Here is a 57,421-nt window from a genome sequence, read left to right on the forward strand (position 1 = left end):
AGATGAGGATAAAGAAAAAGCTGTAAAAAGACAATAAAGTTATTTAATTTTTAAAACCTAACATATGATACCGTCGTTCTAATTTAGGACGACGGTATCATATGTTAGGTTTAATTTTCGATATAAGATACTTCACTGTGCTCAAAAATATAACAATACAGTCTTGTAAAAATCTAAAATTTATTCATCACTAACGTCCCACAATGGAAAGTTATTTCTTAAAATTCTATATAAAAAGGATGTTGGTTTTCATCCAAACTGTATTCAATTCTTTGTCTGAAATTCATAAAATTCACCATTTCTAATGCCTGCTCAATAGGATAGAACCCTACTTCCAAACTTTCTGGTGTAGTCGTTAATTTACCGCCAACTGGTCTAGCTAAAAACAACGTATTGCATATTGAATGATTCACATTTTGGAATACTCCACAAAACTTTAAAACCTCAATATCAATACCTGTTTCCTCTTTAGTTTCCCTTATTGCAGCATCTTTCAAAGACTCTCCTTCTTCAACTTGTCCACCTGGCATTTCCCACCCTCTTCTAGGTCCCTTGATTAATAGGATTTCTTTTTGTTCATTCATTACAATTGTCGCTGCTGAAACTATATGTTTTGGCGGTGAATAAATATTTTGTGTACTTTGTTCCAAATGAAATTCCCCATTTCTATAAACCTAGTATATTCATCTTTATACAGCAATCTTGTTCTTTTTTTGTGATAACTTACTATTTCGAAATGAACCATCCAATCCCCTTCCTTATTCCATAATATGGACCGATTATTAAACAACATAACTAGCGTCTTATCTCTGTACAAGTACACGCTCCTTTATAATTTTAATCCAATTCCTCTCTCTTTATTAGCCAGAAAAATTAGAATAATACAAATAAAAAACTTTAGAATTTTCTTATTTTAAAACAGTAGACAAAATTCCAAAAATTGTGTTAGAATTTGTTTCAATATCATATTGCTTGTTAACTTCCTTTCAAAAGGAAAATAGGTACACGAACATTTCGTTTCGTGTTTAAAAGGGAAGATTGGTGAAACTCCAACACGGTCCCGCCACTGTAAATGCTGAGATTTCTTTTTTAGTGCCACTGTGAAAACGGGAAGGTGAAAGAAATTATGTGAAGCATAAGTCAGGAGACCTGCCTGTTTTAACAACACTGATAGATTCACGGATGATGATGAGGTGTTAAAACAAAAAGGAAGGCTTATTTTCTATGCCTTTGTGCTTTTTGTTATAGGTATTTCCTAGTAAACGGAAATGCTTACTTTCAATTAGGGAGGAATTTGAAATGGCAATTCAAACAAGTAACTTAGGTTATCCACGTATCGGACTACAACGAGAGTGGAAAAAAACACTGGAAGCTTTTTGGTCCAATAAAATTGATGAAGAACAATTTTTAACAACGATGAAAGAAATTCGCCTTCAACACGTAAAAGTACAGCAAGAAAAAGGGATTGAACTCATTCCAATTGGCGACTTTACATATTATGATCACGTTTTGGATACTGCTTATATGCTAGGATTTATCCCATCACGTTTTTCTGAGTTTACATCTTATCTTGATGTATATTTCGCAATGGCACGTGGCTCTAAAGATCACGTAGCTTCCGAAATGACAAAATGGTTTAATACAAACTATCATTATATCGTTCCTGAATATGAAGAGGGATTACAAATCTCTTTAAAAGATAATCGTCCACTTCGCTTATATGAAGAGGTAAAACAAGAATTAGGAGTAGATGGAAAACCTGTTATTTTAGGACCATACACCTTCTTGAAATTAGCTAAAGGCTATACACAAGAGCAATTTGCTACTATTTTAAAACAGTTAGTTGCACCTTACGTACAACTACTTTCAGAACTACATGCAGCTGGTGCACAAGTCATTCAAGTTGATGAACCAATTTTCGCTTCTTTAACGAAAGAAGAAATTCAACAAGCAAAAGAAATTTATGAAGCTATTCGTAAAGAAGTTCCAAATGCGACTCTTCTTTTACAAACATATTTTGATAGTGTAGAAGAAAACTATGAAGAAATTATTACATTCCCTGTATCAGGTATTGGATTAGATTTCATTCATGGTAAAGAAGGAAATCTAAATGCTATTTCAAAATATGGATTCCCAGCTGATAAAACTTTAGCTGTTGGTTGTATAGATGGCCGTAACATTTGGAGAGCCGATCTTGATGAAGTTCTTACGTTATTTACAACGTTACAAAAACAAGTCCAAACGAAAGATTTCATTGTTCAGCCTTCTTGTAGCTTATTGCATACACCAATCGATAAAACAGAAGAAACTCACTTATCGACTGAGCTATTTGATGCGTTAGCATTTGCAAATCAAAAATTAGAAGAGTTAGTTCTTATTCATTCCGCTCTGACTCAAGGTACAGAAAGCATTAATAAAGAGCTAGAAGCGTATCGCAATGTACATCATACAATTCGTTCATCTGCTGCACGTAACCGAGAAGATGTTAAAGCAGCACGGACAGCACTAAAAGAAGAAGATTTTTCACGTCCTCTTCCATTTGAAAAACGATATGAATTACAACAAGTTGCCCTAGAGTTACCGCTGTTACCAACGACAACTATCGGTAGCTTCCCGCAAACAACTGAAGTTCGTCAAACACGAAAAGAATGGCGTAACGGCGTTATTTCAAACGAACAATATGAAAAATTTATTGAAAAAGAGACAGAAAAATGGATTCGTTACCAAGAAGAAATTGGTCTTGATGTTCTTGTTCATGGCGAGTTTGAAAGAACTGACATGGTTGAATATTTTGGTGAGCGCCTTGCTGGTTTCTCATTTACTAAAAACGGTTGGGTACAATCATACGGTTCCCGTTGCGTAAAACCACCTGTTATTTATGGTGATGTGGCCTTTATTAACGGCATGACTATTAAGGAAACAGTTTATGCACAAAGCTTAACAGAGAAAGTTGTAAAAGGAATGTTAACTGGTCCTGTTACGATTTTAAATTGGTCCTTCGTTCGAAATGACATTCCAAGAAAAGAAGTTTCGTATCAAATTGCATTAGCTCTTCGTCACGAAATTGAACTACTTGAATCTTCCGGAATTCGAGTAATTCAAGTCGATGAGCCAGCACTTCGTGAAGGTATGCCACTAAAAGAAAAAGATTGGGACGCTTATATTACATGGGCAGTACAATCCTTCCTTTTAGCAACTTCTTCTGTAGCAAACGAAACACAAATTCATACTCATATGTGTTACAGTAACTTCGAAGATATCGTTGACGCGATTCGCGCATTAGATGCAGATGTCATTTCTATCGAAACATCAAGAAGTCACGGAGAATTTATTGATACATTAAAACATACAACATATGAAAAAGGCATCGGTCTAGGTGTATATGATATTCATAGCCCACGTGTACCGAGCAAAGATGAAATGTATAAAATCGTAGAACAATCTTTAAAAGTATGCGACCCTAAATATTTCTGGATTAATCCTGATTGTGGTTTAAAAACGAGAAGAACAGAAGAAGTTATTCCAGCTTTAGAGCACATGGTGCAAGCAGCGAAAGATGCTCGTTCCCTACTAAAAACAAACGCATAACAAAAATGGGTTATCCTCAAAAAGGATAACCCATTTTTATTCTTTACTTTCAAAAAAGAATTCGTATTGTATTTTATATAATTCATCATCCGTCGGTTCTTCAAGAGGAGTTGCTTGTAAGACAACTGTATACTCACCATTTGGAATAGGGATTTGAAATTTATTTGAAAGTATACTCGTTACAACGATACATTCATTTTCAACTGTAAAAGGAACTGTAACCGTTCTAACCACTTCTTCTTTCTCAATATGTTTCCCGCAAGTTACTTTTATTTCACAAGTATAATCAGAAAGTGCTTCAAAAATAACAGTTCCATCCGCCTTCGCATAACCTCTTTCAAAATCTTCATCCGTCCAGTCAACGTAAGGCTGTTCACCGTCATAGTTCATCAACATTAATTGCGAATACGAAATTGTTAACTCCATCGTTCCCCTTCTCCTTCATTATGAAATATACAACTACTACTTTACGTCAAATTTCACACGCGTACCATCTGGGTATTTATCTAGCTTATTCCCTACCCAAGACCCCGCTCCGCGGTTATCTGCTGGACTTATATATTCGATATGTGCTCCTTTTCCGCCTTCTTTACACATCGCCATTGGCCATTCATCACGATCATACCCTTTTTTTGATGGGTATGGAGCTAACGATAATTTTCTTCTATCCGCAGCACCACCACGGTCAATTGTACAAACTTCTGAATGTCCTTCTTTTATCGCATCCGTAATATGTTTCCCGGTTTCTGGATATCTCTCTTTCGGAAATTCTAGAACTTGATCATACGCATTTGTTTTTTGGGTACTTGTTTCCTCTGGAACAAGTACTTCATAAACCGCTACTAAAATAGAAAGAATTGCAATAATTGAAATGATAATACCTTTTAATTGCTTCATGTATACCTCCATGATTCTACCAGTTTCTTTTCCTCAGTTATTATAACAAACTTCTCCTGTATATGTTTTCAGACATTATTTTAGCTCTTCTCCGCCATTCCGCCAAAAACTCTCATTTTTCTTCACCTTTTCACTAATGCTGTAGAAAACTAATAACCTTCCGACATTCTTTTTCAAAGGAAGTCCTCATAAAAGATTGAAATGATATATACGATACTTTTTGGGGAGGAAATATCATGGAAGCTATCTATAAAACGAAAGATGTCACGAATAAAACAGGCATCCCAAAACATATAGTTCGTAAATATAGTCAACTGTTAGAGGAACATGGTTATATGATTTCCAAAACAGCTGATGCCCGTATTTATAAACTGGATGATTTAAAACTATTGAAATCTATACATGAAAGAGCTGCTACATTGCAAGAAGATATTTCAGAAACGATACCAATTATTTTAAAAGAAAAAGAGACCCCACCTGTACCAATTATACAAGATAAGCAAGAAATACAACCAAAAGAAAAAGAAGATGGGCGTAACTTTGAGGAGTTCATGTTAAAACTTGAAATGCTCGCTCAATTAAATGAAGCAATTATTCATCAAAATTCTACCCTTATTACCCAAAATCGTTTAAAAGATGAAAAGCTAGATGAATTAATGCAACAAGTTTATGTAAAAGAAGGCTCTCAAGAAAAAATGCTACAAGAATTAGTGGATCATGCTGCTCAAACAGATGCCCTGCAGAAAGAAAAGATGGACTTATTAATGAATCATATGTATAAACGAGAATCTAAGCAAGAAGAAAAAATGAATAAACTCGTAAATCAAATTTATAACAAAGATAGTAATCGTGATGCACAACTTATGCAAGTTATTCGGGAAATTCAAGAAACAAAAAGAATGGTTGCTGCCTCAAAAGAGCAAGGATTCTTGCAATCATTTAGAAGCTTATTTAGCCGAACAAAACAAGAAAAAACAAATGAATAAACAATATAAAATAAAAAGTTACCTTTCAACGGTAACTTTTATTCCTTATTTCTTACAGCTGGCAATATAATAATCGCTTCAGTACCTTTCCCACTTTCGCTTTTATATTCCAGCGTACCATTATGCGCTTGTAAAATACTAAATGTTACCATAAGTCCTAATCCTGTTCCTTTTTCTTTTAAAGAATAATACGGTTGTCCCAGCCTTACTAACTGTTCTTTCGTCATTCCAACACCACTATCTTTAACTCTTATTACAATCGTTTCATCTTTTTGAATAGCCGTTACTTTTAAATATCCTTTATTTCCTTGAATTGCTTCAATACCATTTTTAACAACATTCATAATTGCTTGCTTTAATTTCGTCTTATCACCAATCGTATAAAGGCTTTCAGAAATCTCAACTTGCAAATATACACCTTGCATCGCTGCAAATGATGACATAAGTGTAGTCATTTCTATTAATTGTGCTGATAGACAAATGTGTTCCTTTTTCTCAATTTGTGGCCTTGCTAAATTCAAATAATCTGAAATAATTTGTTCTGCCCGGTCCAATTCGGCTAATACGAGACGCATATAATCCTTATTCTTCACATCTTCCGTACTTTCTAGCAATTGAATAAAACCACGAACAACAGTGAGCGGGTTTCGAACCTCATGTGCAACACTTGCTGCTAACTCACTTACAATATTAAGCTTTTCTGACTTTTGCATCTCTGTACGTAGTATTGCATTTTCATTTAAATATTCTGTTAAGTACACCTGAAATACCATTGTCATAACCATAATAAGCGAAGCAAATATATATCCGCTATATAGGTGTGAAATATGCGGTGTAAAGCCCGTTTCTAACAGAACGGTAATCATGCCAATTACTAAAGAAACAAGTACGTACAATGATGAAATCATAAATGCAAAAATTAGTTTCTTCTCCCTTGAAAACAGAGACCATTTCTTTGATAAAAATAATGGAACTATCAATAGAAATATTACTTCTATGATTGGAAGAAGGCTCATTCCCTTTAGCGCCCATTCATATGCAACAAAAATAACGGCCGGGACTAAACCAACAATCCCACCATATAGAAAACCACTAACAATCGGGATTGGGTGAAAGTTATACCCACAAGCGTCACCAAAACAAATAGAGTATGTCATGGAGAGAACGAGTGTAATACTGGATAAAAACATAATAAAGTAGCGGTTAGGCTTTGGAGGCATTTCTTGATAACGATTTAAACGAATCGCTTCATATAAAAATAGCGGCAAAATAATGATGGCAATTTGGATCATTAGATCACGGATCAGCTCCATAGCCTTTCATCCCCTATATGTATTTTGATATGATTATATCATTTTACGGGTTTATTTGTTTTAAAATTTTGATTTTTCTTAACATATTTGTTAATTCTTTGTTAACAACACATAATAATTGTTACAGATTTTCGAAATGAATGTAAACCCTGTACCAAATTTCTGCCCGGCAGTATACAATGAATACGGATTACAAAGAAAATAAAAAATACTTCATGAGACGGACAACTATAGCAAAATACAGCATATAATCCATACTATCTATGTTTACAAATAAGTGATCATTATTTTAGTAGGAGGAAGATAAATATGGCGGGTACTACGCTTGTTTTAAAAGAAGAAAATTTGGTCGTTCTAGAAAATGTTGAAAAATCAGTATATGAAGAATTACAGCACAAAACAGGAGAAGAAAATTGCACATGTGCTGTTAATGAATCAGTTGTTCACCTTGGCAAAGTATCCTCTGTACTTTGGAATGAAGATGAAATAGATTGGGAGTACGGATATTAAAAAGTCGCTTACAGCGGCTTTTTTTCTATTATCCCTCTTTTTCTACATAACATATACGCAAGCGAAATCATAGAAAATGTGATAAAATGAACTTAATTTTCAAACGGAAGAAAGGGAGATACAATGGAACAATTCATTAACCCTAGAGTGAAGGACATCCAAATTTCTGGAATCCGCCAATTCTCTAACATGATTCAAAACTATGATAATCTTATCTCTTTAACAATTGGTCAACCCGATTTTCCTACACCTTCTCTTGTAAAAGAAGCGGCAAAACGGGCTATTACAGAAAATTATACAAGCTATACACATAACGCTGGTTTACTAGAATTGCGCGAGGCAGCTTGTAACTTTGTAAAAGATAACTACGATTTACATTATTCACCTGAAAACGAAACCATCGTTACAATCGGTGCCAGTGAAGCAATTGATGTTGCATTCCGAACAATTTTAGAGCCAGGAACAGAAGTCATTTTACCTGCCCCTATTTATCCAGGATACGAACCGATTATTCGCTTATGCGGCGCTACACCTATTTTTATCGATGTTCGTGAAACTGGCTTCCGTTTAACAGCCGAAGTACTAGAAAGTGCTATTACTGAAAAAACAAGATGCGTCGTACTGCCGTATCCTTCTAATCCAACTGGTGTAACTTTATCGAAAGAAGAACTGCAAGATATTGTAGATGTTTTAAAAGATAAAAACATTTTCGTCCTTTCTGATGAAATTTATAGCGAACTTGTATATGAACAAACGCATACATCTATCGCTCATTTCCCAGAAATGCGTGAAAAGACTATCGTCATTAACGGTTTATCAAAATCTCACTCTATGACTGGCTGGCGTATCGGTCTATTATTTGCACCAAGCTATTTAGCTGGACATATATTAAAAGTTCATCAATACAACGTAACGTGCGCTACTTCAATCGCTCAATATGCTGCAATTGAAGCATTAACAGCTGCTAAAGATGCACCAAAAATGATGCGTCATCAATACAAAAAACGCCGTGATTACGTATATAATAGACTCATTCAAATGGGCTTAACAGTTGAAAAGCCAACAGGTGCATTTTACTTATTCCCATATGTTGGCCATTTAACATCTTCATCATTTGATTTTGCACTTGATCTTGTCAAAGAAGTTGGACTTGCCGTCGTTCCCGGAACAGCATTCTCTGAATATGGTGAAGGCTACCTTCGCTTGTCCTATGCATATAGTATTGAAACCTTAAAAGAAGGCTGTGACCGTTTAGAAACCTTTCTACAACAAAAAGCTAAGAGTTAAACTCTTAGCTTTTTTTATGCATAATGATCGCAAGTTTGACGCTTCAGTAATTTATGCGGAATAATGATACACTTTGCAGTAGACTCCGCATTCTCTACTTTATCAACTAAAGCTTTTGCTGCCTCATATCCTAGCTGGTATATATTCACATCAACTGTCGAAAGTGGCGGACTCGCAATTTCTGATAATAAAGCATTATTAAAGCTTACAATAGAAACATCCTTCGGTACAACGAATCCTTTTTTAGAAAGTGCACTTAACACACCAAGTCCAATTAAATCATCCGTTGCCACAATTGCTGTCGGCGGTTGCTTCAGCCCCATTAATTCCTCCACGGCTTGTTGACCACTTTCCCTCGAAAAATCAAAATGTAAAATATACTCTTTTGGTAATACAATGTCTGCTAATTTTAAAGCATCACTCATACCAGCCAAACGATCTCTCGTTACAAGTAAATCCGATCCACCGCCGATGAACGCAATTTGTTTATGACCTAATGAAATCAAATATTCTGCCACTTCTCTTGCAGCTGTATAATTGTCATTATCTACATATGTAATTTCATCTTTTCGATCATATGGTTTCCCAATTAAAACAAACGGGAAATTTTGTTTATGCAAATATTGAATAATCCGATCATTCTCTCTTGAATATAAAAGAATAATACCACCAATTTGACGTCCCTGCACCATCTTTACAACACCATTAAAAATTTCATCTTCCGTTTCACCTGTCGACATATACAGTGCATACCCTTCCACATGTGCAAATGAACTAATCCCTCTTATAACTTCTGGGAAAAACGGATTTTGAAAAGCTTTACTTGCAGAACTTGGCATAACAAGGCCAAGTGTTTTCGTCGTTTGATTAGCTAGATTTCTTGCGTTTAAATTGGGATGATACCCTAGTTCACTCATTACTTTCCGAACACGACGCTTTGTTTTTTCACTTATACTTGGATTATCAGCAATTACACGAGAAACGGTAGATGGTGCTACATTCGCCTTCTTCGCCACATCTTTAATTGTAACTGTCATAAAAATCCCCTCCTTTCACTTCTATGCCATTTTTTATATATTTTAATCTTGCACCCGTTGCAAGTAATAGGAGAAGTCATAAACTTTCATTGATTCTATCTTGCAAAACCTATCATATTCTCCCTCTCCATGTATTGTAAGGGATATAGCTCTTTTTTCCTATACTATAATATACTATTTATTTCACTTCTTTTCATATGTGATGTCAAATCTCTTTTCATCTCCCTATAATTTTTTTATAGGGAGATGAAAAGAAAAATGGGACATAATGTCCCATTTTTCATCCTTTCGTACCCCCAGCAGTTAAACCAGAGATAAAGTATTTTTGTAGTGATAGGAATAAAATTGAAATTGGGATTGCAATCAATACTGAACCCGCTGCAAACGTTGTAAATTCATTACCAAATTTCTTCGCTACCATTTCATATAATCCAACTGCTAAAGTATAATTTTCTGGTGTGCGCAAAATAATACTCGCTAAAATGAAATCTGTAAATGGACCGATGAAAGTGAATAGCGCTACAACTGCTACGATCGGCTTTGCAAGTGGCATAATGATTTGCCAAAAAATACGGAAATGTCCTGCCCCATCCATACGAGCTGACTCATCCAATTCTTTCGGAATCGTATCAAAATATCCCTTCATAAGCCATGTATTCATTGGGATTGCCCCGCCTACATAAATTAAAATTAATGCAAGGTGCGTATCAATTAATCCTGTTAACTGCGCTAATACATATAGAGCGATTAACGCTGCAAAGTTTGGAATCATTTGCAGAATTAAAAATGTTAATAAACCATTTTTTCTTCCAACAAAACGGTATCTTGAAAATGCATAAGCAGTAAAGCTAATTGCTAACACTGAGAAAATCATCGTTAAAACACTTACTTTTAATGTGTTTTTATACCATAGTAAATAATTACTATTCTCTAAATCTAATAACTTACGATAATGATCTAACGTTGCATTTTGCGGAATAATACTTGATCCTGATAAACTATCACCCGGATTAAATGATGAGCCAATAATCCATAATAACGGATAGAAAATGATGGCACACATTATGAAAATAACGAGATAACTTAATGAGAGACGTAACATCTTTTGTCTTTTAATATTCATTTACATCATATCCTCTTCTTGGAATGATTTTGTTCTCTTAAATTGCCATAACGCAACTGTAATAACGATTAACGATAAGATCATTGTAAGAGCTGCTGCTTTCCCGTACTGCGCTGAAGTCATCGTTAACTTATAAATCCATGAAATTAAAATATCCGTTCCACCTGCGTCTTGTCCAGCGACAGCAGGACCTCCGCCGTTAAATAGATAGATGATACTAAAGTTATTAAAGTTAAACGTATATTGCGTAATTAATATTGGTGCTGTTGCATATAGAACAAGTGGCAATGTAATTTTACGAAACTGTTGCCAAGCTGTAGCTCCGTCTACTGTAGCAGCTTCATATAATTCTCCTGGAATCGATTGCAATATACCTGTCGTCATTGCAAAGACGAACGGGAATCCAAGCCACGTTTGAATCATAATTAAAGCTACCTTCGCCCAAAATGGATCTGTCATCCAAGCAATCTTTTCAATTCCGAATAAAGCCAATACTTGATTGTTAATTGCTCCAAATGTCTCATTAAACATACCAGAGAAAACAAGAATAGATACGAATGCTGGGACCGCCCACGGTAAAATGAAGATTGTTCGAATAATTGCCTTCCCTTTAATACCAGGCTGATTTACGATAATCGCTAAGAAAATACCAAGTGCAACTTGTAATGTCGTTGCAACGAATGTCCAAATGACAGTCCAAGAAAATACACTTAAAAACGTCTCTCTCCACATCGGTAATGTAAAGATATCAATAAAGTTTTTAAACCCTACCCAATCTACTAGTTTAGCTGGAGGAGAATGATATAAATCATAGTTCGTAAATCCAATTAAAATTACGAAAATGATTGGGAATACAACTACAAAGATAAGTAATAGAAAACCCGGTGAAACCATTAAATATGGAAAACCTTGATCTAGTAAATTACGGTATTGCTCTTTTACAGAGTTTAACGGTGTTCCTATATCACGTTTCTTCCCGTTCTGGTATGCATCATATAAATTAAATCCATATATTCCGAGTCCAAACACGATGACGATGAGTGCTAAGATTCCTTCTACTAATAGAAAGACAGAATGGTCACGTGGAACTTCTGTACCAAGCGTTACAATTCCCCATAATCCCATATTTAATAAATCAGCAAAGGCTACAATAAATGAACCTGTTAATACTAGAAAAATAAGACCTTTTACAAATTGTTTATTATACATTTGGCCCACGCCTGGAATGATAGATAACATGGTTGCCATTTTCCTATGCTTTGAACCGTTTAAGCCGTTTGCTGGTTCCATAGATGTTTGCATGTCCCTTCCCCCTTTTTTCTGGGAGAGAATTCGTGCCCCTCATATTAGAGGCACGAATTTCACCTTATTTTTTCTTACTATGATTTGCCTCAATATTACCTTTAATTTGCTTCACTGCATTATCAAGCGCTGCTTTTGGTGCCTCTTTATCCGTAACAACTAATTGAAGCGCATCTCCAGCTGGTTTCCATACTTCTTGCATTTCTGGAATGTTCGGCATTGGAATTCCATTTTCAGATTGTGTCGCAACTGCTTTTGCAGCTTCATTATCTTTAATAATTGGATCTTCCATTACTGCTTTTACTGGAGGAATTTCTTTTGTTTTCTCAAATCGAATTTTTGCGTTTTCTTCATTCGTTACCCATTCAGTGAACTTTGTAGCTAAATCATTTTGTTTAGAGAAACTTGTTACATGCCATCCTTTAACCCCAACAAAAGTTTTCATTGGCTGACCATTTGGTAATTTCGGCATTGGGGCAACCCCATAATCAATTCCGTTCTTTTCCATCGCTTGGAATGCCCACGGTCCATTCATAATAGATGCTGCTTTTCCTTCATTAAATAGTCCATCAGCAGCAGGTCCACCAGATTCACCAATAATACCTTTCGGGAATAACTTTTCTTTGTACCATTTTTGAAGATATTCAGCACCTTGCACTGCTCCGCTATTATTTAATCCAACATCACTTGCATTTGGCTTTCCATCTTTTTCACCAAACACATAACCACCCATACCTGCCATGAATGCATTAGCAAAGTAGAAGTTATCTCCTAATGTTAAAAATCCGTACTTGCCATCCTTCGTAAATTCTTTTGAGAAGTTAAACAGCTCGTCCATCGTTTCTGGTGCTTTTGGCATTAATTTTTTATTGTAAATAAAGATTGGTGTCTCAATTGCTTTTGGTAAACCATATAATTTTCCGTTATATGTCTGTGCTTGTATTGATGAATCAGTAAATTTACTCTTTACAGCATCATCAGCTTTCACTTCAGAAAGTAAACCTTCTGTTACTGCGTTTCCAATTTGATCATGTGGTAATGTTACAACATCTGGTCCCGTCCCCGCTGGTCCATCAAGACGTAACTTCTTCACTTGATCTGTCATTTGCATTTCAACAACTTTTACTTTTACTTTATATTTTTCCTCAAAGCTTTTTACTGCTGGTTCTAAACCAACGCCTTTTTTATCATCTTCCCAAACAAGAAGATCATAGTCCTTCTTCGCTTTACTTTCCTCTTTTTTCCCCGAATCTTTCGGCCCACATGCAGATAACATACCAATTGATAATGCTGAAACCGTTAATAATGATAATGCTTTCTTCATCCCAAAAACCTCCCTAAATTGTATATGTACTTTAATAATTGAAAACGTTTGCATTGAATGGTTTAATAGAAGCGCAAACAATATCTCAATCTATGAAAACGTTTGCGCTATTTGTCTATCATTATACATTCTTTTATTCATTTTGCAAATATTAATTTAAAAATATTATTTACTATACTCTTTATACATTGACTTTATATGAAATGAATACTACTCTTATAAGCAATATTAAAGCTACGCAAAAAGCAATCGTTTGCAACATATGCTTTATTATTATACGTAAGGGAACAATATGTATGGAAATATTAAAGGGGGATTTTCTATATGCTTAAAGAAGCCATTTATCATAGGCCAAAAGATAATTATGCATACGCTTACGATGAAAAAACGATTCACATCCGAATACGTACTAAAAAAGACGATGTTCAAAGCGCCACTCTTATTTACGGTGATCCTTATGAATGGAAAGACGGGAAATGGATTACATCAAGTACACCGATGAAAAAAACTGGTTCTACTACATTGTTTGATTATTGGTCCATTTCCATTGAGCCAAAATTTAAGCGCTTACGTTATGGATTCGAATTAAAAAATGATACAGACACTCTTATTTATGCAGAGCGAGGCTTTTTTTCTACCATTCCAAACGATGACGTTGGTAACTTTTTCTGTTTTCCATTTATTCATGCAAATGATGTATTCAAAGCGCCTTCCTGGATTAAAGATACTGTTTGGTATCAAATTTTCCCAGAACGATTTGCAAATGGGGATCCTGCACTAAATCCAGAAAACGCCCTCCCTTGGGGCAGCGCTGAACCAACTCCAACTAATTTTTTCGGAGGAGATTTTGCTGGTATTATTCAAAACCTTGATTACCTTGTTAAGCTTGGAATTTCCGGAATATATTTCACACCTATTTTCAAAGCACATTCAAACCATAAATATGACACAATCGACTACATGGAAATCGACCCACAATTTGGCACAAAAGAAACTTTCAAAGAACTCGTTCAGGCATGTCATACACACGGTATAAAAGTAATGCTCGATGCCGTATTCAATCATAGTGGATACTTTTTCGATAAATTTCAAGACGTACTAGAAAACGGTGAGCAGTCAGCATATAAAGAGTGGTTCCATATTCATGAGTTCCCAATTAGAACTGAGCCACTTCCGAATTATGATACTTTCGCGTTTACACCGTATATGCCTAAATTAAATACAGCACACCCGGATGTAAAAGAATACTTACTTGAAGTAGGACGTTATTGGGTAAGAGAATTCAATATAGACGGTTGGCGCCTTGATGTGGCAAATGAAGTCGACCATAGCTTTTGGAGAGAATTCCGGAGTGAGATCAAGGCGTTAAATCCTGAAGTATATATTTTAGGCGAAATTTGGCACGATGCACTTCCATGGCTACAAGGGGATCAATTTGATGCTGTAATGAGCTATCCTGTTACAAATGCTCTACTGTCTTACTTCGCTAACAATTCCATTAAAGCAAATGAATTTATGAAACAAATTACAGAATCTCTACATTCCTACTCTATGAATGTAAATGAAGCAGCATTTCATTTATTAGACAGCCATGATACACCGAGAATATTGACAACATGTAATGGAGATAAAAATAAGTTAAAGTTACTTTATATATTCCATCTTTCTTTCATCGGCTCTCCTTGTATTTATTATGGAGACGAAATTGGCATGGACGGCGGTATGGATCCAGCTTGTCGCAAATGTATGGTTTGGGATACGAAAGAACAAGATCATCTATTATTTACACATGTACAAACATTAATTTCATTACGGAAGCAATATAAAGCATTTGGAGGACATGGTACTTTCCAATTTATCGAAGCAAATGATGAACATAATTATATTTCTTATACGAAAACATACGAAGATGAAACGATCTTTTTCGTTTTAAATCCGACTAATAGTGACATTACAGCTTCACTCCCTCTCCATGTTACTGGAAAGAAAATCATTAACATTTATACAAACGAAGAATTTTCAGCGGAAGCAAGTGTATTACAAGTTACACTTCCTCCATATGGATTCTCCATATTAAAATGGTAATCAAAAAAGCCTTATACCAAGTGGTATAAGGCTTTTTCTTATTTCAATTTGAATACCATCGCTTCATACGGACGTAATGTCATGTTATCTATCGATCCATTCTCTAGATCATAATTGTGTATAAATAACTCTGCTTCACTATAATTAATGTCCTCAGGCAATTCAAATACACATTCTTCCGCAGTAAAGTTTGCAATGACAAGAAGTTTTTCTTCTCCATATGTTCTTACGTATGCAAAAATAGAAGGGTTATTCTCTAATATTAAATCATATGATCCATACACAATAATCTCATTATTTTTACGTAACTCAATTAATTTTTTGTAGTAATAAAAAATTGAATCTTCGTCTTGGAGTGCTTGTTTCACATTAATCTCTTTATAGTTAGGATTTACAGTAATCCAAGGTTCACTTGTTGTAAATCCAGCGTGATTCTGATCATCCCACTGCATCGGAGTTCTAGCATTATCACGACCCTTTATATAAATAGATTCCATTACTTTTTCTATATCTTCACCATGGTCTATCACTTTTTCTTTATACATATTTAATGTTTCAATATCTCGATATTCATCAATAGATTCGAATCGAACGTTTGTCATTCCGATTTCTTCTCCTTGATAAATATATGGTGTTCCCTTCATCATATGGAGAACTGTCGCTAACATTTTTGCTGATTCAGTACGATAGATTCCATCATTACCAAAACGAGATACAACGCGAGGCTGATCATGGTTATTCCAATATAGACTATTCCATCCTGCATGCTCTAATGCTTTTTGCCACTTCGTTAAATTCTCTTTTAAAGTAAGGAGTGAACATGGTTTTACATCCCATTTTCCGCCTTCTCCTGAATCTAAATCCATATGTTCAAATTGGAATACCATCTGCAGTTCTTTTCGTTCTTCCCCGGTATACAATTTCGCTTCTTCTGTCGTTACACCAGGCATTTCACCAACCGTCATAATATCATAATGAGACAATACTTCTTCATTCATTTCATGTAAGTATTTATGAATGTTTGGACCGTTCATAAAATGCTTATGACCTGAAACATACCCCTCTTCTTCTGTTTCAACAGCCGGTAACCCCTCTTCTTTAGAAATAAAATTAATAACATCCATGCGGAAGCCATCAATTCCTTTTTCTAACCAAAACTTCATCATTTCATAAACATCTTGTCTTACCTTTTCATTATCCCAATTTAAATCTGGCTGTTTTTTAGAAAACAAATGTAAATAATATTCATCTGTCATTTCATCATACTGCCATGCTGATCCACTAAAGGCTGCTCCCCAGTTATTCGGCTCTTTTCCTTCTTGTCCAGGGCGCCATATATAGTAATCTCTATATTTATTATCTTTTGATTTACGTGATTCAATAAACCAATTATGTTCATCAGAAGTATGATTAACAACTAAGTCCATCATAAGTTTCATATTACGTTCATGCATTTCATGTAATAGCTCATCCCAATCTTCCATTGTTCCGAACTCATTCATAATTTTACAATAATCACTTATATCATAACCATTATCGTCATTTGGCGATTCATAGACTGGCGATAACCAAATTACATCAATTCCTAATTCTTTTAAGTAGTCTAACTTTGAAATAATACCACGAAGATCCCCGATACCATCACCATTACTATCCATAAAACTACGAGGATAAATTTGATATACTACACTTTCTTTCCACCACTGTTTTTCCATTATGCTACCCCATTTCATTCATAATTCGATTTTCTCTTTTTTAAGGCGCAAACGTTTTCATTAATGAATGATAACAGATTCTATCTTAATTTAAAATAGCGCTTACAACTTTTGTTGTTATTTTTCTAAGAAAACATATGAAAATTACTAATATTGCTCCAATAAATGAAAACGTTTTATTTTTTTGTTTATTTTTTAAATCTATTAGTTTATAATGAACTCAAAGAAAACGTTTGCATAATTATTTCTAGGGGGAAATACCATGGCAGAACTGAAATTAGAAAACATTTATAAAATATATGATAATAACGTAACAGCTGTAACAGACTTCAATTTACACATTCAAGATAAAGAGTTTATCGTATTTGTCGGTCCTTCTGGATGCGGAAAATCTACAACATTACGAATGGTAGCTGGACTTGAAGATATTTCAAAAGGAGAGTTTTCAATTGATGGTAAGCTAATGAATGAGGTCCCTCCAAAAGATCGCGATATCGCAATGGTCTTCCAAAACTATGCTTTATATCCACATATGAGTGTGTATGATAATATGGCATTTGGATTAAAACTTAGAAAAATACCAAAAGATGAAATTGACCGTCGTGTGACAGATGCAGCAAAAATTTTAGGACTGGAACAATATTTAGATAGAAAACCGAAAGCGTTATCTGGTGGACAACGTCAACGTGTTGCATTAGGTAGAGCAATTGTTCGAGACGCGAAAGTTTTCTTAATGGATGAGCCTTTATCCAACTTAGACGCTAAATTACGTGTTGCAATGCGCTCAGAAATTTCTAAATTACACCATCGTCTTGGAACGACAACAATTTACGTAACGCATGATCAAACAGAAGCAATGACAATGGCTTCACGTCTCGTTGTTATGAAAGACGGAAAGATTCAACAAATCGGAACTCCAAAAGAAGTATATGAAACACCTGAAAATATTTTCGTTGGTGGATTTATTGGCTCTCCAGCGATGAATTTCTTCCGTGGTAAATTAACTGAAACCGATTTCGTTATAGATAATTCATTAAAAATCAAAGTAACTGAAGGAAAAATGAAGATGTTACGTGAACAAGGCTATGTAAATAAGGACATCGTTTTAGGTATTCGTCCTGAAGACATTCATGATGAACTATTATTTTTAGAAGCTTCACAATCTACTTCCTTCACAACAAAAATCGAAGTTGCTGAGTTACTAGGTGCTGAATCTATTTTATATATGAAACTTGGAGATCAAGATTTTGCAGCACGTGTTGATGCAAGACATACATTTTCACCTGGTGACCAAATTAAACTAGCATTTGATATGAATAAAGCGCATTTCTTTGACAGTCAAACTGAACAACGTATTCGTTAAAAAGGTTTTTCCTATATAACATACAAAAAAACCGTCCACATATTTTGAGGGCGGTTTTCATTATTATACTAGGGCTTCAACTGTATGAAATGATTGTCCTTTCGTGCTAATAATCCCGAATATCGGTAAATCACTTAGCACCACTTCTTCTTGCTGTTTCATAAAAGATGACGTTAATTGTTTTATCTCTATCCATACGTCATTAATACAAAGTACATTGGAATCGTTCTCTTGTTGGCGTGAAAAAATAGAATCTATTTTATATAAACCAGCATTTTGAAAAAGCATATCAATGCGACTGAATGCATTCAAAGTAATACTGATAACGCGTTGCCAATCTCCTTGCTTTCCCATATCATAGGATACAAAAAGTGCTTCTCCGCCTAGATTCGTAATTTCCTCCACTGTTGCTTGTCCACTTTCTTGATCAATGTCCGTCACAATTACTTTTGCGCCTTGTTTAGCCAACAAAAGAGCTGTATTACGTCCAATACCGATGCCGCCGCCAGTTACGATGGCAACTTTTCCTGCAAGCTTCATTTTCATTACCCCTTCTATAAGTCTTACCGTCATTCAGTATACTCCTTTATGAGATTAGTCTGCAAGCAAGAAAAGTTGTCCATCCGTATGTAAGCGATTACTCTTTTACTCCTTCTTTTTTCTTACTATTACGCTGATCGAAAACTAAACCGATGAAAATTAAAATCCCCCAAAAGATTACGCTACCTCCAGTCATTTCGATTTCCCCCTTATTATATAAAGATATTATTTCAATTATTATAACATTTTCTTAATTTTCAATCTATTAAATTCAAAAATGATATGGATTAACTTTTTCCTTATTATATATCCATTAAAATATATTTGTATAATAAAGAAAGACCTTCTTAGTTTATATATAAACTAAGAAGGTCTCTTTTTTGTTATACAAGACTTATTACTTTCGTTTTTGTAATTAAATCCTGAAAACCACAATTATCTTTGCGGAATAACATCATATATACGTTACATAATATCGGAATTCCAAGTAGTAATATGTTTGGTAATAACAATACAAAAAATCGTATCGTTAATGTTTGTAATGTTAACTTTTCATTCTTCAATGAAATTAATTTTATTCTCGTTACCTTTTTACCAAGTGTAACACCGTTCCAAATAAAGGGTAGCAAAATAAAATATATCGCCATTAATATAAAAACTACTGCAAGATCATATCTATAATCACCAAAACTAATATTAAAGCGATTAAAAATAGCACTATAATTTCCGGTCGTAATAGCTACTACTGCACCATACATAACCGAGATTAAAAACATGTCAATTAGGGAAGCACCTATGCGATTCATTACAAGCGCTGGACGATGCATCTTTAACTTCATTTTTATGTCGACTCCTTCATATCCTTCTTTACCCGTCTCATCGTACCACTTCTAAAAAACATTGTAAACTAGCGTTTCTCTTACTTTTCTTGTACAATGTGTTACAACAGCATTGTAAAGGAGGTTCCCATATTGAAAAAATGGATAATCCTATTCGTCGCATTCCTATTAGCCGGTTGTGCTGGAAATACAAATCATATAACTTATACGATTAACGATGAATACGAACTCATACGTACTTCTGGAAATGCATTTGAACTTTTCCCATCGCAAGATGCTGTATATGCCACACAATACATTCCTGCAAAAATTACAGACATTGCTTGGGATGATAAATACATTATTGCAAAACAAACCGAGGAAAAGTCAGATCCAAATAACCCTGACGCTGCAATTACAAACAAAAAAAGTGAGCATTATTGGATTATTGACGTAAAGCATAATAAACGTTTCGGCCCCTATAATGAAAAGCAATTTAATGAACAAAAAGATGCGTTTAAAATTAAGGTACCTTTTCAAAATGTAGATTCATACATAAAAGAACAGAAAAAACAGTCAGCATAATTTTTTAAGTGCTGACTGTTTTTTCTTACATGTTTTTAAAAATATTTTACTCAGAAAGTGAGATGTTAAAAGTTTGTGGCTCTTTTACAACATCTTGTGTTTCTATATCTCCTGCCACTACACCATCTGTTGTAAACTTAATATCCTTTACCTTTTCTTTTCCATCATCAAGTATTAAACCGACAATACCATCTCTTGTTTCACCAGGCTTATAGTCTTCTCTTGATACATTTTTCGTACCAACTAGCGTATCCTCGTCATATAAAAAGTTTTGAGTCGATACTTTAAAATGTTGCTTATCGTTAATCGCAACATCATTCATAGAGAAAAATTGCATATTTTTATTCCCACTATTTTCCACCTTATATGTAATTTCAACATAACGAATCGTATCACTAATCTCTGTTCCACTTAGCGATGCATATAATTCTGCATCTTCTTGACTTACTTTATCTCCTAATCTACGCTTTACTTCTTCAGGAGTTAATGCCGTATATACTTTTAATGTATTTTTTGCCTTTTCACTCATCTGTGATAAAGAGATTACTTTCACCTCTTGTACATGAATTTTCATTGGTGCTACTTCAAATGTTTGATTCACAGAATGAATCTGCTCTAACTTAAAAGTACCCCATCCTGCTTCTTTAACTTTTTGTCCTACTTTTTTCAACTCACGCCCACCATATTCTTTCGTCTCAGGAATAGATTCTTTCTTCTTCGGTTCAACTTTCTTTTCTTCTTGATGGAAGCAACCACTTAACATAAGAAGAAAACTACATAAAACAAAAATACTTTTCCATGCTTTCATCATTTAATTCTCCTAACACTATCATTCATTAATATAAAATTAGTCCCTAGCCTTGTAAACTATAGAAACAATAAGAAGTCCACAAAACGAACTTGTCAGTCCAGATACTATTATACCCCCTATTTGGAAAATATGAAAATAGGGATTTACGAACGCCTGAACGATAACTGTAATTGTTGCCACAATGATCGCCAAAACCCAATACTTCCTTTTTTCTGAAGCTATAATAATATCTTTCCCTGTTTCATCTTTATACTTCCATAGTACGTATAATAGTAATACTAAACCAACACATGTACTCCCGTGTTGTATATATTTATACACTGGAATACTATGTAATTCTCCTTGTAGAAATGGTATTTTCATAACGAAGTAGCCCGTGTTATGAGTAAACGCATACCAAATAAAGCGGAATAGCAAAATACAAAGAAATCCTTCCATGTATGAAGCCCCCACCTTTCATCTACTGCATATATATAGTAGCTAGCAAATGGTTTAGGTAAATGCGTTATAAACGGCTTTTTTAAAATGTAATGATATATGTATGCTAACAAAAATACGAGCGGTAAATTTAAATATACAAACCCAAGCCATGTATGGCCAATAACACCATACGGTCTAAAGTGTAAAAAATATTCAAATTCAGGCGCCATACTCCCTAATATAAGAACCGTTACTGAAATATATTGAGAATGCTTTTTCGCAAAAGGAAGAATTGCTGCTGAATGTGCAAATGTAAATGGCATGTTGTAACTCCTCTTCATATTTTCAATAGAATACCATCTATCATAACGAGAGAATTGATCTTGACGCAATATTTATTTTCACATTGGAATATGATAGTTTACATGTTATAATCCACATAAAATATTCAGAAAACAAGGAGGGGGTCTCGTGTCATTAACACTTGTCTTTTTTCTTGCTCTGTTTACCTTGTTTTTAAGTACATACATTGGATTTTTTCTATGGAAGCAGTTAAAGATTATAAAATATACACCCGCTCTCGTTGTCTTTATGAGCGTTCTTTTCATTTTTATATGGAAGAGGATGGATTTCGGCTGGGAGGGTCTCGTTTTTGGCGCGCTTCAATATACAATTCTAGCCGCAAGCTGTCTTACACTTGTATTTGCTGCCTTTTTAAAATCAAAATCCGTTATGAATTGAGGTTTATATATTGATTGACGTACCCTTTTTAAAAAATGTCACATTAAAAAAAGAAAATATCCCTAGTTTTTCCGTATATCCTTACTGTCTGCCTGCTATCCGAACATTACAATCGCTAGCTTTCCATCCAAATGTAACATTCATTATTGGAGAAAACGGAACTGGTAAATCAACATTACTCGAAGCGATTGCAATCGCTTTAGGTTTTAACGCAGAAGGTGGAACGAAAAACTTCCGCTTTAGTACAAACAATTCACATTCATCTTTACATGAATACCTTCGAATTTCCAAAAGTTTCAATACACCAAACGACGGTTTCTTTCTTCGCGCTGAATCATTTTATAACGTTGCTTCTTATATAGATGAAATAGATGCTATAAAATCTTACGGCGGCGTTTCACTACACGAACAATCACACGGTGAATCATTCTTCTCCTTATTTATGAATCGTTTTTCAGGACAAGGTTTATATATTTTAGATGAGCCTGAGGCCGCTTTATCACCGATGAGACAACTTTCTATGCTCATTCGAATGCACGAGCTAGCGGAACAAGGTTCACAATTTGTTATCGCGACGCATTCCCCTATTTTAATGGCTTATCCTGAATCCACTATATACTCTTTAACACAAGAAGGAATTCACGAATCCACATTAGAAGAAACCGAGCATTACCAAACGACGAAACTTTTCTTTGAAAATCGTGATCGATTATTCCATCATCTATTTGATTCGTAAAAAAAGAAGCAGCGATTGCTGCTTCTTTTTTATAGTGCTTCTATAAATAATGCTACCCCAATACCGCCGCCGACGCATAGAGAGGCAATTCCTTTTTCTAACCCGCGTCTCTTCAATTCATGAATTAAACTTACAGTGATACGAGCTCCTGTACAACCGATTGGGTGCCCAAGTCCTACACCACTACCGTTTACATTTACTTTCTCACGGTCTAAACCTAATTCTTTCTCTACAGCTAAGTATTGTGCAGCGAAAGCTTCATTAATTTCAAGTAAATCTGCATCTTCTAATGACCAATCTACTTTTTCTAATCCTTTACGAATTGCTGGTGCTGGTCCAATACCCATAATTTTTGGATCTACTCCAGCTACTGAATAGCCAACAATTCTAGCTAACGGTTGTAAGCCTTTTTCTTTCGCTTTTTCTTCGCTCATTAATACTAGAACCGCACTACCGTCATTCAGACCAGATGCATTCCCTGCCGTTACAGATCCATCTTTACGGAAAGCTGGTTTTAACCCTGCTAATTTTTCCGCTGTAATGTCAGCACGTGGATGTTCATCCTTCGAAAATACTACTTCTTTTCTACGTTCTTTTATTGTAATAGGAACAATTTGATCGTCAAAGTATCCAGACTCGATTGCCTTCAGTGCCAATGTATGACTGCGAAGCGCAACTTCATCTTGTTCCTCTCTTGTAATTTCATATTGTTCAACTAAATTTTCCGCTGTTTCCCCCATCATAATATGATGAATCGGATCTTCTAACACTTCCCACACCGTATCACGAATTTCTCCGTGTTGTAGGCGTTGTCCCCAGCGGTGTTGTTTCAATGCATAGGGGCTTGAACTCATTGCTTCTACTCCACCTGCAACAACAACTTCACTTACACCTAATTGAATTTGCATTGCAGCCGACATAATTGCTTGCATACCTGAAGAACATTGGCGTTGGATTGTATAGCCCGTAACTGTGTCAGGAAATCCTGCCGCTAATGCAGCCGTTCTCGCCGTATTTGCTTCATCAGTTCTTTGAATACAATGACCTAAAATCACTTCATCAACTTCGTGTGGTTCTACCCCGCCTCGTTTTACAGCTTCCTGAAGTACAGGAACAGCTAATTCTACTGGCGTTACATTTTTTAGCGCTCCCCCAAAAGTTCCAATTGGCGAACGAACTGCAGCTGTAATAACAACATTATGCATTTTGCACTTGCCCCTCTCTTATGTACCCTAGTCAGTTTTTAGGTGAAATTCCATAAGATGTATGTCTACACCTATCATACTATAAACATACTAAAAAATCAAAATATTTAATATAATAAAAATAGAAGGAATTAACCTTCTATTCTGTTAATGCATATAGGAATTTTTGTAAAATCTTCTCTGTTGTTTTATTCAAATTCGGTAACTTATCCACCGGAAAATATTGAAGCTGTAATCCTTCATGGTCAAGCCTTAATTCTCCACTCACATGATGCCCCTGATACAGATGAATGACATTAAAAATTTCATCTCCATTTGGATATTGGAAGTACACTTCTTTTCCAGAAAGAACCCCGATAAATTGCATAATTTTCGCATTTAGTCCCGTCTCTTCAAACAGTTCTCTGCGAGCAGTTTCTTCTGTCGTTTCGCCTAGCTCCATCGCTCCACCAGGTACACCCCAATCATATGTATCTGAACGATATTGAAGCAACACTTCTTGATTATCATTTAAGATAATAATTGCTGATCCTACTAGAATAAGCGGCCTTGTACCAACGACTTTTCGTAACTCTTCAATATACCCCAATATGTAAACTCTCCTTTCCTCACCCTTCCTTATCATAACAAAATTTTTCTCCTTTTGTTGATGTAATTTTAAAGAAAAAAAGGAAGCTTTCGCCTCCTTTTTTCACCTTTATTTCTTAAAACTTTCATATTTTACAGCTTCAAAAGCTTCTTCAATTTCATCATTACGATAATGGACATATGTAAAACGCCCTAGTTCTACTAATCTTGCTATTTCTTGTAACGCTTTATGCTGGTCATATGTTTCCTCCAGCTTAATATGTACATAAAATTTCATTAAAGGATGTTCATATAAAGGTTCTCCCACCTCTACATATACATCTTCCACCCCTTGTACAACTCTTACATAACTTGCAAATTGATAAAGAGCTTCTCTGTCTGAAACGATTTTTAATGTATACATATATTCTCCCCCTTTTCTTTACTATATCAAAAAGATGATCACACTACGTTATAGAACTATGAAATTTTTTCGACTTGTCATCTATATATTTAATAAAGAAGGCGTTTATCCATACATGACATCTTTTCCCCACATATATTATAGGAAGAACTTTTTTCAGTCGAGGTGTTCCTTATGGATCCATACGTCAATATATGTATTTGCATTACTCCCGGCGCCGATATTTCTGATGACCGCATCGCAAAAGATTTAGCTGTTGCAGAATCAATTTGGCACCCGATTACATTTCAAATTCAAGAAGTAATTATTTTAAATGAACTTTTCCGTTTTTCTGACCGTGAAATTAGTTATAAAAATTCTATTCAAAGTCAGGAAAAATTAGCATCCTTTTTCCAAACGTGTGTAAATGAAGCTCCTGAATGCGACCTTTACATTTGTTATATTGGCAGTGATTATTTCAAAGAAACAGCAGTAATTGCCTGCGCTTACTCTTTAGCAAAACAGCAACAACTTACAGGATATATCGTTTTAACAAACTCGGCTGCTCCTATGAAAAATATATATACGCTCGCTCATGAAATCGGTCATATTTTATTTACAAGACGTGTTCACGGAAAACTTACTCACGCAGATCCTCATTCCCCAACTGGCTCGGAGCACCATCCTTCTCCAACCAATCTTATGTATCCGATAGTCCCGCGCCCTGAAAATGTTCCTATTCAGTCTCTATTGACGAACGAACAAAAAACACTCTCTTTACAAAGCTCTTTATTGCAAAGAAAAAAACAGTAACGACTTTGTTACTGTTTAAAACAATATATTCCAATCAATAAACCAAATTCCGGCTGCAACGGATGCAAATATACAACTAAACATAAATACAATTACTCTAAAAATCTCTATATAATATTTCTTTGGAAATAATTTTTTGCATATCCAGAGCAGCCCTTTACCTATTAAGCCGAAGAACAAAACATAACCCGATGTATCATCTAATAAAGTATCGAAATAGTTATCGTGTACCTTTTTTGAAAAGGTAGTATATAGCCCCAAAATCGTTAAACCTAAAAATATAATAGACAATATACCTAGAAATATACTTTGCATGTTTGTTCTCCTCTTAATAAAAATTAGCATTCAACTAGTTTACACTTTTTCTCTCTTCAATTTTTAAAGACCATCTCATTAATCCATATATACTTCCATACATAAGTAAGATCTTTGCAATTCCCCAAAATACATTTCTTTCTTCCAAGTCTTTAAATAAGAACATAATCGCAAGAGGAACAATTAGTACCAAAACACCCATCCAACCAAGAACATATACTTCACCAATAAGAAGTAATAAAAATATAGTTACTGCTAATATATATGTCTGCATTGTCGACAATTGTAAAATTGGCGTCCCATACCATTTATTCATAAACATTAATAACACCAATAATAAAATAGGTATCATCACTATTATATAAATAATCCCAAACTCTACTAATTTACTTTTAAAAGAAGACATTCTAAACGCAACAATCGTTCCAATAATTGTAATAATTAAAACGATAGGATAACCAATTAACTGTACATTTGTTAACGTAAATTGTTGATTCGGATTTCCAAATAAAATATTTGTAAGTAACCAATATCCCCCTATTCCAATTATCATTCCTAAAATAGTCTTTACACTTCCGCTTTTATCCTTCTCCATCTCTTTCGCTAATTCTTCCGCATACTCTTTTGGTGAATCACCAAATATATCACTTACCGTCTTTCCCTCTTTCTCACCTTCTATTAAATGAAGCTCTGCATCTTCTAGAAAGGCGTCCACATCTTCTTCTTTAATTCCTTTTGTTATTAAATACACTTTCGTATCGATTAAAAACTTTTCCCCTTCTTTAGAAATCTTCATAATAATCCCTCCCTTATTAAACCGTTTCTCTTCTATTCGTCTTCATCATAATTTCAAGGAAAATTAAAATAAACAAACTTCCGTATAAACATATAATTTGAAATAACATTGGAACAAGGTCTTCCGATGTAAATTTTTTAAACAATAACATAGTAGAAAGTGGAATGATTAAATATAAGTTTTTAAACCATCCTTCAAAATATATATTGATCGCTACTGTGATGATAAAAATCCCACCAGCTAATATATAACTTTGCATTTCGGTGAATGTAAACATTTTGGTAGGATATTTTACATCTAATATCGTAACAACTCCTATTAAAAACATTGGCGCAATCATGACTAAAAACCACATAGAAAACCATGTTTTTGTAAAGCTTGTTACGAAGGTCATTTTACGAAGTAGAAAATTAGGCCCCATTACAGCTACGATCAATGTAAAGCTATAGCCAATGCACTGAATAAGTGAAATCTGTAGAATTCCGTTATTCACTATTAAGATAGAAGCAATAATCCAAAAAGATACGATATTCATTACTGTAAAACCAATTTGCTTCCACGTTTCTTGTCTATCTCTTTCCATCACTTTTACAAGTTCATTTGCATATTCTTTCGGTGAGCTTCCGAAAATATCTTCTACTCTTTTCCCATCACTTTCACCTTCTATTAAATGAAGTTCTGCGTCTTCGATAAAGCTCTCAATATCGCTTTCTTTCACACCCTTTGCGGTCAAAAATAATCTCATATCTAATAAAAACTTCCGTGCTTCATTTGATAACATTATTTTCTTCTCCCCTTCCCTTCAAGTAGACGTTCCACACTACTTTGCATCGCTTCCCAGCGATCCATAAATTCATCAAGTGCATCTTCACCTTTTTCTGTTAATGTATAATATTTTCGCTTTGGGCCAGATGGAGATTCCTTCATTACACTTGTTATTAATCCTTCCTTTTGCATCCGTATTAATAACGGATAAATACTTCCTTCACTTGCCATGGTAAAGCCATACTTCGCTAGCTTTTCACTCATTTCATAACCGTATATTTCACCTTCAGAAATAATAGCAAGTAAACATCCTTCTAAAATCCCTTTCAGCATTTGACTTGTCGACATAATTCAAATCCTCCCACTATCTTGTTTTACAAGATAGATAAGCGTAAGTATCTTGCTTTACAAAACAGTATAGCAGGGACTATTTTGTAAAGCAAGATAGCTAACAATATTTTTCCAAATGTTTGCAGGAATTTTATTATACCCTCTCTAAATAGAGCAATATGAAAACTTTATTATGAAGGAGTGTTTTTCATCATGGTTACAAATCGAGTTGTTTTTTTAACAGGCGCTGCAAGTGGTATTGGTTATGAAATGGGAAACGCTTTTGCAAAAGAAGGTGCAAAAGTTGTTATTACCGATCGTCTTGAAGAACGTGCAAAAGAAGCTGCTGAACAACTACAAAAAGAAGGCTATCAGGCTATCGGTTTAAAATGTGATGTTACATCTGAAGAAGAAATTACAGCTGCAATTTCTCAAACAGTTGATCATTTCGGTTCATTACATATATTAATTAATAACGCAGGAATGCAACACGTTTCACCAATTGAAGACTTTCCAACCGAAAAGTTCGAACTGCTTATTAAAATTATGCAAATCGCTCCTTTTATCGCAATTAAGCATGTCTTCCCAATCATGAAAAAACAAAAGTATGGCCGAATTATTAATGTCGCTTCCATTAATGGCCTCGTTGGATTTGCAGGAAAATCCGCCTACAATAGTGCCAAACATGGCGTAATTGGATTAACAAAAGTTGCTGCTTTAGAAGGCGCTACGCATGGTATTACTGTAAATGCTCTTTGTCCTGGTTATGTCGATACCCCTCTCGTCCGCAACCAACTACAAGACTTAGCCACGACTCGAAATGTACCACTTGAAAATGTTTTAGAAGAAGTCATTTATCCACTTGTGCCACAAAAACGCTTATTACAAGTACAAGAAATTGCTGATTATGCGATGTTTTTAGCGAGTGAAAAAGCGAAAGGTATAACCGGGCAAGCTGTTGTTATCGATGGTGGTTATACTGCTCAATAAAAATAAAGTTTGCTCACGAAGAGCAAACTTTATTTTTTATCGCGAGGATCGTCATGCTGTAGTAATTGCCGCGGCAACTTTTCTATTGCAACAATTACCCCATCTAATTTATTTTCAATCCGATGGAGTAAATATAATGTTACCACAATTGGAAACCCTACATTACCTATCATCTTAATCCACTCTTCCATCTTTTTCGCCTCCTTTCATTATATAAATAAGAGAAACGAACACATTTAGGCATAAAAAAACAAGCTATTATGTATTAGCTTGTTTTTTCAAACAATGATGCAATTTCTTGCTTATAATTTCCACGTATAATACCTTTCTCAGTAACAATACCTGTAATTAATTCATTCGGTGTTACGTCAAATGCAGGATTATAAACATCAGTTCCAATTGGTACCACCTGTTTCCCAAAAATTTTCGTAACTTCTGTTTCGTCTCTTTCTTCAATAACAATTTCAGAGCCTGTTTGTTTCGTTATATCAAATGTAGATAACGGAGCTGCAACGTAAAATGGAATATTGAAATACTTTGCTAATATAGCTAAATTCATTGTTCCGATTTTATTTGCTGTATCTCCATTTGCAACAATTCGGTCCGCTCCCACAATAATCGCGTTTACTTCTTTCGTTTGAATAGCATGAGCTGCCGTATTATCTGTAATAAGTGTTACATCAATATCTGCCTGTTTTAATTCCCACGTTGTTAAACGTCCGCCTTGTAAAACTGGTCTTGTTTCACACGCATACGCATGTAAACGTATACCTTTTTCTTTCCCAATATAAAACGGTGCTAATGCAGTACCATATTTAGCAGTTGCGATACTACCAGCATTACAAATTGTTAAAATGTTATCACCGTCTTTAAAACATGTTAATGCATGTTCTCCAATACTCCGGCATACCGCTCCATCTTCTTGCTGAATGAGAAGCGCTTCTTCTTCTAATATTTTTTGTGCTTCTTTTATTGTAGTAATTTCTCGAATAGATTCTCTCATACGATCGATTGCCCAAAATAAATTGACTGCTGTCGGGCGTGACGTTCCTAAATAATTACAATCTCTATTAAACTTCTTTTGAAATTCTTCAATATGTACAGTGTTATATTTTTTTGATGCAAGCGCCAAGCCAAATGCAGCTACAATTCCAATTGCAGGAGCTCCTCGTACTTCTAGCATGACAATACTTTTCCATACCTCTTCAATCGTCGTTAATGTTTTATATTCTGTGCTATGCGGCAACTTTGTTTGATTTAATACTGCAATAGCATCCCCTTTCCAACTTACAGACCTCGGAATAGTAACAATTGTGCTCATGCTTTTACCCCTCCAGAAACTGTCTGTTGAAATAGTGTTCGGAACAATTGAATATCAGCACTCTTGGATTCATATTTTATTAGTTCTTTACCTAAGGATAACGCTTTTTTCTTAGCTTGAATTCTCGTTTCTTTATTTGTTATTTCATCTAAATCAGCTACATGCGCTAGGCCAATTGTTCTACGGATAAGCTCACATCCAGCAAATCCAACAGCATCCGTAAAAATATTTTGCAAAATAATTGGTAACCATTGTTTTTCTTTCGTATATGCTTCTACACCTTCTCCAATCCATAACCTCGTAAAAGTTTCTACAAAATAACTCCATGTCTTCTCTATATGGAAAAATAGTACACTTCTCTGTTCTTCTTCTCTAGATAAAGCATTTAATAATAGATTTGCAATAAATTGACCGATGTCAAATCCAAATGGACCATACGTTGCAAATTCTGGATCAATTACTTTCGTTTCAGAAGGTGATGAAAAAATACTACCTGTATGTAAATCCCCATGAATAAGTGCTTCTTTTTTCGTTAAAAACTTATATTTATATTGCGCTACTTTTAGTTTTAAAGTTTTATCACTCCAAAGTTCATCAACAGCCAATTGTAACTCCGGCTCATAATCATTCGTATCGTAATGACCAAACGGATCTGTAAACACCAAATCTTCTGTAATTTTGCAAAGGTCTGGGTTTACAAATGTACCTTCTAGTACCCTTTTCTCTTCTGACTGTAAACCAAAATCTGAAGTATAAAATAAAACATGCGCTAGAAAACGACCGATATGTTGGGATAAAAGTGGATACTCTTCTCCATCTATTAATCCTTTTCTTGTAATTGTTAGTCTTGATAAGTCTTCAATTACTGTTATTGCTAACTCTTCATCATGACTGTGCACTAACGGAACATAATCCGGTATATACTTTGCAAAAATTTGTAATGCCTTGCTTTCAATCGTCGCTCTTTTTATAGACAATGGCCAGCTCTCACCAACCACTTTCGCATATGGCAGTGCCTGTTTTATTATAATAGACTTCTCTCCATCATCTAATTTAAACACATAATTTAAATTTCCATCTCCAATTTCATGACAAACTACATTTGCTTTCTTTTCAAAATAACCGCGTGCTTTCGCATATTGTATAGCTGTTGTTTCAGTTAATGAATAATATCCCATCGTCTTCTCCCCCTTTTTTTAATTCAGAGGTTTTTCTGACGTAGAAAAACCTCTTTCCACTAAGAAAGAGGTTTGAAGTTTATCTTCTCCCCTCTTATCTGCCAGAAAGTTTTACTTTCTGCTGGAATTAGCACCGTGCCTTTTGGCGTAAATAGACGCCCCATTTCACAATGGTATTACGGTCGGTTGCTGGGCTTCATCGGGCCAAATCCCTCCACCTGCTCTTGATAAGAGTTGTATAATTTTTTGAATTTTTAACTTTATGTTGAAGACTATACCAAGAATAAAAATCACTTGTCAACATTTTATTTGTATAATTCTGGACGACGATCTGCAAAAACTGGAATTCCTTTCCGTACTTCTTTAATTTTCTCCAATGTAAGCTCTCCAAATAAAATTGATTCTTCTTCATTCGCTTCTACAACAACTTCGCCCCAAGGGTCGACAATTAAAGAATGACCGGCAAACTCATTATTCGGATCCTTTCCTGCCCTATTACATGCAATAACATAACACTGATTTTCAACTGCTCTTGCTTGCAATAGCAAACGCCAATGTGCTAAACGAACTAATGGCCATTCTGCTACAACAAATAACACTTTTGCACCTTTAGCAGTATGAACGCGCATCCACTCCGGAAAACGAATATCATAACAAATTGTGCCAGCGCACTCTACATCATCTAACTTAAATTCACCTGTACTATTTCCAGCGATTAAATATTTATGCTCATCCATAAGCTGAAATAAATGCACTTTACTATATTCATTGACTAGTTCTCCTTTATTCGTTACAACATACATTGTATTTGTAACACCTTGTTCTGTTTGCTTTGCTATAGAACCACCAACAATATGTACACCATATTGTTTCGACCATTCTATCAACTTTTCTTTCGTTTCCAATCCATCCCTATCTGCAATTTCAGAAAGTCTCGTTAAATCATAACCTGTTGTCCATAGTTCTGGTAAGACGATAACATCTGGTCTTTCCTTCATTGCTTCGCTTATTTTATTCTTAGCATTCTCAATATTTTTTTCTACATCTCCAAAGACAATATCCATTTGAATACATGCGACTTTCATTTTTTCAGCCCCATTCTCATTTTTTTCTTTACAAAATACTGGAAAGATTATATCATTTGTCACTAGAATTGTAACAACTTTCAAAAGAGGTGGAAAGTATGAAATCATTTCAACCTTCTGAGATAGTAACATCATTGCCAACACAATTTTTCGCTTCACTTGTTGCAAAAGTTAACAAAGTCGTAGCAGCTGGTCACGATGTTATTAATCTAGGTCAAGGTAATCCAGATCAACCAACACCGCAGCATATCGTAAAAGCTTTGCAAGATGCTGCAGAAAAGACCGTTCATCATAAATATCCGCCATTTCGCGGACATGAAAGCTTAAAAGAAGCCGTGGCAACATTCTATCAACGTGAATATGATGTAGTAGTAAATCCAAAAACGGAAGTTGCTATATTGTTTGGTGGAAAGGCCGGATTAGTAGAATTACCAGTTTGTTTTACAAACCCTGGTGATACTATTCTCGTTCCAGATCCAGGCTATCCAGATTATTTATCAGGAGTTGCTTTAGCAAAAGCACAATTTGAAATAATGCCGCTTATTGCAGAAAATAATTTTTTACCAGATTATACGAAAATTGATGACTCTATCGCCGAGCGTGCAAAATTAATGTTTTTAAACTATCCAAATAATCCTACAGGTGCTACTGCATCAAAAGATTTTTTTGATGAAACTATTCATTTTGCTAATAAACACAATATATTAGTTGTTCATGATTTTGCTTACGGTGCTATTGGGTTCGATGGTCAAAAGCCTGTTAGTTTCTTACAAGCAGACGGTGCCAAAGATACAGGAATCGAAATTTACACATTATCGAAAACTTTCAATATGGCTGGCTGGCGCATCGCTTTTGCTGTAGGTAATGAAAGTGTGATTGAAACAATTAACTTATTACAAGATCATATGTATGTTAGTATTTTTGGTGCAGTTCAAGATGCTGCCCGCGAAGCACTATTAAGTTCACAGTCTTGCGTAGTAGATCTTGTAAATAGTTACGAATCCCGGAGAAACGCTCTTATTTCAGCTTGTCACTCAATTGGTTGGAAGGTAGACATTCCAACCGGATCATTCTTTGCATGGCTTCCTGTACCGGAAGGTTATACATCCGAGCAATTTTCTGATATTTTACTAGAAAAAGCACACGTCGCAGTTGCTCCTGGTGTTGGATTTGGTGAGCATGGCGAAGGGTATGTCCGCGTTGGTCTCTTGCATACAGAAGATAGATTACGAGAAGCCATTAATCGAATTGATAAATTAAATTTTTTCAAAAAGCCATTGACAACATAAAAAATATCTGACAAAATTCAGTTATCTTAAAAATTTAAACATTTCTAAATACTTCTTATCAAGAGCAGGTGGAGGGACGAGCCCGACGAAACCCGGCAACCGATCTACAATTGTAGACACGGTGCTAATTCTCGCAGCATTATGCTGACAGATAAGGAGCTGGTTGTAAAAAAACCTCTCCTTAGCTGAGAGGTTTTTTTATTTAACTAGGAGGTTATAACAATGAGCGGAATAATAGCGACGTATTTAATCCATGATGATTCACATAACTTAGAAAAAAAGGCCGAGCAAATTGCACTCGGATTAACAATTGGCTCTTGGACTCATTTACCAAACTTATTACAAGAACAATTAAAACAGCATAAAGGCAATGTCATTCATGTTGAGGAATTAGCTGAACATGAACATACCAATTCGTATTTACGAAAAAAAGTAAAACGTGGGATTATTAAAATCGAATATCCATTATTAAACTTCAGTCCAGATTTACCAGCGATTTTAACGACTACATTCGGAAAGCTATCACTTGATGGCGAAGTGAAATTAATTGACTTAACTTTTTCAGACGAGTTAAAAAAACATTTTCCTGGTCCAAAATTCGGGATAGATGGTATTCGAAACCTTTTACAAGTGCATGAGCGTCCCCTGTTAATGAGTATTTTTAAAGGAATGATTGGACGAAATATTGGGTATTTAAAAACGCAATTACGCGATCAAGCCATTGGTGGTGTAGATATAGTAAAAGATGATGAAATATTATTTGAGAATACATTAACACCTCTTACGAAACGCATTGTATCGGGAAAAGAAGTTTTACAATCCGTATATGAAACATACGGACATAAAACGTTATATGCCGTAAATTTAACAGGACGAACTTTTGATTTAAAAGAAAATGCGAAACGTGCAGTGCAAGCTGGGGCTGATATTCTATTATTTAACGTATTTGCTTACGGACTAGATGCACTACAATCACTTGCAGAAGATGATGAAATCCCAGTTCCTATTATGGCACATCCTGCTGTAAGTGGTGCTTATTCAGCATCCAAGTTATATGGAGTTTCATCTCCATTATTACTCGGAAAGCTACTACGTTATGCTGGGGCTGATTTTTCATTATTCCCATCTCCATACGGAAATGTTGCTCTAGAAAAAGAGGAAGCTCTTGCTATTTCAAAATATTTAACTGAAGACGATGCATTTTTCAAGAAGAGCTTTTCTGTTCCGTCGGCTGGTATTCATCCTGGTTTCGTTCCCTTTATTCTACGAGATTTCGGTAAAGATGTTGTTATTAATGCTGGTGGCGGAATACACGGACATCCAAATGGGGCGCAGGGCGGCGGTAAAGCTTTCCGTGCTGCAATTGATGCTACTTTGCAAAATAAACCACTCCATGAAGTAGATGACATAAATTTGCATAGTGCACTACAAATATGGGGAAATCCCTCTCATGAGGTGAAATTATGAGTATTCAAGTATTTTGTGATTTTGATGGGACGATTACAAATAATGATAACATTATGTCCATTATGGAAAAATTCGCACCACTAGAAGCCGAAGAAGTAAAGAATAGAATTTTATCACAAGAGCTATCTATTCAAGAAGGTGTTTCTCAATTATTTCAATTAATACCTACTAATCTGCATGATGATATTATTCAATTTTTAATAGAAACTGCTAAAATCCGTAGTGGTTTTCATGAATTTATACAATTTGTAAATGAAAATAATATTTCTTTTTACGTTATATCAGGTGGAATGGATTTCTTCGTCTATCCACTCTTACAAGGACACATTCCAAAAGAGCAAATTTACTGTAATGAAACAGACTTTTCAAGTGAATACATTACCGTTAAGTGGCCTCATCCTTGTGACCATCATTGTCAAAATCATTGCGGATTATGCAAATCATCTTTAATCCGTAAATTAAGTGATACGAATGACTTCCATATTGTGATTGGAGATTCAATTACTGATTTACAAGCCGCAAAACAAGCGGATAAAGTATTTGCCCGTGACTTCCTTATTACGAAGTGTGAAGAGAATCATATTGCTTATACACCTTTTGAAACATTTCACGATGTTCAAACTGCATTAAAACATTTGTTGGAGGTGAAATTATGAAACAACTGTTTCGTCAATGGTTTGACTTAAGCGAGATAAAAAAAGAATTAACTACACGAAATTGGTTTCCAGCAACGAGTGGTAATATTTCTATAAAGGTTAGTCATGAACCACTTACTTTTCTTATTACAGCAAGTGGTAAAGATAAAACAAAAACTACTCCAGATGATTTTCTATTAGTAGATCATCTAGGGGTTCCCGTATTAGAGACTGAATTACGCCCTTCAGCAGAAACAATATTGCATACGCATATTTATAACAATACGAATGCTGGATGTGTACTTCATGTTCATACAACTGATAATAATGTCATCACAAATTTATATAGTGATGCCGTTACCCTTCAAAATCAAGAAATTATTAAAGCTCTTGATATTTGGGAAGAAGGTGCAACAATTCACATTCCTATTATCGAAAACCATGCCCATATCCCAACGCTTGGAGAAAACTTCCGAAAGCATATACAAGGAGATTCGGGAGCAATATTAATCCGTAACCACGGTATTACCGTATGGGGCCGAGATAGCTTTGATGCAAAGAAAAGATTAGAAGCTTATGAGTTTTTATTCCAATTTCATATAAAACTATTATCAATTCAAGGAGGCGTTTCTAATGGCGCAAATTCGTATTCATGAAGTAAATACTCGCATTGAAAATGGGGTGGAAGTATCAAAATTTCTACAAGAGGAAGGCGTTTTATATGAGAAGTGGAATATTTCTAAGCTTCCTCCTCATTTAAATGAAAATTATTCGTTAACAGATGAAAACAAGGCTGAAATATTAGCTGTGTTTTCAAAAGAAATTGCTGATGTTTCAGCACGTCGAGGTTATAAAGCGCATGATGTAATTTCACTTTCAAATAGCACGCCTAACCTTGACGAATTATTAATTAACTTCCAAAAAGAACACCATCATACTGATGATGAAGTTCGCTTTATTGTTAGTGGGCATGGCATCTTTGCCATTGAAGGAAAAGATGGAAAATTCTTTGATGTTGAACTTGAGCCAGGTGATCTCATATCTGTTCCTGAAAATGCAAGACATTATTTTACCTTGCAAGATGATCGCCAAGTTGTAGCTATTCGTATTTTTGTGACAACTGAAGGCTGGGTTCCAATTTATTAAGGTAGTTAGTTGAATAAAAGGACTTGGACCCCCTTTTCCAACCTTTTATTCACTCTACATATATACATCCTCCTATGGAACAGGCTTATTTCAAAAATGAAATAAGCCTGATTTTTTATTTTCTCAAACGTATAAATCCATCCGTTCATAAACAATCTTCTCCTTCTAGTTTTCAAGTGTCTTTCTTAACAATTTTTGAACATTTATTGAACTTTTTTTGAATTTTTTCTGAAAATTCTGTTTTGTATATGATATACTACAATTAACTAAGAAGGAAGAGAATATCGCAAACAGAGGGGGATAATCATGAGTTTACTTATCGCACTTATACTAGGGGTTACGTGTGGAGCACTTCCTGTTATTCTAGGAGCTATTATGGAAGAGTTAGAAGTTGGCGTTTTAGGTTTTGTCGCATCTTGTGTAAGCGCTTTATTTTTTGGTTTATTCGGTGCTATTCCTGTTTCAATTCTGTGTGCATTTTATATAATACGGCATGCTCGTGCAAAACAATTTGGTCCTAATCACATCGCGCAAGTTATTCCATTCCCAATTGAACGATGCCGCCGTGCTTCTAGCTTATAATTATAAAATTAAATATACTTAAATAAATAAAAGTCCTCAAATGAGGACTTTTATTTATTTTCTTCTAGAAATTGAAACAATTCTTGTAAATGTAGGACATCTTCACTATAGCTAACAGATACGTGACATATACCGTCAATCTCTGCTTGCATATAAAGGTCAACTCCATCTCGATCGTATTTCAATGCCAAATAAAACTCCATTTCTTCTAGCATCTTTTTTGAAGCTCGAATAACGTAATGCCCTTTCTCATCTCTTCCGTATTCGAATTCCGGTTCAAAATCATATTTTTGTTTAAAAGCTTCTTTTTGTTTTTCATTAATTTGTATACAAGTTGCTCTCTGTACAGCATCAATCATCTCATCAAATTTTTGAAGATTCATCTCATTTACCCCCTATGTATTTTTTGTATAACACTTGTGTTCCGCTACTCTCTTCCCCATCTTTTATTAGCTCTTCATACAATTCCTTCGCCAAACTTAAACCTGGTACTGGTAATTGCAATTTTTCAGCCTCATCTAAAGCAATCTTCATATCTTTCATAAAATGCTTTACATAAAACCCTGGTTCAAAATCCCCCTTTAACATTCGAGGAGCTAAATTACTCAATGACCAGCTACCTGCTGCCCCCGTTGAAATACTCTCTAATACTTTATCTGGATCTAGACCAGCTTTTTTCGCATAAGCAACAGCTTCACATACCCCAATCATATTAGAAGCAATCGCAATTTGATTGCACATTTTTGTATGTTGTCCACTTCCAGCTGGTCCTTGCAACTGAATGTTTGTTCCTAGTTTTTCGAATAACGGTAAACATTTTTCATATATTTCTTTCTCGCCACCGACCATAATTGCGAGTCTTGCTTCTTTCGCACCAACGTCTCCTCCTGATACAGGCGCATCTAACGTATATACATTCTTACTTTTCCCAGTTTCATTAATACGTTTTGCCAATGTTGGTGTAGATGTCGTGAAATCAATTGCTATCGTGCCTTCATTTGCATTCTCCAAAATTCCATCTATTCCAAAGTACACTTCTTCTACATCATGTGGATATCCAACCATAGTCATTACAACATCAACTTGCTTTACTAACTCTTTCGGTGTATCGCACCAATTTGCACCATCTTGCACTAAAGAGTCTGTCTTCGCTTTCGTTCTATTATATACATATACTTTATGACCGTTTTGCATTAAATTACGCACCATACTTTTTCCCATTACACCAATACCGATGAAACCAATTGATACATTTTTATGTTCCATTTTCTCATCCCCTTTTTTCTAATAAATCACTTACCATCTTTCGAAACTCATTATTAAAATCATCATCTATACTATTTTTCACATTTGAAAATAAAATAACAAATGTCCCTTTTTCTTTATTAAAATTATTAAAAGTGTTCCAACCAGATAGTACACCATGATTATGAAAATAATCCGGATATATGTAAAAACTAAATGCATATTTTCGTTCTGTTGAAGGTGAAAACATCACTTGTATACTTTGTTCAGAAAGAAGTTTCCCATTTATTATCGCTTCGTCTAACTTCTTCATGTCGCCAACTGTTGTATACATCTCACCGCATCCATATAACCAATCCATTAACAATTTTTGTGCAGGTTCAAGTACATTCTCTTTCTTTACATATCCTTTAGTAAAATGCTGATCTCCATGAGCCATATTTCCCATACCAGATTCATGCATTTCTGCTTTAGTAAATACATTTTCTTTTATGTAATCTCCTAAAGTTTTTTTTGATATGTTTTCTATAATGTAGGCAAGCACCATATAATTATAATCTGTATACCTCCAACCTGTGCCTGGTGGAAATTCTAATTTTTGGCTTCCAATCCAATTTACTAAGTTTATACGAGAAGCGGCATTCACTTTCCCTTTTCCGCTTTCTGGTAAACCTGATGTGTGTGTTAACAAATGATATAAAGTAATATTTTTATCTACTGGAAAAGAGGGAATATACTTATTTACATTATCTTGAATATTTAGCTTCCCTTGTTCCTGTAGCTGCAAAATAGATGTGGCCACAACTGTTTTCGTAATAGAACCGACACGATATTTCGTTTGAGGCGTATTCTCTATCTTATTTTGAACATCAGCATATCCATATCCTTTATTCAATATAACATGCTCTTTATCTGTTACTAAAACTGTTCCATTAAATTGCTTTCCTATTAAATATTGATCTAACTTTTGAGATATACTAGCATAATCAATTTGCTGTTCTTCTTTTTCTTCTATATTCTCTTGTACTTCTGATTCAATAGTAGGATTCACCTTAGTTGTTAATACAGTGCTTTCCTTTATATTGGGGTTATAGAGAAAATAGTATACTCCACCACAAACTACAACTGACAGCGAAGCCATCGTCATTATTTTTTTTATCATGTTGTTCCTCCATAATTCCTTCGTTCAAAATCCCCCCTACATTCTATTATCAAACAATAAAAAAAAATCGCAACAATTTGTTGCGAAAAATCACTTTTTTTCTTTTCTATATACACACACTTGATTTTTGCCATTCTTTTTCGCTTCATATAATGCAATGTCCGCTCGTTGCATTAATTCTTCTCTTGTAATTCCTTGTTCATATAATGCAACTCCAAAACTCGCTGTTAATTTTGAAATGCCTGAGAATTGCTTTGTTTCAATGAAAAATCGTAATGATTCCGCAACCTGAAATGCCTCTTTTTCTACTGTATTCGTTACTAATATAATAAATTCTTCTCCTCCCCACCTTGCAAATACATGTTGCTGCTCCACTTTAGATTTCATAAGCTCTGCAAGCTGAATTAACGCTAAATCACCAAAATCATGACCATACGTGTCATTTACTGTTTTAAAATTATCTATATCAAATAAAATAAGTGCTATGTTTTCATTATTACGCATTGCATTATCCCATTCTGCCTCTAGTATTTGTTGGAACTTCAAACGATTATAAATCTCTGTTAACGAATCTATCATAGCAAGCCTTTCTTGTTCTTGATAGATTGCATCTAATTCTGTAATCTCTGTACACTTCACAATAAATCTTGATAGATCTTCTGGCAGTGGTGTCGCTCGCAATAAAAAAGTTGACACTTCCCCTTCATAATTGGACATCTTAATTCTTCTATCATATGATAATGTATCATCTAACCATGTTATATCATGGGTTGTTGAATAGTATCCATTTTCTCTAATGAAATGTTCAGCAAATACTAAATGCTGCTCACGATAGGCAAACAAATTTTCATATCCAAAAAACTCTAAAAAATTTGTATTACAATCAACAATCTCATCATCTTCTACTATAAATAATAGATCATTTTGAAAATCAAACATCATTTGAAGTAGTTCTTGTTGCAAACTTACTTGCCGTACTAAAGAAAGCTGATACAAACTCTTATTCACTTCCTCTAACACCATTTGTGGAGTCACAGGGGCTATTACAATATTACGTATTCCTAACGTAAGCACTTCTGCAAACTCGCTTGTTATATGTTGATCCCAAATGACAATAAATGTACCCTGTGGATTATACATATTCTTTATATATTTTATTTGAGAAAAATCTGTTACATACATAATTACAATATGTGGTTTAGTCCTCTGAAACAATAATTCTCCTTCTTCGAAACTATTTGCTATAAACATACATTTTGGATGGATATTTTCTATCGTTTGTTGATGTGTGCATCCATTTTCTATATAAAGGACATTTAACTGAAGATCTTGTAATACATTTTGGAAAACCGTATTCTCTAATAAAAAATGTAGTATGTTCATCACTAGTCTTCACTCACTTCATATATCTTGTTCTACTGAATTCCTCACAAACATTTTATAAAAGATTGTTCTCTAAAAACTCTAATCAGTGAGGAATACATATTAACAAGCTAATTGAGAATGTTCTCTTCGCTTTTTCACTCTATAAATTCCTTTTTTAGTGTATGATTATAGAAATTGTATCGTTTGTATGAATGCCCTAGCTTTCTCATTAAAACTTGACAATTAAAATAAATATATTATATTCTTAAATTCGACAACTTACAAAATGTAAGTAGAATACATTACAAGTATTTTTTCATAATTTGATATGTAATTTGGAGGATATATAATGACAAACGATAACTTTTTTAACGTTCTATATGGACGCACATCTACACGTGCATTCAACCCAGAAAAAGAAATTTCATCTACAGAGTTACACGAGATTTTAAAGGGAGCTGCTCAAGCACCTTCTGCTTGGAACTTGCAGCACTGGAAATTCCTCGTATTCCAAGGTGAAGATGTACAGAAACGATTACATCCAATTGCTTATAACCAGCAACAAATACTTGATGCTTCTGCTGTAGTCGCTATTTTAGGTGATTTAGAAGCTTATAAAAACGTTGAACCAGTTTATAGTCCAATTGTAGAACAAGGATTTATGAAAGAAGAAGCAAAAGAGCGCTTAGCTAAAAATATTGAGTCTGCATATGCTCGTGAGCAATTCCCAAGAGATGCAGCCTTTTCAAATGCATCTTTAGCAGCAATGCAACTTATGCTTGCAGCTAAAGCAACTGGCTGGGATACTTGTGCTATTGGTGGTTTCAACCCACAAGCACTTACAGAAGAATTCAATGTTTCATCTCGTTATGTACCAATTATGCTTATTACAATTGGTGAATCAACTTTAAAAGGTCACCCTGCACCACGAATGAGCGTAGAGCAAGTAAGTGAATGGGCAAAATAATAAAAAACGAAGGTAATTTCATTACCTTCGTTTTTTTATGTTCTGTCACACATCCGTAATATTACAATGTATTATTCGACATCTACATATAAAAAACAGTAAATTTCATACTATTTCCATAAAAACAAATGGCGTTTTGTGTCGAATTTTGTTAAATCCCCAAAATATAACCGTGTATTTTTGTTACAATTGTGATACAATGATAACAAATAGATAACAAGAGAGGGATTTTCATTGAGTTCATACGGAAGCTTTATTGCACTTTTATGTTACATAGTAACTGTACTGATTCTATATTTTATTGGAGATGCTGCAAACATTTCAGTTTTACAATTTCCAAAAGAAGAAGCATTCCAATTAGAAGCAGAAAAACATACTGCACGATCCATTGTACCACTACTCTTAGCTCTTCCTGTATATATCATCGTTTTATATAAAAGCAAAAAAGTGTAAAGGCTACCTATTTCATTCATTTCGGTGGTCTTTACATTTTTTTGTGATATCTATCCTATTTTAAACATCATCCCGTAATAAACATTCAACTAGTCTTTTAAAATGAGAAAATCCCCTAGAAAAAATTCCACTCTCTGTCCAGTCACTCACTACCGAACTTACATAGATTATAAGTGTGAAGGGGGTGATGAGGATTATGTTTGGATCATTTGGATGCTGTGATAACTTTAGAGACTGTCATCATCATGAAAGAGAGTGCAGACATCATGAGAAAGAAAAAGAGAAAGAAGTAGTTAGACCACAACAACCAGCTGTATGTAACGTACTTGCTAGCATTTCAGTTGGAACAGAGCTTTCTCTTTTAAGCATTAGAGGTAACGGTACTTTCAACAATGTAATTTTTGAAGGTTTCGCTAACGGTGTTGCTCTTTTCTCTGCTTTAGCTCGTAATGACAAAGATAACAAAGATAACAATAAAGACGATAAGAACAATCAAAACCGTAATACTTTTACTGGTATTTTACGTGTATGCCCAACTGATATCGTTGCTATCGCTATCTAATTCTGTTCCTTATCCTCTATAGTAAGAAAATAAGATTTACTTTTCTCATAGAAAAAACCTGAGACCGATTTCAAATCGACTCAGGTTTTTTTATTGATTATATGCTTTTTACTAGTTCAACAACTTCTTCAGCAGTTGACATCATTAATGCTTTTTCTGCTAATGTTTCCATTTCTGCTTTTGACAACTTGCTTAGTTGTGTTCTTGCAGGAAGAATAGATGTTGCACTCATACTGAACTCATCTAAACCTAATCCTAATAATAATGGGATAGCAAGTGAATCTCCCGCCATCTCACCACACATACCAGCCCATTTGCCTTCTTTATGAGCAGCATCGATAACCATTTTTACAAGACGTAAAATAGATGGGTTATATGGTTGGTATAAGTAAGATACTTGTTCGTTCATACGGTCTGCAGCCATTGTGTATTGGATTAAATCATTTGTTCCGATAGAGAAGAAATCAACTTCTTTTGCGAATTGATCTGCTAATACTGCTGAAGCTGGGATTTCAACCATCATACCAACTTCAATAGAATCAGAAACAGTTGTACCCGCTTCTACAAGTTTCGCTTTCTCTTCTAATAAGATCGCTTTCGCTTGGCGGAACTCATCAAGAGTTGCAATCATTGGGAACATAATTTTTAAGTTACCGTATACGCTAGCACGAAGTAATGCACGAAGTTGTGTACGGAACACATCTTGCTCATCAAGACATAAGCGAATTGCACGGTATCCTAAGAATGGGTTCATTTCTTTTGGTAAATGTAAGTATGGAAGCTCTTTATCTCCACCGATGTCAAGTGTACGAACAACAACAGGTTGACCTTCTTTTACACCTTCAAGAACTGCTTTATACGCTTCGAACTGCTCTTCTTCTGTTGGAAGATTGTCACGGCCCATGTATAAGAATTCTGTACGGTATAAACCAACGCCTTCTCCGCCATTATCGATAATACCTTGTACATCATTTGGTGTTCCGATATTTGCAACAAGCTCAACGTGATGTCCATCACTTGTTACAGTAGCTTGGTCTTTTAATTTTGCCCATTCAGTTTTTTGCTCTTCAAATTTCGCTTTCTTTTCTTCAAACGAGCGAAGAGTTTCTTCTGATGGATTAACAATTACTTCTCCATCTAAACCATCGATGATTACGATATCGCCGTTTTGGATTTTCTCCATAACAACTTTTGTACCAACAACAGCTGGAATTTCCATAGAACGAGCCATAATTGCAGAGTGAGATGTACGTCCGCCGATATCAGTAGTAAAACCTTTTGCATACTTACGGTTTAACTGAGCTGTATCAGATGGTGTTAAATCTTCAGCAATAATGATTACTTCTTCAGAAATTGTACCTGGATTTGAGAAGTTAATGCCTAGTAAATGTGCAAGAACACGTTTTGTTACGTCACGAATGTCCGCAGCACGTTCTTTCATATATTCGTTATCCATGTTTTCAAACATAGAAATAAACATTGATGCAACTTCATCCATTGCAAATTCAGCATTTACTTTTTCGCTATTTACTTTATCTTTTACTGGGTTTACTAGTTCTGGATCATTTAACACTAATAAATGTGCTTCAAAGATCGCAGCTTTGTCAGCACCTAGCTCAGCAAAAGCGTGGTCCTTAATAGCTTCTAACTCAGTTTTTGCTTTCTCAAGCGCAGCTTCTAAGCGTGCAATTTCTGCAGCTTCGTTTGTAATTGATTTCTTTTCGATGTTAAATTCAGGATTTTCAAGTCTGAAAGCCTTTGCAATAGCAATCCCACTTGATGCAGCGATCCCTTGAATGTTAAGAGTCATTATTCTCCTAATCCTTCGTTTTTCATAGTTTCTTCGATAGCTGCTAGTGCTTGAGCTGCATCATCACCATTTGCAGTGATTTTAATTTCCGCGCCTTGTTGAATACCTAAAGACATAACGCCCATGATTGATTTTAAGTTAACGTTTTTTCCGTTATACTCTAAGTTAATGTCAGAACCAAATTTGCTTGCAGTGTTTACAAGTAGAGTTGCTGGACGAGCATGAATTCCTGAGTCGCTAGTTACTTTAAAGATTTTTTCCATGATAATTTATCTCCTTTAAATTACAGTATTTTTTAGTTGTATAGACGTGAGTACTACATCATCTATTGTATATAATAGGCGATGTTCGGTCAACCACATCGCCTATTATAATTATAAACATTTTGCGTCAAATTCCTACTGAATGTCAATAATAGCGTTTTCGCCCTTCTTAACATTTCCATCTTTTTTCAATTCGACTTGTTGCCCTTGTTGTAAATTCGTAAATACAATCGGTGTAATGATAGATGGTGCATTTTCTTTTACAAATGCAAGATCTACTTTTAATAATGGTTGTCCTTGTTTCACTTTGTCGCCTTGTGCTACAAGTGCTTCAAAACCTTCACCATTTAATTTTACAGTATCAATACCGAAGTGGATTAAAATTTCTTTTCCACCTTCAGATTGAATACCAATCGCATGCTTTGTAGGGAATACGTTGACGATTTCACCATTAACTGGAGAAACTACTGTTCCTTCTGTTGGCTCGATTGCAAATCCGTCTCCCATCATTTTCCCTGAGAATACTTGATCAGGTACTTCTGTAATCGGTAAGATTTTCCCTTCAATTGGTGAAACGATTGTTTCGTTTGCATCAACTTGTTTAGGAGTTTCTTCTACCTTTACAGGCTCTTCTTTTTCAACATGAGGTGTACGACCTGACATAATATCATGAATTTGTGATTTTAATGTGTCAGATTTCGGTCCAAAAATAGCTTGAATGTTATTTCCAACTTCAAGTACACCAGCTGCTCCAAGCTCTTTTAAGCGATCTTTGTTTACATTCTTTTGTTCGTTAACTTGAACACGTAAACGAGTAATACAAGCATCTAAAGAAGCAATGTTTTCTTTACCACCAAGTGCCACTAATACTTCACGAGGAAGTTCTCCTGCTTCTGCTTTACCTGCACCGTCATTAGCATTTGCTACTTCACGACCAGGTGTTTTTAAATCCCATTTACGGATTGCAAAGCGGAATCCGAAGTAGTAAATAACTGCTAGTACAAGACCAACAATAATTACCCACCACCATGCTGTACGGCCTGGTAGTACACCGAATAACATAAAGTCAATTAAACCACCAGAGAATGTCATACCAATTTTAACACCTAAAATTTGCATTGTCATAAATGATAGACCAGCGAATACGGCATGAATTCCGAATAGTACTGGTGCTACGAATAAGAATGAAAATTCAAGTGGTTCTGTAATACCTGTTAAGAAAGATGTTAATGCAGCAGAACCTAAAATACCAGCTGCTAATTTTTTATTTTCTGGACGTGCTTCATGGTACATTGCTAAAGCTGCTGCTGGAAGACCGAACATCATGAACGGATACTTACCAGTTGTAAATGTACCTGCTGTTAATTCTACACCGTCTTTTAACTGTGCCATAAAGATTTTTTGGTCACCACGGATTAATTCGCCAGCTGCATTTGTATACTGACCGAATTCGAACCAGAACGGTGAATAGAAAATGTGATGTAATCCAAATGGAATTAATGAACGTTCAATTAAACCGAATATGAATGCTGCTAATGTTCTATTTGCATCAATCATTTGATGTGAGAACGTATTTAAGCCACCTTGAATGTATGGCCAAACGAAGCACATGATAATACCTACTACTAAAGAGAATGTTGCAGTTGCGATTGGTACGAAACGCTTACCTGCGAAGAAACCTAAGTATGATGGTAATTCAATGTTGAAGTATTTATTATAGCAATATGCCGCTACTATACCGACGATAATACCACCAAATACTCCTGTTTGTAGCGTTGGAATTCCTAATACGTTTGCATATGCTGGATCCGTAAATCCAATTTTTACTGGATCTGCTCCAGAACTTGTTACTTTCACTAGCTTATCTACTTCTAAGAACACACTCATCGTTTTGTTCATAATTAAGTAACCGACGAATGCTGCTAAACCAGCTACTCCATCTCCACCAGCTAAACCAATTGCTACCCCAACTGCGAATAATAATGCAAGGTTAGCGAAAATAATATCACCAGATTGTTCCATAATTTTTGCTACCATTACGAACCAATCTGCTTTTAATGCAGGAATAACATTTGTTAACTGTGGATTTTGAAATGCATTACCAAATCCAAGTAAAATACCTGCTGCCGGTAAAATCGCAACTGGAAGCATTAACGCTTTTCCGACTTTTTGAAGAACACCAAAGATCTTCTTAAACATGGAAACCCTTCCTCTCTTATCTATATTGATACCTTCCGACAAACGCCAAAAAGACATGAGGAAAAAAAGATAGAACGATAGCTATACAAAGGGTAGTATATCCCTTTCTCTAGCTTACATTCCTTACTTTTCTCCACTCATGCCTGATCGAATCAGTAACACGTGTCAAAAATAGGTTTACGTATAAGTTCACTATAATTAAGGCAAACGTTTTCTTTATTTCCCTTAATGTGTTTGTCGAAATTTGTATAACTTTGCAATAGTTATTATACATAACTATTGTAAGCGATTCAATGATTTTTTTTAACGTTTTCATTTTAGACAAAAATATATGACTTTTTACACATGTTCTGCTTTCACTAAGCGCTGCAGGTGCATCGTTAAATATATGCTCTCTGCCTCATACACAGGAAGTTGTAATTCTTTTTGCATGACCTTAACTAGCTTCCAAGCTAAATTATAGCAGACAGGATATTCCGCCTTTAATAACTCAGCAAAACTTTGTGATTCCTCTACTTTCTCCCCTTTTTTCACCCGTTCAATAGCATATTGTAAATGACGGATAAGGCGTAAATAGTGGATACTTTCTTGGTCTAATGTAATTTGTAAGTTCGTCTCAATTAAAGATACAAGCTGTGCAATGAGACGGGAGTTTTGATTAACTGAAGATAGATCTGAATTTGTAAGTGAACTGTAAATATGGAGTGCAATAAAACCAACTTCTCCCTCTGGCAATGTAATTTGCAAACGAGAATTTAAAAGGTCTACAACACCTTCAGCAATTTCATATTCTTCTGGATAGAGCATTTTCGTTTCAACTAAAAAAGGATTATCAATTGTAAGTCCTTGTTTTAATCGCTTAATTGCAAAAGAAATATGATCTGTTAAAGCGATATGAATATGTTCATTCAATGGTGATTTTGCTTTTTCTTGAATATAGAACATAATATCATTCATTAATTCAATTAATTTTTCACTCACATGCGGTACTAACAGTTTGTATTGTTCACGATCACGTTCATTTTTTAAAACAAACATTTTTTCAATTTGTTCTTGCTCCAATACATCTTTCGCTTTCTTTCCAAAACCAATCCCTTTACCAATCACTACTACTTCCTCGTGTTCAGGATGGCTAGCAATGATGACATTATTATTTAAAACTTTTTTAATTTCTAGATAATTACTCATATTACACCACCCTCGTACTTAAATAGCCTGCTTTTATGTTACAGAACATTCTTATTTGTCGTCAATGTAAAACATCTACCATTTCATAAAAATTCATTTTTTAGACATGTTTATATATGATGCGTATAATGTAAGAGCAACTGTACATAGAAAGGAGATAACAATATGATTAAAATGTTTGTAAGTGATATCGATGGTACAATGATGCAACACGGAGGTCTCATTGATGAGCAGGATGTTGCGGCACTGCGCAGTCTTGCTGAGCAAAATGTTATTCTTTGTTTCGCCTCTGGACGACTTGATAATGAAATCGCAGACTTAATGAAAGCTGTAAATACAAATTTCCATCGTATTAGTGTTAATGGTGTTTTCGTATATACAGATGAAAATAAGCAACTCTTATCTGCAACTTTTGATTCCAGCATTCTTCCTGAGTTGTTAGACATGACGAATGAAGATCCTTATTTCCGTTATGTTAGTGATGAACATAATTACTATATTGAAGAGAAGACACCGTTTATTCATGAACTTGAGCAACAAGTAACGATGACTTCTGTTGAAGAACCAAATTTATTACAGAAAATAGATGATACAATTTTTCCAAATAAAATTTCTGTCGGTGGAACAAAGGAGAGTTTGCAACTCCTTCAGAAAAAAATTGATGAAAAATTCCACGGAAAAGTTAGTACTTTCATTTCAGCAGAACAATGTTTAGATGTAATGCCACCGAATATTAGTAAAGGCTCTGCCATTTCTGTTTTATTAGATGAGTTTCAAATAAAACCTGAGGAAATTGCTTGTATAGGGGATTCTTACAATGATATTCCTATGTTTTCTTTAACTCCTCACAGTTTTGCTATGTCGCAAGCAGATGATGCAGTAAAAAAACACGCTCACTATGTAGTAAATCACGTCAAAGATGCTGTTAACCACGTAATTGCTTATAATAAAAATACGACTCATTCCTTATAAGGATGAGTCGTATTTTTATTTCTTTACATGTTAATCATTTTCAATTCCACTGTACTTCACAAACTGAAATATACTATTTGTTACGTGCGATATTCGTAATAAATTTATAACGATCTCCACGATAAATACATTTCACGTACTCTAGCGGTATCTCACCTTCTGAATATGACCATTGACGCATTACAAGTACAGGCGCCTTTTTAGGAATATGCAGATGTTCAGCTTCATTTTCCGTCGCAACGGAAGCTTCAATTGACTGAGTAGCGCTAACAAGTTTAAAGCCCAGTTTTTTCTCTAAATGTTCATATAAAGATTGTTGCAATATCTCTTCGTTAATATCTTTTACAAGAGCTGGCGACAAATATGTCGTCTCAAAAGCAATCGGTTCATCATCAGCTAAGCGAATACGCCTCACTTCATAAACCGATTCCCCCTCCTGTATTCTCAACCGGTCTGCTATTTTAGCAGTAGCTGGAACTAGGCGGAAACTAAGTAATTGACTACTTGGGTTCATCCCACGAGAAATCATGTCTTCTGTGAATCCCGTCATACCTTGCAATTTTTGTTCCACTTTCGGAAGTTGGACAAATGTTCCAATTCCACGCTTCCGATATAAATAGCCTTGTTCCACTAAATTATTAATCGCCTGTCTGATTGTCATACGACTCACTTCGAACTTATCACAAAGTTCATTCTCAGATGGGATTTTATCTCCCGGCTTCCATTCGCCGTCCTCAATTAGCTGTTTCACCCACTCTTGAATCTGATAATAGATCGGAAATGGTGAATACTTGTCGATGTTCATCAGCAATCGCCTCACTGCATAAAGATAGAGCTTCTTGATCAGCGATTACGGTTACATTCGGATGACGTTGTAAAACTGTAGCCGGACACTCTTCACTATATTCACCTTGCAATAATTCTTTAACAGCTTCTGCCTTTTTAGAACCCATAGCAACAAGTAGAACTTGTTTCGCTTTCATAATGCTTCCAATTCCCATTGTAATTGCATGAGTTGGCACATCTTCTTCTTTTTCGAAGAAGCGAAGGTTTGCTTGGCGTGTAGATTCTGTTAATTCAACAATGTTTGTTGGAGAATTAAACGGTGTTCCTGGCTCATTAAATCCGATGTGACCGTTTTCACCGATTCCAAGAATCTGTAGGTCAACTGGGTTAGCAGCTAGAATGCCCTCGTAACGTTTGCACTCTTCCTCTAAATCACTTGCCATCCCGTTTGGTACATAAGTTTGTTTAAATGGAAGATGATCAAACAACTGTTCTTGCATGAAATAGTGATAGCTGTTTTTATCTTCATGTGGTAAATTTACGTACTCATCTAAGTTTACAGTGGTTACACGGCTTGTATCAAGTTTATTTTTTCGCATTTCTGCATAAATACCTAATGGAGAGCTTCCTGTAGCCATTCCTAATGTTGGATTTTCTTTTGTTTTTACAACTTCTTCAATTAATTTATAACCTGCTTCTGCTAATTCTTCTGGAGTTTTTACAACAAGAATATTCATTTAATTACTTCCCTTCCTTCATATGAATTCCTAAACGAACCGTATCATATACATGTAAATCTTCATTCATCACAACAAAGTCTGCATCTTTTCCTACCGCTAATGCACCTTTATTATTTAATCCAAACTCTTCTGCTTGGTTCACTGATGTCATTAATACTGCATCTTCGATTGAACAACCTGTAAATTCAATTACATTTCGGAAAGCTTGATCCATTTTTAGAATACTACCAGCTAATGTTCCATCTTCTAATCGAGCACTACCATCTTTTACATGTACTGGCTGTCCGCCAAGCTCATATAATCCATCTTCAAGACCTTTTGCACGCATTGCGTCAGTAATAACACTTACTTTTTTCGGTCCTTTTAATTTATATGCTAATTTCACCATATCGGGGTGAATATGAATACCATCTGTAATTACTTCAACCATTACATCTGGATTTAATAACACATGACCCACAACTCCTGGTTCACGGTGATGTAATCCACGCATTTGATTGTATAAATGCGTTGCATGTGTAATGTTTCTATTTTTTAGTTGCGCATCAATTGCATCGGTATGTCCCATTGTGCCAACAACACCAGTTTCAGCAAGATACTGCTCAAACTCTAACGCACCTTCTTCTTCAGGTGCATATGTTACTAATTTAATTAAATTCCCGCTTGCTTCCTGCCATTGTTTAAATTGTTCAATATTCGCAGGTACAATATGTTCAAGTGGTTGTGCACCTGCACGTTTTTTTGAAACATACGGTCCTTCTAAGTGAATGTATTCGAAATGTGCTCCTTTTTCTTTTGCTTCCTTCGCAGCATGTAGTGCTGCTTCGATTGCTTCTGGAGCTTGTGTCATTGTTGTTGGGAAGTAAGTTGTAACTCCTTCTTTTAACATTTCTTTACCTAGAGTTACTAACCCATCGCTATTTGCATCCATCGCATCAATATCGTATCCACCATGAATATGAACATCAATCATACCTGGAATCACAATTTTCCCTGCCGCATCTAAAACCGCTTCATTTTCTTGTGATACATATTGAGCCATCAAACCAATTTCTTTAATTGTTTCTGCGTAACGAATGAATCCGTTTTCCACTACTTCTTGACCTGTATAAATTTTGGCATTGATGACAACTTGCGTTTTCATTTTCATCGATCCTTTCCCATGAAATACCTACTTGTTATTATTACCTTATTCGCCTAATTCCATCTTAATATATGCACGAGTAGTTGTCTATACATTCGAATGAAATTTCCTCTTTGTTTAACAAAAAGGAAGCTTAGTACGTCTCTCGCAATTATAATATATGTTATTCATTTTTTCCAAAAAGGAACAATATCATCTATCGTATGAATCACTTCAGTAATGGCATTAATCCGCTAGACCCTATTGTAATATGTTCGCCATCTGTTTCCATTTCTACTGTACGTCTATTTGTTCCATACATCATTATACCATGTCGTTTTAATCGCCTCACTACACTTTGATGCGGATGTCCATACGGATTTCTGCTCCCATATGAAAGAATCGCGAACTGTGGTTCTACCTTCTTTATAAACCTTTCACTTGTTGAAGTATATGAGCCATGATGTCCCACCTTTAACACATCTGCATGTACATCAAATTGCTTTAATATTTCAGTTTCCGTCCGCACATCAGCATCACCCATTAGTAAAAAATCTGCCTTACCATATCGAATCTTTAATACAATTGAAGATTCATTATTTTCATCTTTGGACTTCCCGTTGTTTAATACTTGTATGGAAACATGCGGATCTAGCGGTATGTGTTGGCCCTCTTTTACTGAAATGAAAGGGATTCCCCTTTTCTTTATATTGGTTCGATACGTATGATAAGTAAGAGAACTATATGTTTTTCCACTATCTAATATAAGTGATACCGGCATTTGCTCTACAATCGGAATGAGCCCTCCAATGTGATCCATATCAGGATGAGTACTGACGATAGCATCTAAATGATTAATTCCTTTTTCAATTAGTTTTTGGATGATAACCTCACCAGCTTCATAAGGTCCTCCATCAATTAACATCGTTTGTCCATTTGGCAATGTAATAAGTGTTGCATCACCTTGTCCAACTTTTAAGAAACTCACTTTCATTTTACCAAAATGTTGCCGCTGCATATGTAAAGGAGACGCGGTATGAATAGACATCATATACCTTTTGGCCGATGCACTATTTAAAGAAAAGCATAACAAAACAGAAACTAATAATAAAATACTTCGCATACTTCTCATAACTCGTCTCCTTTTTTCAATTAGTATGGCACGGTATATAATTGATATACAAAAAAAGCTTAGCAAAATGCTAAGCTTTTATTTCGATATCTCTTGTAAAGAACCGAAGAATAAATCTGCTTCATTCATTTGTTCGTTCTCTTCAGAAAGCGGAGGTAAATCATCTAATGTTTTCAATCCAAACGTGTCCAAAAATTCTTTCGTTGTTCCATATAAAATAGGACGCCCTGGCCCTTCCGCTCTTCCCATTTCTTTTATAAGTAAGTGTGAAACTAACGTTTGTAACGCTTTATCGGTTTTCACTCCTCTAATCTCTTCCATTTCAGTTCTCGTGATTGGTTGACGATATGCAACAATCGCTAACGTTTCTAGAGCAGCCTGAGAGAGTGAAGCAGCTGTTGGGATATCTATTAGTTTTTGATAGTACGACGCATGTTCTTTCTTTGTAGCAAAACGATATACTTTTGCATACTGTACAATTTGCAAACCGCGGTGTGCACCTTCACATTCTTTTTGCATTTCTTCTAAAATATCGATTACTTCATTTCCTTCAATTTCAAGGACTTTCGCTATTTGTTCTGGGTAAATTCCTTCATCACCAGAAACAAATAAAAGCCCTTCAATGATCGATTTCTGTTCTGTTCTATCCATTTTACGAGCTCCTTCCTCCTATTTTCTCCATAAAAATACACATCAAAAAACCGAATCACAATTAATGCGTTCGGTTCAATATTTTTTCTCTTGTTCCAAACGATACATTCAAACCTAGCATGAGGTATAATATTTCTATCTCATTTTCCATACTAACTCTATGCAGATTTAGTAGAGCTTGATACGAAAATTTCATCAAAATTATGTTCTTGTTCGATTATGATTTGTTGATTTTTCATAAGCTCAAGTACCGCTAAGAATGTTACAACCATTATTTCTCGTTCATCATCAACAAACAAATCATAAAAACTTTGACGACCACCTTGTATTTCTAACTGCTTTAAAATATCAGTCATGCGCTGTTCAATCGGTATTTCTTGACGAGTGATACGTGTTGTTACAGGTGTCTTTGCTTTTTTACGGCGCATTAATTTTTGAAATGCCGCTAGCATATCATATAACGTAACATCAAGAGGCAAGCTTGTCTCCTCTTCTTGTTGCAATGATGTAAAATCAATTGGCGGACGTGTATATAGCTGTGCTCTTTCTTGTTCTCTTTCTTTTAGCTCAGTAGCAACTTGCTTATATTTCTTATATTCAATTAACCTCTCCATCAATTCTTGACGAGGATCATCTATAAAGTCATCACCGTTATCAAGTACATCTTCCTCATGTTTGGGCAACAACATTTTACTTTTAATTTGTAATAACGTTGCAGCCATTACTAAATACTCACTTGCAATATCTAATTGTAGTTCTTTCATCGTATGAACATAAGATAAATATTGCTCTGTAATTTCCGCTACAGGAATATTATATATGTCAATTTCATAACGATGTATTAAATGTAACAATAAATCTAAAGGCCCTTCAAAAGCCTCTACTTTAAAATTATACTGCACAAAGCATCCCACCACATTTTTTCTATAACAACATAAGTATAGAGCATACTCATGTTCTATCCAACCTTTTTAAGAAATTTAATTAAAAATAGACCGATGCCTATGCCATCATGCCCACCACTTCATATGATAACAGTGTAGTAAGAACAATGTAGGAGGTCAAAAAACTATGGGTCACGTTGATTGCGGTTTTAGCGGTGGGTTCGCATTACTTGTTGTATTGTTTATTTTACTAATTATTGTAGGGGCAGCTTGCTTCTGCTAATATGAACAATAACGGCTAGGGAAAATTCCCTAGTCGTTTATTGTTCATATTTCTATGATACACTTGTATTTATAACCGTTAAACAGGGGTGAAGAAAATGTATCCTACCGAATACATACAATTTTTAATTCATTTCCATGGAGATTATGATTATTTTGAATGCCACGAAATACTGGAAGAATATTGGAAAACAAAACCGAGAGGAAATCGTGATAATTATTTAGTTGGTCTTATTCAAATTGCAGTATCTTTATACCATCAAAGACGCTTTAACTGGAATGGCGCAGAGAAGATGATGAAAAGCGCCATAACGATTTTAGAAAAAAACAGTGCACCTTTACTACGTTTAGGAATAAATCAGACACAACTTCTATTCTTACTCGAGGATAGATTGCAATCTATACAGAAAGAAGAAGGTTTTACACCGTTATTTTTACCATTATCAGATGCAGCATTAGAAAAGCACTGCATAGAATTATGTCAGAAACAAAACCTCCCTTGGAAAGACGTAAATGCTACTTCTAATGAATATATAATACATAAACATACATTACGTGATCGAACAGAAGTCATTGCTGAACGAAACGAACAATTACAAAAAAGAAAGCAGAGATAATAAACTACTTATCTCTGCTTTCACGAATGTATATTTTGTTCAAGCCCTTTACACTTTTTGCAAAAACTTGCTGTTTGCTCATTTCCGCAAATTGTAAACTCAAGAAATTTACTCTTTAACTCTTGAACCATCTTCGTCCCAATACCCATATGACGGTGAGACGGGTTCACACTCAAATGCTGAATTTCCAAAACTTGATTCTCTTTTTTTACAATCCCCATTATTCCAACAAAATCTTCATTTTGTTTCCACAAATACAATTGCCAATCATCTTTTGCTTCATACTCTTTCATAGTCAATTGTAATGTTTTCACATCTTTTTCAGTTGGCATAAACGAAAGAAGCCCCATTGCAATTTTTTCATAACTTTTTTTAAAACGAATTAACATAACCCTTATCCCTTCTTACAAAAGTTACAAACTATTAATCCCCTCAACCACTCTTTTCATATCACATTCATTTTACAATATTTTCAACAGAGTGAGAAGGGCTTAAAACAACTTGATAATCATACAAAGCGAAAAGAAGAAAGTCAAATATATGTTTCAGTACTATTTTTTCTAAGTAGATAAAAGAAGAAATGTTGTTATATGAAAGTTAAAAGAAACATCCACTGCTCATTATCACTTCAATATTCATCACCTGAGAGCAAATGAATTCTAGCAAAATTAATGTAATAAAAATATTTATTGAAACATGTAATCTAATGTATTCTATGTAATTTGTTAAAATTTTGTTCTCATAAGTGACATATTTTCACCACAATTACAATACTACTTGTATCATGTACTGTAAACGGAATACCCATTCCTATTAAAAAATAAAAAAGAGAGCAATAGCTCTCTTTTCTCATTAAATTATTCTTCCCAAACTTTAACTTCTTTCATTACATCACCTTGACGCATGTTTAATACTGTTTCAATACCGCTTGTTGCTTTACCGAATACAGTAT

General features: G+C 34.9%; 63 protein-coding genes, 1 pseudogene and 3 riboswitches (1 of these 67 cut by a window edge). Of the genes and pseudogenes, 23 read left to right on the forward strand and 41 right to left on the reverse strand.

Features of this window, described 5'->3' with window-relative positions:
* Nucleotides 1-218: 218 nt before the first annotated feature.
* Complete coding sequence (locus tag DN390_RS10550) at nucleotides 219-650, reverse strand: NUDIX hydrolase (RefSeq protein ID WP_098198639.1); 432 nt, start codon at nucleotides 648-650, stop codon at nucleotides 219-221.
* Nucleotides 651-982: 332 nt separating this feature from the next.
* A riboswitch (cobalamin riboswitch) is annotated at nucleotides 983-1,171 on the forward strand.
* Between the two features lie 128 nt (nucleotides 1,172-1,299).
* Here DN390_RS10550 and metE point away from each other — a divergent pair.
* Entirely contained in the window at nucleotides 1,300-3,588 is a 2,289-nt protein-coding gene (gene metE / locus DN390_RS10555; protein WP_147807300.1) for a 5-methyltetrahydropteroyltriglutamate--homocysteine S-methyltransferase, read from the forward strand.
* Between the two features lie 36 nt (nucleotides 3,589-3,624).
* On the opposite strand, the gene comJ is transcribed toward metE, so the two are convergent.
* Entirely contained in the window at nucleotides 3,625-4,014 is a 390-nt protein-coding gene (gene comJ / locus DN390_RS10560; protein WP_060632097.1) for a competence protein ComJ, read from the reverse strand.
* 36 nt (nucleotides 4,015-4,050) lie between these two features.
* A complete protein-coding gene (nucA, locus tag DN390_RS10565) occupies nucleotides 4,051-4,485 on the reverse strand; it encodes a DNA-entry nuclease (RefSeq protein ID WP_060632098.1) in 435 nt (144 codons plus the stop codon).
* A 236-nt stretch (nucleotides 4,486-4,721) separates the two neighbouring features.
* On the opposite strand from nucA, the gene DN390_RS10570 reads away from it, so the two are divergent.
* Nucleotides 4,722-5,471, forward strand: coding sequence for a DUF3967 domain-containing protein (locus tag DN390_RS10570; protein WP_147807301.1), 750 nt, complete (start codon nucleotides 4,722-4,724; stop codon nucleotides 5,469-5,471).
* A 38-nt stretch (nucleotides 5,472-5,509) separates the two neighbouring features.
* Here DN390_RS10570 and kinB read toward each other — a convergent pair whose 3' ends face one another.
* Nucleotides 5,510-6,784 (reverse strand): sporulation sensor histidine kinase KinB, encoded by a 1,275-nt coding sequence (kinB, locus tag DN390_RS10575; protein ID WP_147807302.1) that lies wholly within the window; start codon nucleotides 6,782-6,784, stop codon nucleotides 5,510-5,512.
* 309 nt (nucleotides 6,785-7,093) lie between these two features.
* Between kinB and DN390_RS10580 the strand changes: the two genes are divergently transcribed.
* Together DN390_RS10580 and DN390_RS10585 are read left to right on the forward strand one after the other, a co-directional pair.
* The gene (locus DN390_RS10580) at nucleotides 7,094-7,294 is read left to right on the forward strand and encodes a hypothetical protein (RefSeq protein WP_000929285.1); all 201 of its coding nucleotides are present in this window, start codon (nucleotides 7,094-7,096) and stop codon (nucleotides 7,292-7,294) included.
* Nucleotides 7,295-7,417: 123 nt separating this feature from the next.
* Complete coding sequence (locus DN390_RS10585) at nucleotides 7,418-8,581, forward strand: aminotransferase A (RefSeq protein ID WP_147807303.1); 1,164 nt, start codon at nucleotides 7,418-7,420, stop codon at nucleotides 8,579-8,581.
* Between the two features lie 14 nt (nucleotides 8,582-8,595).
* On the opposite strand, the gene malR is transcribed toward DN390_RS10585, so the two are convergent.
* The 4 genes from malR to DN390_RS10605 form a co-directional block, all read right to left on the reverse strand.
* Nucleotides 8,596-9,618, reverse strand: a complete 1,023-nt coding sequence (gene malR / locus DN390_RS10590; protein WP_048563246.1) for a maltose operon transcriptional repressor MalR — start codon at nucleotides 9,616-9,618, stop codon at nucleotides 8,596-8,598.
* A gap of 280 nt (nucleotides 9,619-9,898) precedes the next feature.
* Complete coding sequence (gene malD, locus DN390_RS10595) at nucleotides 9,899-10,741, reverse strand: maltosaccharide ABC transporter permease MalD (protein WP_001022602.1); 843 nt, start codon at nucleotides 10,739-10,741, stop codon at nucleotides 9,899-9,901.
* Nucleotides 10,742-12,043 (reverse strand): maltosaccharide ABC transporter permease MalC, encoded by a 1,302-nt coding sequence (gene malC / locus DN390_RS10600; RefSeq protein WP_063223124.1) that lies wholly within the window; start codon nucleotides 12,041-12,043, stop codon nucleotides 10,742-10,744.
* Nucleotides 12,044-12,107: 64 nt separating this feature from the next.
* Nucleotides 12,108-13,367: an extracellular solute-binding protein gene (locus tag DN390_RS10605; RefSeq protein ID WP_060632104.1), complete on the reverse strand. Its 1,260-nt coding sequence runs from the start codon at nucleotides 13,365-13,367 to the stop codon at nucleotides 12,108-12,110.
* A 324-nt stretch (nucleotides 13,368-13,691) separates the two neighbouring features.
* Here DN390_RS10605 and DN390_RS10610 point away from each other — a divergent pair, with 324 nt between their 5' ends.
* A complete protein-coding gene (locus DN390_RS10610) occupies nucleotides 13,692-15,452 on the forward strand; it encodes an alpha-glycosidase (RefSeq protein WP_147807304.1) in 1,761 nt (586 codons plus the stop codon).
* Between the two features lie 38 nt (nucleotides 15,453-15,490).
* Here the strand turns inward: DN390_RS10610 and malL are convergent, their stop codons facing one another.
* A complete protein-coding gene (gene malL / locus DN390_RS10615; protein ID WP_147807305.1) occupies nucleotides 15,491-17,167 on the reverse strand; it encodes an oligo-1,6-glucosidase in 1,677 nt (558 codons plus the stop codon).
* A 262-nt stretch (nucleotides 17,168-17,429) separates the two neighbouring features.
* Between malL and DN390_RS10620 the strand changes: the two genes are divergently transcribed.
* A complete protein-coding gene (locus DN390_RS10620; RefSeq protein ID WP_060632107.1) occupies nucleotides 17,430-18,530 on the forward strand; it encodes an ABC transporter ATP-binding protein in 1,101 nt (366 codons plus the stop codon).
* Nucleotides 18,531-18,593: 63 nt separating this feature from the next.
* Here DN390_RS10620 and DN390_RS10625 read toward each other — a convergent pair whose 3' ends face one another.
* The 3 genes from DN390_RS10625 to DN390_RS10635 form a co-directional block, all read right to left on the reverse strand.
* Entirely contained in the window at nucleotides 18,594-19,103 is a 510-nt protein-coding gene (locus DN390_RS10625; RefSeq protein WP_060632108.1) for an SDR family NAD(P)-dependent oxidoreductase, read from the reverse strand.
* 64 nt (nucleotides 19,104-19,167) lie between these two features.
* Nucleotides 19,168-19,266: a flagellar motor protein gene (locus DN390_RS10630; RefSeq protein ID WP_097950693.1), complete on the reverse strand. Its 99-nt coding sequence runs from the start codon at nucleotides 19,264-19,266 to the stop codon at nucleotides 19,168-19,170.
* A gap of 187 nt (nucleotides 19,267-19,453) precedes the next feature.
* A complete protein-coding gene (locus DN390_RS10635; protein WP_147807306.1) occupies nucleotides 19,454-19,909 on the reverse strand; it encodes an RDD family protein in 456 nt (151 codons plus the stop codon).
* A gap of 132 nt (nucleotides 19,910-20,041) precedes the next feature.
* Here DN390_RS10635 and DN390_RS10640 point away from each other — a divergent pair, with 132 nt between their 5' ends.
* The gene (locus DN390_RS10640) at nucleotides 20,042-20,473 is read left to right on the forward strand and encodes a DUF3997 domain-containing protein (RefSeq protein WP_060632111.1); all 432 of its coding nucleotides are present in this window, start codon (nucleotides 20,042-20,044) and stop codon (nucleotides 20,471-20,473) included.
* A gap of 46 nt (nucleotides 20,474-20,519) precedes the next feature.
* On the opposite strand, the gene DN390_RS10645 is transcribed toward DN390_RS10640, so the two are convergent.
* Together DN390_RS10645 and DN390_RS10650 are read right to left on the reverse strand one after the other, a co-directional pair.
* Nucleotides 20,520-21,284, reverse strand: coding sequence for a hypothetical protein (locus tag DN390_RS10645; RefSeq protein WP_147807307.1), 765 nt, complete (start codon nucleotides 21,282-21,284; stop codon nucleotides 20,520-20,522).
* A gap of 36 nt (nucleotides 21,285-21,320) precedes the next feature.
* A pseudogene (locus DN390_RS10650) lies at nucleotides 21,321-22,027 on the reverse strand (DUF4184 family protein).
* A 148-nt stretch (nucleotides 22,028-22,175) separates the two neighbouring features.
* On the opposite strand from DN390_RS10650, the gene DN390_RS10655 reads away from it, so the two are divergent.
* Nucleotides 22,176-22,445, forward strand: coding sequence for a hypothetical protein (locus DN390_RS10655; RefSeq protein ID WP_147807393.1), 270 nt, complete (start codon nucleotides 22,176-22,178; stop codon nucleotides 22,443-22,445).
* 10 nt (nucleotides 22,446-22,455) lie between these two features.
* A complete protein-coding gene (locus DN390_RS10660) occupies nucleotides 22,456-23,181 on the forward strand; it encodes an AAA family ATPase (RefSeq protein WP_147807308.1) in 726 nt (241 codons plus the stop codon).
* A gap of 29 nt (nucleotides 23,182-23,210) precedes the next feature.
* On the opposite strand, the gene DN390_RS10665 is transcribed toward DN390_RS10660, so the two are convergent.
* The 3 genes from DN390_RS10665 to DN390_RS10675 form a co-directional block, all read right to left on the reverse strand.
* Nucleotides 23,211-24,386 carry an acetyl-CoA C-acetyltransferase gene (locus tag DN390_RS10665; protein ID WP_000552083.1) on the reverse strand — a complete coding sequence of 392 codons (1,176 nt, stop codon included), beginning with the start codon at nucleotides 24,384-24,386 and terminating at the stop codon, nucleotides 23,211-23,213.
* A 139-nt stretch (nucleotides 24,387-24,525) separates the two neighbouring features.
* Nucleotides 24,526-24,975 (reverse strand): NUDIX hydrolase, encoded by a 450-nt coding sequence (locus DN390_RS10670; protein ID WP_000540524.1) that lies wholly within the window; start codon nucleotides 24,973-24,975, stop codon nucleotides 24,526-24,528.
* 108 nt (nucleotides 24,976-25,083) lie between these two features.
* Complete coding sequence (locus tag DN390_RS10675; protein ID WP_029439797.1) at nucleotides 25,084-25,377, reverse strand: DUF3928 family protein; 294 nt, start codon at nucleotides 25,375-25,377, stop codon at nucleotides 25,084-25,086.
* Nucleotides 25,378-25,551: 174 nt separating this feature from the next.
* Between DN390_RS10675 and DN390_RS10680 the strand changes: the two genes are divergently transcribed.
* Nucleotides 25,552-26,169, forward strand: coding sequence for an ImmA/IrrE family metallo-endopeptidase (locus DN390_RS10680; RefSeq protein WP_029439798.1), 618 nt, complete (start codon nucleotides 25,552-25,554; stop codon nucleotides 26,167-26,169).
* A 15-nt stretch (nucleotides 26,170-26,184) separates the two neighbouring features.
* On the opposite strand, the gene DN390_RS10685 is transcribed toward DN390_RS10680, so the two are convergent.
* The 4 genes from DN390_RS10685 to DN390_RS10700 are packed head-to-tail and all read right to left on the reverse strand — an operon-like array spanning nucleotide 26,185 to nucleotide 28,393.
* Nucleotides 26,185-26,484, reverse strand: coding sequence for a DNA-binding protein (locus DN390_RS10685; RefSeq protein WP_147807309.1), 300 nt, complete (start codon nucleotides 26,482-26,484; stop codon nucleotides 26,185-26,187).
* Nucleotides 26,485-26,518: 34 nt separating this feature from the next.
* Nucleotides 26,519-27,280: a DUF1129 domain-containing protein gene (locus tag DN390_RS10690; protein ID WP_060632118.1), complete on the reverse strand. Its 762-nt coding sequence runs from the start codon at nucleotides 27,278-27,280 to the stop codon at nucleotides 26,519-26,521.
* A gap of 16 nt (nucleotides 27,281-27,296) precedes the next feature.
* Nucleotides 27,297-28,061, reverse strand: coding sequence for a DUF1129 domain-containing protein (locus DN390_RS10695; RefSeq protein WP_147807310.1), 765 nt, complete (start codon nucleotides 28,059-28,061; stop codon nucleotides 27,297-27,299).
* Nucleotides 28,061-28,393, reverse strand: a complete 333-nt coding sequence (locus DN390_RS10700) for a PadR family transcriptional regulator (protein ID WP_098544006.1) — start codon at nucleotides 28,391-28,393, stop codon at nucleotides 28,061-28,063. The genes DN390_RS10695 and DN390_RS10700 overlap by 1 nt, the downstream gene beginning before the upstream one ends.
* Nucleotides 28,394-28,588: 195 nt before the next feature.
* On the opposite strand from DN390_RS10700, the gene DN390_RS10705 reads away from it, so the two are divergent.
* On the forward strand, nucleotides 28,589-29,365 hold the full coding sequence (locus DN390_RS10705; RefSeq protein ID WP_147807311.1) for a 3-hydroxybutyrate dehydrogenase: 777 nt from the start codon (nucleotides 28,589-28,591) through the stop codon (nucleotides 29,363-29,365).
* A gap of 29 nt (nucleotides 29,366-29,394) precedes the next feature.
* Here DN390_RS10705 and DN390_RS10710 read toward each other — a convergent pair whose 3' ends face one another.
* The 4 genes from DN390_RS10710 to DN390_RS10725 form a co-directional block, all read right to left on the reverse strand.
* Nucleotides 29,395-29,556, reverse strand: a complete 162-nt coding sequence (locus DN390_RS10710) for a YvrJ family protein (RefSeq protein WP_147807312.1) — start codon at nucleotides 29,554-29,556, stop codon at nucleotides 29,395-29,397.
* 74 nt (nucleotides 29,557-29,630) lie between these two features.
* Complete coding sequence (mtnA, locus tag DN390_RS10715; RefSeq protein ID WP_147807313.1) at nucleotides 29,631-30,686, reverse strand: S-methyl-5-thioribose-1-phosphate isomerase; 1,056 nt, start codon at nucleotides 30,684-30,686, stop codon at nucleotides 29,631-29,633.
* The gene (gene mtnK, locus DN390_RS10720) at nucleotides 30,683-31,864 is read right to left on the reverse strand and encodes an S-methyl-5-thioribose kinase (RefSeq protein ID WP_147807314.1); all 1,182 of its coding nucleotides are present in this window, start codon (nucleotides 31,862-31,864) and stop codon (nucleotides 30,683-30,685) included. Before mtnK ends, mtnA begins: the two co-directional genes overlap by 4 nt.
* A 91-nt stretch (nucleotides 31,865-31,955) precedes the next feature.
* A riboswitch (SAM riboswitch) is annotated at nucleotides 31,956-32,098 on the reverse strand.
* 71 nt (nucleotides 32,099-32,169) lie between these two features.
* Nucleotides 32,170-33,033 (reverse strand): carbon-nitrogen family hydrolase, encoded by an 864-nt coding sequence (locus DN390_RS10725; protein ID WP_147807394.1) that lies wholly within the window; start codon nucleotides 33,031-33,033, stop codon nucleotides 32,170-32,172.
* Between the two features lie 14 nt (nucleotides 33,034-33,047).
* On the opposite strand from DN390_RS10725, the gene DN390_RS10730 reads away from it, so the two are divergent.
* The 6 genes from DN390_RS10730 (at nucleotide 33,048) to DN390_RS10755 (ending at nucleotide 38,068) form a co-directional block, all read left to right on the forward strand.
* The gene (locus DN390_RS10730) at nucleotides 33,048-34,238 is read left to right on the forward strand and encodes a pyridoxal phosphate-dependent aminotransferase (RefSeq protein WP_097950681.1); all 1,191 of its coding nucleotides are present in this window, start codon (nucleotides 33,048-33,050) and stop codon (nucleotides 34,236-34,238) included.
* Nucleotides 34,239-34,290: 52 nt separating this feature from the next.
* A riboswitch (SAM riboswitch) is annotated at nucleotides 34,291-34,396 on the forward strand.
* A gap of 64 nt (nucleotides 34,397-34,460) precedes the next feature.
* On the forward strand, nucleotides 34,461-35,705 hold the full coding sequence (gene mtnW / locus DN390_RS10735) for a 2,3-diketo-5-methylthiopentyl-1-phosphate enolase (protein WP_147807315.1): 1,245 nt from the start codon (nucleotides 34,461-34,463) through the stop codon (nucleotides 35,703-35,705).
* Nucleotides 35,702-36,361 (forward strand): 2-hydroxy-3-keto-5-methylthiopentenyl-1-phosphate phosphatase, encoded by a 660-nt coding sequence (gene mtnX, locus DN390_RS10740; RefSeq protein WP_147807316.1) that lies wholly within the window; start codon nucleotides 35,702-35,704, stop codon nucleotides 36,359-36,361. The genes mtnW and mtnX overlap by 4 nt, the downstream gene beginning before the upstream one ends.
* The gene (locus tag DN390_RS10745; RefSeq protein WP_097950678.1) at nucleotides 36,358-36,996 is read left to right on the forward strand and encodes a methylthioribulose 1-phosphate dehydratase; all 639 of its coding nucleotides are present in this window, start codon (nucleotides 36,358-36,360) and stop codon (nucleotides 36,994-36,996) included. Before mtnX ends, DN390_RS10745 begins: the two co-directional genes overlap by 4 nt.
* A complete protein-coding gene (locus DN390_RS10750; protein WP_147807317.1) occupies nucleotides 36,974-37,486 on the forward strand; it encodes a 1,2-dihydroxy-3-keto-5-methylthiopentene dioxygenase in 513 nt (170 codons plus the stop codon). Before DN390_RS10745 ends, DN390_RS10750 begins: the two co-directional genes overlap by 23 nt.
* Nucleotides 37,487-37,792: 306 nt before the next feature.
* Entirely contained in the window at nucleotides 37,793-38,068 is a 276-nt protein-coding gene (locus DN390_RS10755; protein WP_060632128.1) for a hypothetical protein, read from the forward strand.
* 50 nt (nucleotides 38,069-38,118) lie between these two features.
* Here DN390_RS10755 and DN390_RS10760 read toward each other — a convergent pair whose 3' ends face one another.
* The 4 genes from DN390_RS10760 to DN390_RS10775 form a co-directional block, all read right to left on the reverse strand.
* A complete protein-coding gene (locus DN390_RS10760; protein ID WP_060632129.1) occupies nucleotides 38,119-38,451 on the reverse strand; it encodes a DUF3909 family protein in 333 nt (110 codons plus the stop codon).
* Between the two features lies 1 nt (nucleotide 38,452).
* The gene (locus DN390_RS10765) at nucleotides 38,453-39,334 is read right to left on the reverse strand and encodes an NAD(P)-dependent oxidoreductase (RefSeq protein WP_147807318.1); all 882 of its coding nucleotides are present in this window, start codon (nucleotides 39,332-39,334) and stop codon (nucleotides 38,453-38,455) included.
* Nucleotides 39,335-39,338: 4 nt separating this feature from the next.
* Nucleotides 39,339-40,475, reverse strand: coding sequence for a serine hydrolase (locus DN390_RS10770; RefSeq protein WP_147807319.1), 1,137 nt, complete (start codon nucleotides 40,473-40,475; stop codon nucleotides 39,339-39,341).
* A 90-nt stretch (nucleotides 40,476-40,565) separates the two neighbouring features.
* Complete coding sequence (locus DN390_RS10775) at nucleotides 40,566-41,858, reverse strand: GGDEF domain-containing protein (protein ID WP_147807320.1); 1,293 nt, start codon at nucleotides 41,856-41,858, stop codon at nucleotides 40,566-40,568.
* 331 nt (nucleotides 41,859-42,189) lie between these two features.
* On the opposite strand from DN390_RS10775, the gene DN390_RS10780 reads away from it, so the two are divergent.
* From DN390_RS10780 to DN390_RS10790, 3 genes are all read left to right on the forward strand, one after another.
* A complete protein-coding gene (locus DN390_RS10780) occupies nucleotides 42,190-42,807 on the forward strand; it encodes a nitroreductase family protein (RefSeq protein WP_147807321.1) in 618 nt (205 codons plus the stop codon).
* A 234-nt stretch (nucleotides 42,808-43,041) separates the two neighbouring features.
* A complete protein-coding gene (locus tag DN390_RS10785; protein WP_147807322.1) occupies nucleotides 43,042-43,260 on the forward strand; it encodes a hypothetical protein in 219 nt (72 codons plus the stop codon).
* A gap of 196 nt (nucleotides 43,261-43,456) precedes the next feature.
* The gene (locus tag DN390_RS10790) at nucleotides 43,457-43,822 is read left to right on the forward strand and encodes a DUF3915 domain-containing protein (RefSeq protein ID WP_000468010.1); all 366 of its coding nucleotides are present in this window, start codon (nucleotides 43,457-43,459) and stop codon (nucleotides 43,820-43,822) included.
* A gap of 97 nt (nucleotides 43,823-43,919) precedes the next feature.
* Here DN390_RS10790 and ptsP read toward each other — a convergent pair whose 3' ends face one another.
* From ptsP to glcT, 4 genes are all read right to left on the reverse strand, one after another.
* The gene (gene ptsP, locus DN390_RS10795; RefSeq protein ID WP_060632134.1) at nucleotides 43,920-45,632 is read right to left on the reverse strand and encodes a phosphoenolpyruvate--protein phosphotransferase; all 1,713 of its coding nucleotides are present in this window, start codon (nucleotides 45,630-45,632) and stop codon (nucleotides 43,920-43,922) included.
* Nucleotides 45,632-45,895, reverse strand: coding sequence for a phosphocarrier protein HPr (gene ptsH, locus DN390_RS10800; protein WP_000411079.1), 264 nt, complete (start codon nucleotides 45,893-45,895; stop codon nucleotides 45,632-45,634). Before ptsH ends, ptsP begins: the two co-directional genes overlap by 1 nt.
* Nucleotides 45,896-46,030: 135 nt before the next feature.
* Complete coding sequence (ptsG, locus tag DN390_RS10805; RefSeq protein ID WP_147807323.1) at nucleotides 46,031-48,094, reverse strand: PTS glucose transporter subunit IIABC; 2,064 nt, start codon at nucleotides 48,092-48,094, stop codon at nucleotides 46,031-46,033.
* A 339-nt stretch (nucleotides 48,095-48,433) separates the two neighbouring features.
* Nucleotides 48,434-49,282 (reverse strand): glucose PTS transporter transcription antiterminator GlcT, encoded by an 849-nt coding sequence (gene glcT, locus DN390_RS10810; RefSeq protein ID WP_060632136.1) that lies wholly within the window; start codon nucleotides 49,280-49,282, stop codon nucleotides 48,434-48,436.
* A gap of 165 nt (nucleotides 49,283-49,447) precedes the next feature.
* Here glcT and DN390_RS10815 point away from each other — a divergent pair, with 165 nt between their 5' ends.
* The gene (locus DN390_RS10815) at nucleotides 49,448-50,254 is read left to right on the forward strand and encodes a Cof-type HAD-IIB family hydrolase (protein WP_060632137.1); all 807 of its coding nucleotides are present in this window, start codon (nucleotides 49,448-49,450) and stop codon (nucleotides 50,252-50,254) included.
* Nucleotides 50,255-50,327: 73 nt separating this feature from the next.
* On the opposite strand, the gene DN390_RS10820 is transcribed toward DN390_RS10815, so the two are convergent.
* From DN390_RS10820 to scpA, 6 genes are all read right to left on the reverse strand, one after another.
* The gene (locus DN390_RS10820) at nucleotides 50,328-51,059 is read right to left on the reverse strand and encodes a GntR family transcriptional regulator (RefSeq protein ID WP_014894892.1); all 732 of its coding nucleotides are present in this window, start codon (nucleotides 51,057-51,059) and stop codon (nucleotides 50,328-50,330) included.
* On the reverse strand, nucleotides 50,989-51,777 hold the full coding sequence (gene nagB / locus DN390_RS10825) for a glucosamine-6-phosphate deaminase (RefSeq protein WP_060632138.1): 789 nt from the start codon (nucleotides 51,775-51,777) through the stop codon (nucleotides 50,989-50,991). Before nagB ends, DN390_RS10820 begins: the two co-directional genes overlap by 71 nt.
* Before the next feature lie 4 nt (nucleotides 51,778-51,781).
* The gene (nagA, locus tag DN390_RS10830) at nucleotides 51,782-52,924 is read right to left on the reverse strand and encodes an N-acetylglucosamine-6-phosphate deacetylase (RefSeq protein WP_016086448.1); all 1,143 of its coding nucleotides are present in this window, start codon (nucleotides 52,922-52,924) and stop codon (nucleotides 51,782-51,784) included.
* Nucleotides 52,925-53,132: 208 nt separating this feature from the next.
* Nucleotides 53,133-54,035, reverse strand: a complete 903-nt coding sequence (locus DN390_RS10835) for a ComEC/Rec2 family competence protein (RefSeq protein WP_060632139.1) — start codon at nucleotides 54,033-54,035, stop codon at nucleotides 53,133-53,135.
* A 78-nt stretch (nucleotides 54,036-54,113) separates the two neighbouring features.
* Complete coding sequence (scpB, locus tag DN390_RS10840; protein ID WP_000376224.1) at nucleotides 54,114-54,686, reverse strand: segregation/condensation protein ScpB; 573 nt, start codon at nucleotides 54,684-54,686, stop codon at nucleotides 54,114-54,116.
* 158 nt (nucleotides 54,687-54,844) lie between these two features.
* Nucleotides 54,845-55,588, reverse strand: a complete 744-nt coding sequence (gene scpA / locus DN390_RS10850; protein ID WP_147807324.1) for a segregation/condensation protein A — start codon at nucleotides 55,586-55,588, stop codon at nucleotides 54,845-54,847.
* Between the two features lie 169 nt (nucleotides 55,589-55,757).
* Here scpA and DN390_RS10855 point away from each other — a divergent pair, with 169 nt between their 5' ends.
* Nucleotides 55,758-55,853: a YjcZ family sporulation protein gene (locus DN390_RS10855; protein ID WP_000510194.1), complete on the forward strand. Its 96-nt coding sequence runs from the start codon at nucleotides 55,758-55,760 to the stop codon at nucleotides 55,851-55,853.
* A 97-nt stretch (nucleotides 55,854-55,950) separates the two neighbouring features.
* Nucleotides 55,951-56,469 carry a DUF309 domain-containing protein gene (locus DN390_RS10860; protein WP_060632141.1) on the forward strand — a complete coding sequence of 173 codons (519 nt, stop codon included), beginning with the start codon at nucleotides 55,951-55,953 and terminating at the stop codon, nucleotides 56,467-56,469.
* Nucleotides 56,470-56,489: 20 nt separating this feature from the next.
* On the opposite strand, the gene ribT is transcribed toward DN390_RS10860, so the two are convergent.
* Complete coding sequence (gene ribT / locus DN390_RS10865; RefSeq protein WP_060632142.1) at nucleotides 56,490-56,858, reverse strand: GNAT family N-acetyltransferase RibT; 369 nt, start codon at nucleotides 56,856-56,858, stop codon at nucleotides 56,490-56,492.
* A gap of 468 nt (nucleotides 56,859-57,326) precedes the next feature.
* Nucleotides 57,327-57,421, reverse strand: the final stretch of a protein-coding gene (locus DN390_RS10875) for a peptidylprolyl isomerase (protein ID WP_060632143.1). Its footprint extends 343 nt past the window's final position; the window shows 95 of its 438 coding nt (coding positions 344-438); its start codon lies beyond the right edge, outside the window — the gene reads right to left on this strand; its stop codon occupies nucleotides 57,327-57,329.

The sequence above is a fragment of the Bacillus sp. SH7-1 genome, assembly GCF_008042405.1.
GTDB lineage: Bacteria > Bacillota > Bacilli > Bacillales > Bacillaceae_G > Bacillus_A > Bacillus_A thuringiensis_N.

Excerpts from the sequence above, each read along its gene's own strand:
- DN390_RS10835 (WP_060632139.1), bottom strand. The coding sequence starts at position 54,035 with ATGAGAAGTATGCGAAGTATTTTATTATTAGTTTCTGTTTTGTTATGC.
- DN390_RS10620 (WP_060632107.1), top strand. The coding sequence starts at position 17,430 with ATGGCAGAACTGAAATTAGAAAACATTTATAAAATATATGATAATAAC.
- ribT (WP_060632142.1), bottom strand. The coding sequence starts at position 56,858 with ATGTTAATTCGTTTTAAAAAAAGTTATGAAAAAATTGCAATGGGGCTT.
- kinB (WP_147807302.1), bottom strand. The coding sequence starts at position 6,784 with ATGGAGCTGATCCGTGATCTAATGATCCAAATTGCCATCATTATTTTG.
- DN390_RS10645 (WP_147807307.1), bottom strand. The coding sequence starts at position 21,284 with ATGATGAAAGCATGGAAAAGTATTTTTGTTTTATGTAGTTTTCTTCTT.
- DN390_RS10760 (WP_060632129.1), bottom strand. The coding sequence starts at position 38,451 with ATGAATCTTCAAAAATTTGATGAGATGATTGATGCTGTACAGAGAGCA.
- DN390_RS10820 (WP_014894892.1), bottom strand. The coding sequence starts at position 51,059 with ATGAACATCGACAAGTATTCACCATTTCCGATCTATTATCAGATTCAA.
- DN390_RS10625 (WP_060632108.1), bottom strand. The coding sequence starts at position 19,103 with ATGACGGTAAGACTTATAGAAGGGGTAATGAAAATGAAGCTTGCAGGA.
- DN390_RS10730 (WP_097950681.1), top strand. The coding sequence starts at position 33,048 with ATGAAATCATTTCAACCTTCTGAGATAGTAACATCATTGCCAACACAA.
- DN390_RS10705 (WP_147807311.1), top strand. The coding sequence starts at position 28,589 with ATGGTTACAAATCGAGTTGTTTTTTTAACAGGCGCTGCAAGTGGTATT.
- DN390_RS10635 (WP_147807306.1), bottom strand. The coding sequence starts at position 19,909 with ATGAAGTTAAAGATGCATCGTCCAGCGCTTGTAATGAATCGCATAGGT.
- DN390_RS10755 (WP_060632128.1), top strand. The coding sequence starts at position 37,793 with ATGAGTTTACTTATCGCACTTATACTAGGGGTTACGTGTGGAGCACTT.
- DN390_RS10745 (WP_097950678.1), top strand. The coding sequence starts at position 36,358 with ATGAAACAACTGTTTCGTCAATGGTTTGACTTAAGCGAGATAAAAAAA.
- DN390_RS10750 (WP_147807317.1), top strand. The coding sequence starts at position 36,974 with ATGGCGCAAATTCGTATTCATGAAGTAAATACTCGCATTGAAAATGGG.
- nucA (WP_060632098.1), bottom strand. The coding sequence starts at position 4,485 with ATGAAGCAATTAAAAGGTATTATCATTTCAATTATTGCAATTCTTTCT.
- DN390_RS10685 (WP_147807309.1), bottom strand. The coding sequence starts at position 26,484 with ATGCAAAGTATATTTCTAGGTATATTGTCTATTATATTTTTAGGTTTA.
- ptsG (WP_147807323.1), bottom strand. The coding sequence starts at position 48,094 with ATGTTTAAGAAGATCTTTGGTGTTCTTCAAAAAGTCGGAAAAGCGTTA.
- DN390_RS10700 (WP_098544006.1), bottom strand. The coding sequence starts at position 28,393 with ATGTCGACAAGTCAAATGCTGAAAGGGATTTTAGAAGGATGTTTACTT.
- DN390_RS10815 (WP_060632137.1), top strand. The coding sequence starts at position 49,448 with ATGATTAAAATGTTTGTAAGTGATATCGATGGTACAATGATGCAACAC.
- nagB (WP_060632138.1), bottom strand. The coding sequence starts at position 51,777 with ATGAATATTCTTGTTGTAAAAACTCCAGAAGAATTAGCAGAAGCAGGT.
- DN390_RS10570 (WP_147807301.1), top strand. The coding sequence starts at position 4,722 with ATGGAAGCTATCTATAAAACGAAAGATGTCACGAATAAAACAGGCATC.
- DN390_RS10580 (WP_000929285.1), top strand. The coding sequence starts at position 7,094 with ATGGCGGGTACTACGCTTGTTTTAAAAGAAGAAAATTTGGTCGTTCTA.
- DN390_RS10765 (WP_147807318.1), bottom strand. The coding sequence starts at position 39,334 with ATGGAACATAAAAATGTATCAATTGGTTTCATCGGTATTGGTGTAATG.
- mtnA (WP_147807313.1), bottom strand. The coding sequence starts at position 30,686 with ATGAGCACAATTGTTACTATTCCGAGGTCTGTAAGTTGGAAAGGGGAT.
- DN390_RS10860 (WP_060632141.1), top strand. The coding sequence starts at position 55,951 with ATGTATCCTACCGAATACATACAATTTTTAATTCATTTCCATGGAGAT.
- malL (WP_147807305.1), bottom strand. The coding sequence starts at position 17,167 with ATGGAAAAACAGTGGTGGAAAGAAAGTGTAGTATATCAAATTTATCCT.
- DN390_RS10585 (WP_147807303.1), top strand. The coding sequence starts at position 7,418 with ATGGAACAATTCATTAACCCTAGAGTGAAGGACATCCAAATTTCTGGA.
- DN390_RS10710 (WP_147807312.1), bottom strand. The coding sequence starts at position 29,556 with ATGGAAGAGTGGATTAAGATGATAGGTAATGTAGGGTTTCCAATTGTG.
- DN390_RS10775 (WP_147807320.1), bottom strand. The coding sequence starts at position 41,858 with ATGAACATACTACATTTTTTATTAGAGAATACGGTTTTCCAAAATGTA.
- comJ (WP_060632097.1), bottom strand. The coding sequence starts at position 4,014 with ATGGAGTTAACAATTTCGTATTCGCAATTAATGTTGATGAACTATGAC.
- mtnW (WP_147807315.1), top strand. The coding sequence starts at position 34,461 with ATGAGCGGAATAATAGCGACGTATTTAATCCATGATGATTCACATAAC.
- metE (WP_147807300.1), top strand. The coding sequence starts at position 1,300 with ATGGCAATTCAAACAAGTAACTTAGGTTATCCACGTATCGGACTACAA.
- ptsP (WP_060632134.1), bottom strand. The coding sequence starts at position 45,632 with ATGACTCTTAACATTCAAGGGATCGCTGCATCAAGTGGGATTGCTATT.
- malD (WP_001022602.1), bottom strand. The coding sequence starts at position 10,741 with ATGAATATTAAAAGACAAAAGATGTTACGTCTCTCATTAAGTTATCTC.
- DN390_RS10610 (WP_147807304.1), top strand. The coding sequence starts at position 13,692 with ATGCTTAAAGAAGCCATTTATCATAGGCCAAAAGATAATTATGCATAC.
- DN390_RS10665 (WP_000552083.1), bottom strand. The coding sequence starts at position 24,386 with ATGCATAATGTTGTTATTACAGCTGCAGTTCGTTCGCCAATTGGAACT.
- DN390_RS10680 (WP_029439798.1), top strand. The coding sequence starts at position 25,552 with ATGGATCCATACGTCAATATATGTATTTGCATTACTCCCGGCGCCGAT.
- DN390_RS10630 (WP_097950693.1), bottom strand. The coding sequence starts at position 19,266 with ATGACTGGAGGTAGCGTAATCTTTTGGGGGATTTTAATTTTCATCGGT.
- DN390_RS10690 (WP_060632118.1), bottom strand. The coding sequence starts at position 27,280 with ATGAAGATTTCTAAAGAAGGGGAAAAGTTTTTAATCGATACGAAAGTG.
- malR (WP_048563246.1), bottom strand. The coding sequence starts at position 9,618 with ATGACAGTTACAATTAAAGATGTGGCGAAGAAGGCGAATGTAGCACCA.
- DN390_RS10790 (WP_000468010.1), top strand. The coding sequence starts at position 43,457 with ATGTTTGGATCATTTGGATGCTGTGATAACTTTAGAGACTGTCATCAT.
- mtnK (WP_147807314.1), bottom strand. The coding sequence starts at position 31,864 with ATGGGATATTATTCATTAACTGAAACAACAGCTATACAATATGCGAAA.
- mtnX (WP_147807316.1), top strand. The coding sequence starts at position 35,702 with ATGAGTATTCAAGTATTTTGTGATTTTGATGGGACGATTACAAATAAT.
- DN390_RS10855 (WP_000510194.1), top strand. The coding sequence starts at position 55,758 with ATGGGTCACGTTGATTGCGGTTTTAGCGGTGGGTTCGCATTACTTGTT.
- ptsH (WP_000411079.1), bottom strand. The coding sequence starts at position 45,895 with ATGGAAAAAATCTTTAAAGTAACTAGCGACTCAGGAATTCATGCTCGT.
- DN390_RS10770 (WP_147807319.1), bottom strand. The coding sequence starts at position 40,475 with ATGATAAAAAAAATAATGACGATGGCTTCGCTGTCAGTTGTAGTTTGT.
- scpB (WP_000376224.1), bottom strand. The coding sequence starts at position 54,686 with ATGGATAGAACAGAACAGAAATCGATCATTGAAGGGCTTTTATTTGTT.
- nagA (WP_016086448.1), bottom strand. The coding sequence starts at position 52,924 with ATGAAAACGCAAGTTGTCATCAATGCCAAAATTTATACAGGTCAAGAA.
- DN390_RS10605 (WP_060632104.1), bottom strand. The coding sequence starts at position 13,367 with ATGAAGAAAGCATTATCATTATTAACGGTTTCAGCATTATCAATTGGT.
- DN390_RS10780 (WP_147807321.1), top strand. The coding sequence starts at position 42,190 with ATGACAAACGATAACTTTTTTAACGTTCTATATGGACGCACATCTACA.
- DN390_RS10695 (WP_147807310.1), bottom strand. The coding sequence starts at position 28,061 with ATGTTATCAAATGAAGCACGGAAGTTTTTATTAGATATGAGATTATTT.
- malC (WP_063223124.1), bottom strand. The coding sequence starts at position 12,043 with ATGCAAACATCTATGGAACCAGCAAACGGCTTAAACGGTTCAAAGCAT.
- DN390_RS10675 (WP_029439797.1), bottom strand. The coding sequence starts at position 25,377 with ATGTATACATTAAAAATCGTTTCAGACAGAGAAGCTCTTTATCAATTT.
- glcT (WP_060632136.1), bottom strand. The coding sequence starts at position 49,282 with ATGAGTAATTATCTAGAAATTAAAAAAGTTTTAAATAATAATGTCATC.